Source organism: Blattabacterium cuenoti (assembly GCF_014251555.1).
GTDB lineage: Bacteria > Bacteroidota > Bacteroidia > Flavobacteriales > Blattabacteriaceae > Blattabacterium > Blattabacterium cuenoti_P.
The window spans coordinates 521193-571182 of sequence record NZ_CP059190.1 but is presented as its reverse complement, the minus strand read 5'-3'; the positions used below and the strand labels follow the sequence as shown (position 1 = coordinate 571182).

The window sequence follows — 49990 nt, the reverse complement described above, 5'->3', positions numbered from 1 at the left end:
AAAAAAAAACACAAAAATTAATTGTAGATTATATTTTTCATAGAAAAAATCTTATTTGTTTATTTCTATTAATAGATTGTAGATTTGTTATACAAAAAATAGATTTGGATTTCATGCAAAAATTAAACAATACAAAAACGAATTTTTGCATTATTTTTACAAAAATAGATAAATTGAATCATCAATTTATTGAAAAAAATATTTCTTTTTGTATAGAAAAAATTGAAAAAAACGGTTTAACTATGCCTATCTGGTTTAAAGTTTCCGCAAAGAAAAAAGATGGAAGAAATAACATCATTCAATATATCAAAAAAAAACTAAATGATTTTTATCAATCCTGTAAACAAAAACTGATTATTCCTAATTCATAAGATTTTAAACCGAATCCAAAAATTGTTCCTTTACATACGGGAGAAAGGAATGATTTTTTTCGAAAAGATTCTCTTAAATGAACATTGGAAATATGAATTTCTATAACCGGAGCTGAGATAGATTTGATTGCATCAGCAATTCCTATAGAAGTGTGAGTGTAGGCTCCTGCATTCAATACAATCCCATCCGATTGAAATCCTAAAGTATGTAAAAGATCTATAATTTTACCTTCACTATTGTTTTGATAATAAAGAATTTCTATATTAGAAAAAAGTTTTTTTTTCCTTATTTTATTGAGATAATCTAAAAAATTTTCAGTTCCGTATAATTCTGGTTCTCGTTTTCCTAAAAGATTTAAATTAGGACCATTGATGATGGTTATCTTTTTCATTTTATTATATTTTTTACTTCTTTTTGATTTAAAAAACACCAATTTCCTATCTTAATATTTTTCTTGGATAATCCCCCAAAACTGACTCTATCCAATTGAATTACTTGATAATCTAATTTTTTAAAAATTCGTTTGATAATTCTATTCCATCCTATATATAATCCTATTTTGACTTGATGTTTTGAATGACTTTTATTTACAAAAATCACTTTTACTTTTCCTTCTTTTAAATATATTTTTCCTTTTCTAATTTTATCTAAATCTTCATTCTTAATTTCCTTGTTTAAGGATACATGATATATCTTTTTGACATGATATTTTGGATGGGTTAGTTTTTCAGCTAAAATTCCATCATTTGTGAGTAGCAATACTCCTGTAGTCGAATAATCTAATCTCCCTACGGGAAAAATTCTGTATTCAGAAAAATTTGGAATTAAATTCATTACTGTTTTTCTGTTAAATGGATCCTTTGTTGTAGTGATAAATCCTCTGGGTTTGTTAAGTAATATATAAATTTTATTTTGAATTTTAATTTTTGATCCATGAAATGTGACAAGATCATTCGTATGAATGATAGTTCCTAATTTGCAAATAGGTTTTCCATTAACTTCTATAGCCCCAGATTGAATAAGTTCATCGGCATTTCTTCTGGAAGAAATTCCTGCATTAGATAAGTAATGATTTAGTCTAATTTTATTATTATTATGCATAAAAAAATTAAAAACGAAAGAGGACTTCCATAGTATATTTTTCCAATTTTTTTCTCGAAAGGTCATAATTTGGAGTAAAACCCAAAATAAATCCTCCTCCTCCAGAACCACACAATTTTAAATAATGAATATTATTAAATATTCCTTCTTCCCATATTTTACAGAAATTTTTTGGAATCATGGGACGAAAATGATGAAGAACCCAGGTAGAAAGTTTCTTAACATGTTTTAATAAAATTTTAAAATCTTCTTTTAAAAAAGCTTCAATACATTTTTCATTGTATTTTATAAATTCTTCTTTTAGAATTTTCTTGAATTTATCGTGTTTTAATTTTTCTAAAAAAAATTTGATCATAGAAGAAGTTTTGCTGGGAATCCCAGAATTTAATAAGAAAATAGCTCCTTCTCCTTTGTTTTTTTTGGGAAGTCCGATAGTGGATATATCTGTTTTTGAACGAATGAGTAGAGGGTGGTTTAGATAGCAAATCAAAGGATCTATTCCGGAGCTTTTTCCATGAAAAAAAGATTCCATTTGACTAAATATTTTTTTCAAAACTATTATATTTTCATTTTTTAAACACTTTTTGAATTTATTTTTTGCATATTTGTCATAAATGGCTGCAACTAATGCTCCGGAACTTCCTATTCCATACCCCTGAGGTATATTTGAATGAAAAGATAATCCCCTTTGTATATCTTTACGCAATTTTTTTAGATCTAATTTTGTTAAAATTTGTTTTTTTTTTCAGATAAGAAATTATAATATTTTTTAATTTCATGATTAGAACATAAAATATCTTTATTAAGTTCAGAATGGAATTTTAAAGTTCCTTTATAAAAATCATGAGGGATAGAAAGTCCACTAGAATTTTCTAGAATTCCATATTCCCCAAATAACAACACTTTTGCAGGAAATAAAGATTCTTTCATATTCTTTTTTCCTTTTTTAGGAGACAAATTTAATAAAAACTGAATTAATTTTTTTTAAATATTTAATTTCGTAATTTCCCTTTAGTTTTTTAAGAAAAAAATTAAAATGAAAATAGCCGTATATGGACAGAAATTTGGAGAAAAAAATATACCATGTTTAAATCAGTTCATAGGCTATGCATGTAGTCATTCAATAGAAATTCATATTGAAAAATCATTTTTTGATGTTTTGTCCTCTTTTGAAGAATTTAAAAATTTAGATTTTCCTGTATTTTCTCATTATAAAGAATTAACTAAGGATTTTAGTTTAATGTTTGCTTTTGGAGGAGATGGAACTATTTTATCTGCTATCACATTGATCAGAGATTCTGGGATCCCTATAGTTGGAGTCAATACAGGAAATCTAGGATTTTTGGCCACTTTCAATAAAGATGTATTTATTCAAAAAATAGATCAAATTTTCAATAAAAAACTTCATCTAATGCCTAGAAGTTTATTGTGGTTGGAAACTTCAATAACTGATCGTCATCCGTTTTTTAATTTTGCACTAAATGAAATTGTTATTCTTCGCAAGGAAACAGTTTCTATGATTACCATAGATGCTTATATTGATAATGAATTTTTGACTTCTTATTGGGCGGATGGATTGATTATTTCTACTCCAACTGGATCAACTGGATATTCTTTGAGTTGTGGAGGCCCTATTATTAGTCCTGATAATAAGAATTTTGTTCTTACACCTATATCTCCACATAATCTATTTTCACGTCCACTAATTATATCAGATCATCAAAAAGTTCATTTAAAAATACATAGTCGTGTTAAATCTTATTCTTTATCTATGGATACTAGGCTAACTTCTCTGAATAAGGAAAATGAATTGTATATCCAAAAAGCCCCTTTTTATATTTATCTTCTTCAAGAAGGAAAGAATACTTATTATAAAACATTGCGAGAAAAACTTTTATGGGGAATGGATCAAAGAAATTAAATATAAAAAATCTTTGTTTTTTATTTATATATATTTGTCAAAGATGTATTTATGATTTATTATGAAAAATTTATTAGAAAAAATAGATTATAATAATATTCCTCATCATGTAGCTATTATTATGGATGGAAATGGTCGTTGGGCCGAAAAAAAAGGAAAATTAAGAACATTTGGTCATGAAAAAGCAATCCAATCTGTAAGAGACACTATAAATGGATGTAAAGAATTGGGAATTCCTTATGTGACTTTATATGTTTTTTCTTCTGAAAATTGGAATAGGCCAAAGAAAGAAATAGATGATTTAATGCGTTTATTTCATACTAATTTAAAAATTCATCTAGAAGAAATTCATGAAAAAAATGTGAAAATTATTACAATAGGAGAAATTGAAAGATTTTCCGAAATTATTCAGAAAGAACTATTTTTTTTCATGAAAAAAACCAAATATAATACATCTGGAACTTTGATCCTAGCACTAAGTTATAGTGCTAGAAAAGAGATTTTAAGAGCAACAAAAAACATTGCTCAAAAAGTTTGCGATGGTTTATTTTCATTAAGAGATATAGACGATTCTTTTTTTCAAGATCATTTATACACTAAAGATTTACCAGATGTCGATTTAATCATCAGAACAAGCGGAGAACAACGTATTAGCAATTTTTTACTTTGGCAGTCTGCTTATGCGGAACTATATTTTACAAATATTTTGTGGCCTGATTTTCGAAAAAAAGATTTTTTTGAAGCCATCATCAATTATCAAAAAAGAAAACGTCGTTTTGGAAACGTTGAATAACTTTTTTCATTCATGAAAAAAAATATTTTTCTAAAAAGCATTTTTTATTTATTAATGATAATGCAAATACAACAAGGTTATTCTTTTATTCAAAAAGAGAATTTTAATTTTACAAAAAATGAAAATTCAAATTTAGTTGTGAAATCAGTCCATGTAATGGGAAAAACGAAATATGATAGTCATTTTATTTCCGATTTATCTGGTGTTTATTCTGGAGATTTAATTGATTCTTATGGAATGAAGATAGATAATGCCATCCAAAAATTGTGGAAAAGCAATCTCTTTAGAAACATATCTATTTACAAAAAAAATATATCTCAAAATGAAATAGATCTATTTTTTGAATTGGAAGATTTAATAGAAATTCATGAAGTTAAAGTTATAGGAATTAGAAAAGAACAATTTCCCAATATCAAGAGAATTAAATCTGGGGATAAAATTTCTGATGATTTGATTCAAACTATAAAAAACGATATTCAAGAGTATTACATAAAAAAAGGATATAATGAAATTAATATAAAAAATGAAATAATCAAAGAAAACAATAAAAATAAATTATATCTGTTTGTTGACAAAGGAAAAAAAATTGAAATAGAAAAAATATTCTTTGAGGGGAATCATGTCGTTAACAATAAAGAATTGATCAATCTAATGATCAAAACGAAAAAAAGTTTTTATATTCCAATCATAGAAAAATCTATTTATCTCTTCGTTCAAGAGAATATAAGAGAAGATTTAAAAAATATCGCAGAGAAGTATCAATCTATGGGATTTATTGACGTTCAAGTATTCTTAGATTCTGTTTGGAAAGAAGAATCTGGAAATTATAGAATAAAAATAAAAGTGATTGAGGGGGATAGATATTATTTAGGAAATGTAGATTTCTTAGGAAATAAGAAACTAAAAACAAACTATTTAAAAAAAATTTTCTTTTATAAAAAAGGAGATATTTATAACAAAATTGAAATCAAAAAAAATATTTTAAATGCTTCTTTCCCTTCCAGCATTCTATATACTTATTTAGATTTAGGCTATTTATTTGTTAATATAATTACGATAGAGAAGAGAGTAATAGACCATAAAATAGATTTGGAGATACAAATCAAAGAAAATCAACCTATATATATAAATAAAGTTGAAATATTAGGAAATTCAATAACTAAAGATCATGTAATTAGAAGAGAATTAAAAACTTTTCCAGGAGATTTGATTTCTCCTAAAAAAATGAAATACAGTTTATTAAATCTGGAAAATTTAAACCTTTTCGAAAAAGTATATTCTGAAATCAGGCCAAATCAAGAAAATAATTCTGTAGATATAGAATGGCATATTGTAGAAAAAAATACTAATGAATTTCAATTTCATGGAGGATTCGGAGGATTCGGAGGAAAAGATATGAAAAAGATTATTGGAAATTTTAAGTTAAACTTTGGAAACTTTTCTTTTAATAACTTTTTTAAATGGAAACTATGGAATCCTATTCCTCAAGGAGAGGGACAAAAATTAGTTATTTTTAGCCAATTGGGAAAAGATTTTACGTCTTATGGTTTTTCTTTCACAGAACCTTGGATAGAAAAAACAAATCCGACATCCTTGACTTTGAAAGGAAATTATTCAATAAAAAAAATAAATAATGAGGAAGATTTTTATTTTTTATCTCAAATATATAAGAATGCTAAAATAGAAGAAAAACAATTTTTAGAAAAAATAGGAACTTCTGTTAACTTAAATAAATTTTTAACTTTTTTAGATCCTTACTCAAAAATTTTAACATCTATTGATTACGATCAATTTATTTACAATATTAAAAAAATTGATTTGTATCACAAACGTAGGTTTCATAATCTTAGCTGTTTGATTTCATTACAAAGATTATCTACTGAACCTGATATCATATTTCCATTTAGAGGATCAAAAATACAATTGAATAGCATATTCACTCTTCCATATTCCATGATTTTAAAGGATAATGAGGAAAATAAAATGAAATGGATGGAGTATTATAAATTGAAAATAATTTTTTTTTGGTATAAAAAAATTATAAAAAACATAGCATTGAAAATAGGAGGGGAATTTGGATATCTAGGACAATATGATGATTCAAAAGAATTATTCCCATTTCAAAAATTTTATATAGGGGGAGTACAAAATAATTTATTTGGATCAAAATTAGAAGACAGAGACCATATTCCGTTAAGGGGGTATTCTTTTCCAAGAAATAATTTTAGATATCCAATTCCAAGTTATGGAGGAGTGATTTACAATAAACTTATTTTGGAAATGCGTTATTTAATTAAGGATTTTTCAAATTTGAAAATTTGGACTACTTTTTTTATGGAAGGAGGAAATGTCAGCGATTCTTATAAAAACTTTCATCCATTAACAATGAATAAATCTTTGGGATTTGGATTTCGTTTATTTTGGAATCCAATAGGATTTATAGGAGTAGATTTTGGATATCCTCTAGATAATATAGCACATGAAACTCAATCAAAATGGAGAACACATTTCATTATAGGAAAAGATTTGTAATTAACAAAATATAAAAATCATATGGGAAAAAATACAATTTTTTATTTTTTATTATTTTTCTTTTTATTTGGATATTCGTACTCTTATTCTAACTCTTATTCTAAAGAATGTAAACAAAAAATAGTTTGTCTTAATAGCATGGTTATTATAGAAAAAATGCCAGAATTTTCTACTGCTCAGAGAGAATTAGATAGAATTAGTAAAATACACGAAAATATATTAGATAAATTAGCAAAAGAATTTCACAAAAAAGCAGAAAAATTTCAAAAAAATAAAAACCCAATTCTTAAAAAAGAATTAGAAATTTTGCAAGCAAGAGCTCATGCATATCAAAAAACAGCAGCTGATGATTTAACCAAAAATCAAAATAAATTATTAAATCCTATATATAAGAGAATAGAAAAAGCGATTCATAAAGTAATAGAAAAAGATAAAAATATTATAAGAGTTGATGATTGTAGTCCTGGAAAAGGAGTTTTGGTTAATAAAGGAAAAGATATAACAGAGGAAGTTAAAAAAGAATTAGGAATATAAAAAAAAAGTGGTATCTCCCGGAATCGAACCGGGGACACAAGGATTTTCAGTCCTTTGCTCTACCTACTGAGCTAAGATACCAATCAAACAAAAGTACAATAATAAGTAATAAATCAAAAAGTTACATCATCATATTTTTTTTATTAGTTTTATTTATTTTTTCTTGTAAAAAAGAAGAATTTTTAATAAAAAAAAATAAAATAAAAATTCCTCAAAGAATTTTCATTAAAACAAGCATTTTATACAAAGAAAATGGTTTATTGAGAATTTTCATGTACTCACCTATAATCAAAGAATATACTTCTTACACCTTATTTCCAAATGGTTTTTTCTTATTTATTTATGAAAATAATGCCAATAAATATACTTATCTTAAAGCAGATTGGGTTAAATCAATTGGAAAAATAATTTATCATATTAAAGGAAATATTAGAATTATGAATTCTAATGGATACTTTATAAAAACTGAAGAAATTTTCTGGAATAGAAAACAGAAAAAAATATTTAATGAAAAGTATACAATGATATATAATTCAGATGGAACTATATTACATGCAATAAATGGAATAGAAGCTTCTGAAAATTTCAAAAAAATTAAATTAAAAAATATTAGTGGGACTTTACCTTTGATATAATATGATTTTTCATATTAGTATAATTTTTATTACTATACTTATATCTGCTTTTTTTTCTGGTATGGAAATGGCTTTAATTTCTTCTAGTCTATTTAAAATAGAATTAGAGAAGAAAAAAGGGTCGTTTCGTTCTAAAATTCTTTCTAAAAGTATTAGTAATCCTAAAAAATTTATAACTACAATGCTAATTGGGAATACCATATCTTTAGTCATATATGGGATTTATATGGGGAAATTATTTTTTTCTATTTTACCAAAAGAATTTTTGGATAATTCTTTATGGATAATTTTCTTAGAAACGGTTTTTTCCGCTACTGTTATTTTAATTATTGGAGAATTTATTCCTAAAATAATATTTAGTGTATATTCAAATGAATTATTGAGTTTATTTATTGTTCCCGTATATATTATATGTAAAATTTTTTCTCCTATTACTAACTCTGTTATTTGGATTTCTAATGTTTTTTTAAAAATTTTAGGAGAAAAAGAAAATGATAAAAAGAAAATTTTTGATAAAGAAGATTTAATTTATTTTTTATCAGAAAATATGGGAAATAATATTAAGGGAAAAGGGTTTGTTGAATCTGAAATTGAAATTTTTCATAAAGCTTTGGATTTTTCAGAAAAAAAAGCACGAGAGTGTATGGTACCTAGAAAAGAAATAGTTTCTTCTAATCTTACATTTTCATCTATGGATAATATTCGTAATCTTTTCACAGAAAGTGGATTATCTAAAATAGTGATTTATAAAAATAATATAGATAATATTATAGGATACATTCATTATTTAGAACTTTTGAAAAAACCAAAAAATATTGAGTCTGTAATTCGATCTGTAGAATTAGTTTATATTACCACACCTGTGAGAGAGATCATGGATCTTTTAATTAAAAAAAAGAGAAGTATAGCTATAGTTTTAGATGAGTATGGAGGAACGGCAGGGATGATAACTATAGAAGATATCTTAGAAGAATTTATTGGTGATATAAAAGATGAACATGATGAAAATATTTTATTAGATAAAAGATTAAATGATTATGAATTTTTATTTTCTGCACGTCTAGAAATCGATTTTATTAATGCAAAGTACGATTTAGATCTTCCAAAATCCGAAAAATATGAAACTTTAGGTGGCTTGATAGTAACTTATACAGGAAATATTCCTAAATATGGAGAAAAAATTGTCATCAATAAAAATTTTTTTATTGAAATTAAAAAAGTATCTAAGAATAAAATAGAAGAAGTTCTTCTTCAAAAAAAATCTTGATTTAAAATGAGTTTTTTAGAAAAAATCAGAAAAAATACATGGTTAATTTTCTTATTTATAGGAATTTCTTTAGTATTTTTTGTATTAGATCCTAATCTTTTGTTAAAATTTTTTTCTGAAAATTCTAATGTAATAGGAAAAGTAAATGGAGATAATATTTTTCTCAAAGAATATATTGATAATATTCAATTCTTGAAACGATTTCGTGAAGTAGAATCTGATTCCTCTTTGAAAAATGATGTTTGGAAATTGTTAATTAATGAAAAAGTGTTAACCCAACAAGCAGCTAAATTAGGAATACAAAGTACAAAAAAAGATTTTTGGAAAGCTATAGAAAAACAATCTATATATAGTAAAATTTCTGATTTTCAAGATGAAAAAGGAAATATGGATCTAGAAAAATTTAGATTATATTTAAAAAATTTAGATAAATTATCTAATAAAACTCCTCAGGTAGAAGAAGAAAAAAATATTTGGTCTTATGAAAAGAAGAATATTATAAAAAGAATTGTTGCAAAAAAATATGTAGAAATGTTGATGTATGGATTGAATACTTCTTTTGTAGAAGCTGAATTAAATTACAGAGATAAAAATTATTTTTCTATTATTGATTATGTTTTTATTCCTTATTCAGAGATAGAAAAAAAATATAGACCAATAAAAAATTATGAGATTTTGGATTACATTAAAAAAAACAAGTTTCTTTATAAAAAAGAAAATTTAAGAAATCTTAGTTTCGTTATTTTACGTTCTCATCCATCTTTGGATGATGAGAAAAATATGTATACTGAAATCAATAAGTTATTTAATAAATTGAAATCTTCTAATCATCATTCTATGATTGTTTCCAGTCAATCTGAAAGACCTTTTGATTCTAATTTTTATTTAAAAAAAAATCTTCCTCCTATTTTACAAGATTTTGTGGAAAAAAATAACAGGATTGGGAGCATGTTTGGACCTGTGAAAGAGAACAATATTTGTATTATGGCTAAATTAACTGGAAAAAAAATGGTATACAATTCTGTTTTATCCAGTCATATATTGATTTCGCATAAAGAAGCTATACGTTCTTCTAATCAAAGAACAAAAAAAGAAGCTGAAAATCTAGCTAAAAAAATATATCATCTTGTTAAAAAAAGTCCTTCTCAATTCGATTCTTTAGTAATGGAAAAATCTGATGATTTCATTAATGCAAAAAAAAGCAAAGGAAGCTTAGGATGGATGAAATACGAAGAACAAAATAAATTTGATATTTTTTCGTCAGAAAACAAAAAAGGAATAATAGTTTTTACTGAAACTAAATTTGGATACCATATTCTCAGAATAGACAATCAAAAAGATCTTCGTCCTGTGTATCAATTTGCTATAATCATAAAAACTCTTGTTCCATCAAAAAAAACGGAAGATCTGCTTCATAAAAATGTTGTTCAATTTGTGAAAGAAAATAAGAATTACAATTTGAATACATTTATTAATAATGCGAGAAAAAAAAGATACGAAACTGTATTTCTAGAAACAGTAAAAAATCATCAATGGAATATCCATGGATTAAATACTGAATTAGATAAAGAAATCATAAATTGGTCTTATGAAAAAAATAGAAAAGAAGGAGATCTTAAAATTTTTTGCACTTCAAACAGAGATTACATTATAGTGTTTTTATCTAAAATTCAAAAGGAAGAATATCCTATTGAAGAAATAAAAAATAATTTGATTCCTCTATTGAGGAATAGAAAAATCAGTCACGATTTATCTAAAAATAATTATAATGATTTGGAAAATATAGCTATTCATTTTTCTAAGAAAATCAATAAATCTTGTAAAATCAATTTTTATAATTCTATGATTGGTGAATACAAAGAGCCTAAAGTAGTAGGATATGCTTTTTCTTCAAAATTATACAAGACTTCTAAACCCATATTAGGGGAAAGAGGAGTCTTTTTTGTAAGACCATTAAAACGTTTTAATACATCTAGAAATCCTTCTTATTTTTCTTCTGAAGTAGAATTCTTAAATGCTTCTTTAAGGAGAAACATTTTAGAAAAATTAGGAGATGTATTGATTGAAAAATCTAGAGTTAAAGATTATAGAAAAAATATTTAACGTTTAACAGAATAAGGGGGTATATTTTTCTTTGTTTTTCTTTCTTTTTTAGAAGAAATAGAAGTTTGCTTTTTTTGATGATCCTGCATAAGAATTTCATTTTTTATTTTTTCTTTAGCATTTTTTAAATATCGTATACCTTCTCCTAAACCACGAGCTATGTCCGGTATTTTTTTTGGTCCAAATATGAGAATAGCTACCAAAATGATAAAAAAACTTTCTTCAATACTAATAAATAAAAAATTTGTCATTTTTCTATATTTTTTTTACAAAAATCGTATACTATGGATGAAGCTATGAATATAGAAGAATAAGTTCCAATGCTGACTCCAATAAATAAAGCCAACATAAAACCACGAAGGGATGTCCCTCCAAATAAAAAAATGATGGAAATTACTAATAAAGTGATTAATGAAGTATTTATAGTTCTTGTTAAAGAACTAGCAATACCTGTGTTAATAGTTTGTTTCATTGTTGAAAACATTGTCATTCTTGAAATTTTTCTAATTTGATCATAAACAATTACAGTATCATTAATGGAATAACCAATTATGGTTAATAACGATGCTATAAAAGATTGATCTATTTCTAGAATAGAAAAATTTCTATGAAAAAAAGAGAATATGCCAAGGACAATTACTGAATCATGAATTAAAGATACTACAGCACCTAATCCAAATTGCCATTTTTTGAATCTTATAAAGATGTATAAAAATATTCCTATTAAAGAAATAATAATTGATACAAAAGATTTATCTCTCATATCTTTAGCTATTAGAGGTTCCACTTTTTCGGAAGATAAAATTCCTAAAGGTTTATCTTTTTCTATATTTTTAAAATCCCTAAAACCAAAATGAACAGGAAAATAATTTTTTAAAGATATGAACATTTTTTGCAAAATTTCTTCGTCTACTTTATTATTCTCTTCCCATATTTTGTATTTAGTCACTATTTTCAATTGATTTTCATTTCCAAATGTCTTGACATTTGGAAATGAAGGCTTTCCTTTTTCTATGAATGTTTTTGATAAAATTTCAGAAATTTTTTCAGGGTTTATTTTTCGATCAAAAAGAATTACATAAGAACGGCCTCCAACGAAATCTAATCCAAGATTTAAGCCTTGAAAAATTATAGAATATACACTAACTATCAAAAGAACAGAAGAAATCATATAAGACCACTTTCTTTTAGACAAAAAATCCCATTGTCTGTTTTGAATTCTATGAAAAGCATTCATAAACAACATTATTTTATTACTAAAAGTAATCTTTTGATATTTTTTTAAATGCCATTCTAATAATAATCTTCCTAAACAAGTAGAAGTAAACACAGATGTTATGATTCCAATAATTAAAGTTGTGGAAAATCCTTGAATTGGTCCTGTTCCAAAATAGAATAAAATAACTCCACATAACAAAGTGGTAATTTGTCCATCTATAATTGAAGATAAAGCCCCTTGCAACGTATAACTATTATGAATAGATGTGAAAATAGAAATTTTATTTTTTATATTCTCCTTAATTTTTTCATAAATCAGAATGTTTGCATCCATAGACATGGCTAATGTTAGTATAATTCCTGCAATTCCAGGAAAAGTTAATACTGCGTTCATGGAAATAAGAATGCCAAAAATAAATATTATGTTGAAAATTAAAACTATATCAGAATACAATCCTGGAATCGAATAATAAAAAATCATCCAAAAGAATACAAAAAACAAGGCAATTAAAAAAGATTTTACTCCTTTTTGAATTGATTCTCTTCCCAAAGAAGGTCCTACCACATCAGTTTGAACAATGTCCACTGAAGTAGGAAGTTCTCCTGCATTCAATACATTAACTAAATCATTCGATTCTTGTATCGAAAAATGTCCAGATATTTGAGACATTCCATTTGGAATAACTGATTGAACTAAAGGAATTGCATAGACCAAATCATCAAGCACTATTGCTATATTTTTACCTATATTCTTTTCAGTAAATATTTTCCATTTTTTGGTTCCTTCTTGATTCATTTTTATGTTAACGGATATTTCATTAAAAGAACCAAAAGATTTATAGGCACGAGTCACAATATCTCCATTCAAGAATGTTGACTTTTCTTCATTATTTATTTTTACAGCAAATAATTGCAAAAAATTTTTATTTAAAATACTTTTAGCTCCCCACAAGAACTTTACATAACGCAAATTATATGGTAAAGCTTCCGTAGCTTCTATTGAATTTAAAAATTCAGAAATTACTTTCTGATGTTTTTTATGAACTAATCCAACTATGTTGGTTGACTTTAGGTTATAAATATTCAAAAGATCTATAAAAGATTTTTTTTTATTTAGTTTTCTATGAAAAAATTTATTTATTTCGTTAAAATATGGGAAAACTTCTTGAAAGTTATAAGTCTCAAAAAAATGCAGTTCTGCTTTTTTTTCTAAAATGTTTTTTATTCTATCTACATCTTTGATTCCAGATAATTCTATTAAAATTCGACTCGAATTTTTTATACGTTGTATATTTGGTTGTAGAACTCCAAATTGATCTATTCTAGATCTCAATATGTTTTGAATGGAAATAATAGATGATTCTATTCTTTTTCTAAGAAAAGTTTCTACTTCTACATTTGAACTGTTTGAATCGATTTTTTCTATATTGAGTCGATTTCCAAATAAATCGGGAGAAGATAAACTAATGTTTAGTTGATTAAAAAAATTGATAAAAAATGATAAATAATCTCCATTTTGATTTTCTTTTTTTTTCTTATCCGCATATTCTAATGCTTTTATAAAAAAAGGATTTTTAGAATTTTCAGAAAGTTTTTTCAATAAGTCTTTTTCAGATACATCTAAAATTATGCTAATTCCTCCTTTCAAATCTAAACCTAGATTTAGAGTTTTTTTATTATTTTTGAATACACTGGAATGTATATAATATAAACAAATTGCAGTCAATATTATGGTTGTAAAAATCGTAAAAAAGTTTCCTATACGCATTTTATTTTTCTAACGATTTGCAGATTCGCATAGTAAAAATATAAAAATTAGATGTGAAATTATTATTTCACTAACAGATTAAAAAATTTTATAATGACCTTTGGCTGTCAAGATTAAGAAAATTGAATGAATGTACTTAAAAAAAATTTTAGCTTATTCAAAATCAACATATTATGTAATTTTCTGCATTCTTTATTTTCAATTATATCCATCATCTCGATTTCATCTGTACTAAGTATTTTACTTGAATCTTCCAAAGACAAAAATAAAACAACATTTTTTAATTCTTTTAATAGTTATTTTGATTTTATCATCAAATATTTTCATGATTATATAAAAATATTATCAGATAAATACGGAAAAATAAATACTTTGGCTATATTTTGTGTTTTTATCATTCTTTTTTTTTTAATCAAAAATGTTTTTCGATATTTAGCAGAATATTTTTTAATCGGAATAAGAACTTCTATCGTTCGAAATATTCGAAATGATTTTCACAAAAAAATATTGTCTTTCCCCGTAATTTTTTTTTCCGATAAAAGAAACGGAGGTTTAATGTCTAAAATGATGTGAATGAAATCGAAATCTCTATTGTGAATTCTTTAGCTAATTTAATTAGTTATCCAATTATGGTTCTTTTTCATTTGCTTACTTTGTTTTTTTATGAATTATTAGCTAACTTTTTTCGCTTTTTTATTACATCCTTTAATGGGGCCTTTTATATGCATTATAGGGAATCGTTTGAAAAAAGACGCTATAGGGGCTCAAAATCAGTTAGTAAAATTATTTTCTTTTATAGAAAAAACTTTAAATTCAACGAAAATTATAAATATTTTCAATGCTGAAAATCAAATGCAAAAACGTTTCGAACAAGTATCTGAATGTCAAAAAATACTTTCTGCTCGCGTTAACAGAAAAACAGAAAAAAAGAATTAGCTTCTCCAACGATTGTAGAAATATTAAAAACAAAATGCGTATCAAATGAAAAAATCAGATCAAAATCTATTTTTCATTTTGAAAACGAAATCTTGTTTCATAATGTTACATTTACTTACAACAAAGCTGTTTTAATTCAAAATTTGAGTTTTTCTTTAAAAAAAGGAAAAACGATAGCTTTAGTAGGAAGATCTGGGAGTGGTAAATCAACTGTTGCTAATTTATTAGCAAACATTTATAATGTTATATCTGTAGAAATAATGATTCTGTTTTTAATAATATAGCATTGGGTGTAGAAAAAAAAATATCTATAAGTACTGTCGTAAAAGCAGCTAAAATTGCAAATGCTCATTGTTTTATAGAAAAACTTCCAAAAGGATATGAAACTATTATTGGATACAATGGATTATCTTTAGGACAAAAACAAAGAATTAGTATAGCTAGGGCTGTATTGAAAAATCCTCCAATCATGATTTTGGATGAAGCTACTTCTTCTATAGATGCAAAATCAGAGATTGAAGTTCAAAAAGCATTAAATAAAATGATTAAAAATAGAACGTCTCTCGTCATAGATCACCGATTGTCTTCTCCCATTATCCAAAATGCGGACTATATTATTGTGTTGGAAAAAGGAAAAATCATAGAACAAGGGAAACATAAAACTCTAATTTCAAAAAAAGGAACTTACAGGAATCTAATGAATAGACAAAGTTTTTGAATGAAAATGAATATTGTAAAATCTATTACAGAAATTTTTGATCATCCTGTTTTATCTATTACCATTATAGGAAACCTATTTTTAATAGAAAGTATTTTATCCATAGATAATGCAGCAATGTTAGCTTCTATGATTATGAATTTAAAAAAAGAAGATAGAAAAAAAGCTATAAAATATGGAATCATTGGTGCTTATTTTTTTAGAGGTTTATGCTTACTGTTTGCTTCTGTTTTAATAAAAATATGGTGGTTAAAACCATTAGGTGGTTTATATTTAATTTTTGTAGGATTAAATCATTTCTTAACAAGAAGAAATTTATTATCAAAAAATTCAAAAAATGTAAAAAAAAAAGATTCTTTTTGGAAAATTATTTTTTTCATAGAAATCATGGATTTATCTTTTTCTATTGATAATATTTTCGCTTCTGTTGCTCTGTCAGAAAACTTTCTATTAATTTTTTTAGGTGTATTTATAGGAATTTTGTCAATGAGATTGATTGCTCAATTTTTTATTCAATTAATGGAAAAGATTCCAGAATTAAAAAATTCTGCTTTTTTCATAATTATTGTTCTCGGAATCAAACTTATTCTTTCTTCTTTTAAAAATTATAGTTTTTTTCCACCCGAAGGAATATTTTCGTTATTCACTTTTTCAATATTCGTATTTCCCATTCTTTTTTCATGGGTAAAAAAAATCATAAATAAAAAAAAATTAAAATAAGATGGTAATAGGATCTTCTAAAAAGTTTCTAAGAGAATGAATATAGCTACTTCCTACAGCTCCATCTATAATTCTATGATCACAAGACAAAGTAATTTTCATTACACTTCCTATTTTTATTTTAGAATTTTTAATAATTGGCCGTTTCATAATAGATCCTACAGATAAAATGGAAGAGTTAGGAATATTAATAATGGAAGTAAAAGACTCTATTCCATACATCCCCAAATTAGAAACTGTAAAAGTGCTGTTTTCTATTTCTTCTGGTTGTATTTTTTTTGATTTTGAACGTAATACTTTATCTTTGATTTCTTTGGATATTTGTAATAGTGATTTTTGATCTGCATTTTTAATAACTGGTACTATTAATCCATCTTTGACTGCTACAGCTACTCCAATATGAATCTGTGAATGAAGTATAACTTCTTCTTCGTCCCAAGATATATTCATATCAGGATGTTTCTTCAAAGACAGAGCTACTGCTTTTATAATAATATCATTAAATGATATCTTTTCTTCCAAAGAAAGTTTATCATTTAAATTTTTCCTTAATTCAATTAATTTATCCACATTGATTTCATTAAATAAATAATAATGTGGAGCAGATAATTTAGAAAAAGTTAAATGCTTTGCTATTTTTCTTCTCATAGAAGAATGAGCTATTTTTTGATTCACTTCCTTTAATTTTGTTTTTTCATAGTATTCAATATCTCTTTTGACGATTCTTCCATCTTCTCCACTTCCCTTGATATCACTTATAGATACTCCCATCCTTTGAGCCATCTTTTTTGCCAAAGGAGAAATAAATATTCTATCCTGTTTATTTTTTTGATATTTCTTATCTTTTTTTTTGATTTCTTTTTCTTCTTTCTTTGATTTTGAAATGAGATGACTGATATCTTCTCCTTCATCTCCTATAATCGCTAAGATATCATTCACACGTGTTTTTTCCCCTTCTTTAACCCCAATAAAAAGTAAAAATCCACTGACATCTATTTCAAAATCTTGAGTAGCTTTATCTGTTTCTATTTCAGCTAGAATATCACCTTCCGAAACTTTATCTCCTATTTTTTTATTCCATTTGATTACAGTCCCCTCTTCCATTGTGTCACTTAATTGGGGCATAGATATTATTTCTGCCATTATTTTAAGGTATTTTTTTGATCATTACGAAGGTCTAACTTTATCTAAGAAAGGATAATTTGTTTCATTGTAAACAACATTATACATTTCTTCTAAAGAAGGAGGATCCGATTTTTCTGCAAACTCTACACAGGATTCTACTTCTTTTTTAACTTCATTTTCTATAGTGTTTAGATTTTCTATGGTTTCCCATTTATTTTGTATAATAATATTTTTTAACTTTAGAATGGGGTCTTTTTTTTTATATGAATAAACTTCTTCTTTACTGCGATATGACTCTGCATCTGACATAGAATGGCCTCTATATCTATATGTTTTAATCTCTAAAAAAGTAGCTCCTTCTCCTTTCCTTGCTCTTTCTATTGCAATAGAAGCTGCCTGTGCTATTTTTTCAGGATCCATTCCGTCTACAGGATGAGAAGGCATTCCGTATGATAAACCTATTTTATAAATCTCTTCCATGTTTGTACTTCTTTCTACAGATGTTCCCATAGCATATTTATTATTTTCACATATAAATACAACAGGTAGTTTCCATATCATAGCCATATTAAATGTTTCATGTAAAGATCCTTGTCTTACAGCTCCATCCCCCATAATAGTTAGAGTCACCGCGTCTCTATTAAAATACTTATCAGCAAAGGCAATTCCAGCACCTAATGGAATTTGTCCACCTACAATTCCATGTCCTCCATAAAAACGATGTTTTTTACTAAAAATATGCATAGACCCCCCCATTCCATGAGAAGTTCCTGTTTTTCTTCCTAAAAGTTCTGCCATAACTTCTTTTGGATCGACTCCCATAGATATGGGTAAAATATGACATCTATAGGCAGTTATAATTTTATCTTTAGACAGATCCATTGCATGAGTTAATCCTGCAGGAACTGCTTCTTGTCCATTATATAAATGTAAAAATCCTCTAATTTTTTGTTTCAAGTATAGTGAACGACATTTGTCCTCAAATTTTCTCCAAAAAGACATATTCTTAAACCACTTGATATAGGTTTCTGTGGTAATTTCTTTCATAAGAAAAAATTTTATGAGATTATCTATCGTATGCAAATTTAATCTTTAAGATCTAATCTACAAAGAATAATCAAATTAAATCAATAAGGCTTTCCAAGGATCCTTTTCTTGAGCCCTTAATGAGAATATAATCAATTTTTTGAAAGGAATGTTTTTTGAACCATTCAATGAATTTTTTTTTATTTATGAATTTTTTTATTTTTTGAGAAGTTTTTAGATTGGTATTAAAGAATATATCTCCAATCAAAAACGTTATATTTATATTGCTTTTTTCTATAAAAAAAATTATTTTTTCATGTTCATGATTAGAATAGAATCCTAATTCTAACATATCTCCCAATATAGCAATTTTATTTCCTTTCACATGATCATTAAAAAAGGTGAGAGCTTTTATCATACTAGTAGGATTGGCATTATAACAATCTATAATGATTTTGATATTTTTCTTATTCAAAATCTGAGAACGATGATTTTTTGGAATGTATTCTTCTACTGCTTTCTTTATTTTTTCTAAAGAAACTTTAAAGTATTTTCCAATGGATATAGCAGAAGCTATATTATATAAATTATAATTTCCTATTAGAGAAGAACTGATTCTCATATTTTCAATATCTAAAGTTGATTTTAGATTGTATCCCTCCCATAAGTATTTAATTTTTACATCTGATTTGTCCTTCTTTTTTCCAGAAAAAACGTATCTCTTCATTCCTATGCTTTTATTTAATTGGATAGGGTCATCTCCATTTACAAATACTACTTTTTTGTTTTTTTTTAAAAAATTATATAATTCAAGTTTTCCACGTATAATTCCTTCTATATTTTTGAATCCTTCTAAATGAGCTTTTCCAAAATTAGTTATATATCCATAATCTGGTTGAATGATAGAACACATTTTATCGATTTCTTTCTCATGGTTAGCTCCAATTTCCATAACGGAGATTTGTGTATTGATAGGCATAGAAAGTATAGTTAATGGAATTCCTATATGATTATTGAAATTATTTTTAGTAGAATGAACTCTTTCATATTTTCTGGAAAGAATAGCTTTAGTAAGCTCTTTTGTAGTGGTTTTTCCATTACTTCCTGTAATAGCTATAATAGGAATATGACGTAATTGATATCTATGATACATAGCTAATTTTTGTAAAAAATATAAAGTGTTATCTACGTGAACAATTTTTTTGCAAAAAAAAACTCTTTTATCATCTTTATCATCTACTATCGCTAGGATTGCTCCATTTAAAATAGCTTCATTAGCAAATTGATTTCCATCAAAATTTCTTCCTTTTAAAGCTATAAAAATAGATCCTTTTTTGACTTTCTTACTATTTGTTTCTATTCCCGAAGAAATCATATATAATTGATATATATTTTGAATGTTCATTTTTTAAATCAAATTAAAGTAAATCTTCTTCAAGTTTCATTTTCAGATTATTAATATTGTTGATAACAGTTCTTTTTTGATCTTTAATATAAGATATGTAACCTGTTTCTTCAGAAATAACAAGACATATAGCATCTGTTTTTTCAGATAACCCAATAGCAGATCTATGACGCAATCCTAAACGGGATGGAATTTCTTTGTTGTAAGAAACAGGAAGAATTGCTCTTGTTCTTACTATTCTATTTCCTATCACAACTACTGCTCCATCATGTAATGGACTATTTTTATAGAAAATACTTTCTAAAATAGGAATATTAACTTTAGCATCCATTTCATCCCCATTTTGAATAAATTCTTCAAGATCTTGATGTAATTGAATGACTATTAAAACTCCTGTTTTATCTCCTGAAAAAATTGCGCAAGATTTTACAATACTATCTATAGTTTCAGTTTTGATTGAAACATTCGATTTTTTGAAAAAAAGAGAAAATATAAATTTTTTGAAAAAAATTCTGCTTCCTACTATGAGTAAAAATTTTCTAATTTCTGGTTGAAACACAATAATTAGTGCTAAAAAACCTCCTTTGAAAAAAGCACTTATAACTATGCTAAGGAGTTTCATTTCATAAATCTCTACTATTTTCCAGAAAATAAAAGTTGCGATAATTCCATAAAAAATGTTTAAAGCAGCAGTGCTATAAACTAATCTATAGATCTGGAATAAAATAATAGCCACTAAAAATATATCTAAAATATCAATGAAAGAAATCTTCAAAGAATATAATAATGAAAAAAAGGATTCATACAAAAGTAATATAAATTATTAGTGAATCAGAAAATATTCTTGTAATATTGTACTAATTTAATACATTCTACAGCTTCTTTTACGTCATGGACTCGCAATAGTTTAGATCCATTTAATAGTGCTATAGTATGAATGACTGAAGTAGCATTTAATGATTTTTCATAAGAAATTTGTAGAAGATGTTTGATCATAGATTTTCTAGAAATTCCAATTAATATTAAATGATCTTGAAATCCTAATAAAGACAAGTGTTTTAATAATTGAAAATTTTGTTCTAATGTTTTTCCGAAACCAAATCCTGGATCCAAAATAATATCCTGAATTCCATTTTTTTTTAAATAAAAAATTTTTTTGGAAAAAAAATTATTTATTTCTGTGATTATATTATTTTCATAGTATGGATTTTTTTGCATATTTTCAGGAATTCCTTTCATATGATTTAATATATATGGAATTTTAAGTTTTCCAAGCAAAGAGAACATGTTATTATCCAATTTTCCACCTGATATGTCATTTATCATTACGACTCCTTCTTCAACAGCTATTCTTGCTACTTCACTGCGAAAAGTATCTATGGATATTCTAATATTTGGAAAATTTCTTATGATAGTCCGAATAGGTTTTATCACTCTTTTTATTTCTTCTTCTTCTGTTATAAATTTTGATCTTGGACGAGTAGAACAACCTCCAATATCTATAAAATCAGAACCTTCGTTTAATAAATTTTCTACGTGTTTCAATATACTAGATTCAGAATTTAATTTTCCACCATCGTAAAAAGAATCAGGAGTTAAATTCACTATTCCCATAATTTTTGGTTCTTTCAAATGTAATAAGGACCCTGCACAATTAATTGTCATTTAAAAACTATTTGTAATTTATCATCATATAATAAAATTAAATAACATGAATCATCCTTCTATTGATTTTATTATTCAAAAATGTAGAAAGTTATTTTTAGATAAATTAATAGATTATGATCTTTCATGGAGATTTTTGAAAAATTCTTCTATAATAGATCAAATTCTCATTAAAGTAGTTCGTATAAAAAACATTCAATCAAAAGGATATCAAGAAATTAAAGAAGAAAAAATAACAGATACATATATGGATATTATAAACTATATAATAATTATATTAATTAAATCGGATATTTTTTTTATCTTAAATTTTAATAAAATATCACATCGTGATGTTATTTTTCTTTATAATCAAAAATTTGAAAGAATAAAAAATTGTCTTTATAAAAATTTTAAACACAAGATATTTTCTATTAACAATATTCTAGAAAATATTTTCTACTTAAAGAAAAATGAAGGAAAAGTAGCATTTAAAAAATTAGAAAAATTTTATTTCAAAATGTTAATTGAAACTATTTTTTTATTCAAAAAAAATTTTTGATCTAAAAATGTTTATCTTATATAATTCTATTCTATTAGCAAATGAGGAAAAAGATTATCATCGCAAATTGGAAAATGAATCATGATTTTCATGAAACGACTTATTTTCTTAGGAATTTTTTGAAAATTATTTTCGAAAAAAAAATAAATCATAACAAAGAAATCATTATTGCTCCTTCTTTTCCCTTTTTACATATTTCAAATCAGATTTTACAAGGAACTACTTTGAAGATTGCTGCTCAAAGTATTCATCAAATGGATAAAGGTTCATATACAGGTGAAGTATCAGCTTCTATGTTAAAATCTATAGGAATTTCTAAAGTGATATTAGGACATAGTGAACGTAGAGAGTTATTTTTTGAAAATAATGATATTTTATTTGAAAAAATAAAAATAGCATTGAAATATGGATTAGATATTATTTTTTGTGTAGGAGAAACAGCTATTGAAAGAAAACAAGATCAACAATTTAACATTGTCAAAAATCAATTAAAAGAAACTGTTTTTCGTTGTTCTCTAGATAAAATTAGATTTTTTTATATAGCATATGAACCAGTATGGGCAATTGGAACAGGAAAAACAGCCACGTATGAACAAGCTCAAACAATGCATGAGTTCATTCGTTCTTTATTTTTGGAAAGATATGGAGAAAGTGTTTCAGATAAAATTTCCATTTTGTATGGAGGAAGTATAAATAATCTTAATGCAAGAGATCTTTTTTTACAAAAAGATATAGATGGAGGTCTTGTAGGAAATTCTTCTCTTAAACTCGAAAAATTCTTAGAAATTATTCAATCTTGATATATATTTGTATAGGCCTCGTAGCTTAATTGGATAGAGCATCTGACTACGGATCAGAAGGTTATGGGTTCGAGTCCCTTCGAGGTCGTGTTAACCTAAATAAGGTTTAAGAATTTTGCTTCTAGAAGAATGTTTGAGTCTTTTTAGGGCTATGCTTTCTATTTGTCTTACTCTTTCTCTTGTTAAATCGCAAGACTGTCCGACTTCTTCTAAAGTCATTGGAGGAGATCCATTTAATCCAAAATGTAAAATAATAACACGACGTTCTCTTTCGCTTAAGGTTTCTAAAATTCTTTTGATGTCTTTACGGAGAGATTCTTTTTCCAAATGTTCGTCTGGACGAGGAGATTCATCGGATCTTACTAAATCATATAGATTAGAATCTTCTCCTTCTATTAAAGGAGCGTCCATAGAAACATGTCTTCCTGAATTTTTGATAGATTCTTCGACGTCTTTTTCATTCATATTCAGATATTCTGCTATTTCTCTGGCAGAAGGAGTTCTTTGCAATTCTTGCTCTAATTGGGCAAGAGTTTTTAAAATTTTATTTAGTAAAGCTAATTTGTTTGTAGGTTGTCTAATAGAACGTGATTGTTCAGCTATGGCTTGTAAAATCGCTTGTCTTATCCACCAAACAACATAAGATATACATTTAAATCCTCTTGTTTCATCAAAGCGTAATATTCCTTTTATTAAACCTAAATTTCCTTCATTAATTAAATCACATAAACTTAATCCTTGATTTTGGTATTGTTTAGCGACAGAAACTACAAAACGTAAATTTGCATTTACAAGTTTATCTATAGCAGAAGCATCTCCTTCTCTTGCTCTACGAGCATATTCTACTTCTTCTTCTGGCGTTAATAATGGAATTTTTCCTATTTCATGAAGGTATTTATCCAATGATTCAGATTCACGATTTGTTACTTGTTTAGTAATTTTAAGTTGTCTCATAGTTTAGTTCTATCATATTTTTTTTTAATCATTTCTTTTTCCTGGACGAGGTAAAAGAACTTTTCTAGAAAGTTTCATTTTTTTATTTTTTTCATCCATTCCCATGAATTTTACATCAATAACGTCACCAATATGTAACTCTTCTTCTATATGATTCAATCTTTTCCATCCTATTTCTGAAATATGTAGTAATCCTTCTACCCCTTTAGCTATTTCAACAAAAGCTCCAAAATCTTTTATAGATTTCACTTTTGCCTTATAAACTTTTCCTAATTCAGGAACAAAAGTAATTTGTTTAATTCTATCAATCGCTTTTTCTATTTTTTCATAATCTTTACCGACAATTTCAATGTAACCGAAATCTCCTTTTTCTTCAATTAGTATGTTAGTATTTGTATATGATTGTATTTCTTGAATAACTTTTCCTCCCGGGCCTATAACTGATCCAATAAAATCTTTGGGAATATTAAAAGTGTATATTTTTGGAGCATTAGGTTTCATTTTTTTTCTATATTTTGGTAAAACTTTTAGCATTTTTTTTAAAATAAAAATGCGTCCTTCCAAAGCTTGCATTAGAATTTGATTTAAAAGATCATATGTTAAACCCTGTGTTTTTTTTACATCCATTTGACAAGCTGTCATTCCATATTGGGTCCCCGTTATTTTAAAATCTAAATCTCCAAAGTGATCTTCCTCACCTATTATATCCGATATAATAATTTTTTTTTCATTTTCCATCAATAATCCCATTGCAATGCCAGAAACGGGTTTTTCAACAGAAATACCAGCATCCATCAAGGCTAAACTTGCAGCGCAGACGGTAGCCATAGAAGAAGAACCATTGGATTCTAAGATATCTGATACAACGCGTATTGTATATGGATTATCAGGTATTATATTTTTTAATGCACGTTGAGCTAAATTGCCATGACCAACTTCACGTCTAGAAACACCTCTGATTGGACGTATTTCTCCTGTTGAAAAAGGTGGAAAATTGTAATGTAAATAAAATTTTTCCTGATTTTCCACAACAACATTATCTATTTTATTAGCATCTAAAGATGATCCTAAGGTAACTGTTGTGAGTGATTGAGTTTCTCCTCTAGAAAATAGAGCAGAACCATGGGCTCCTGGTAAGTAATCTACTACACTCCATATTGGACGAATTTGTTTATTAGTTCTACCATCCAATCGAATTCCTTTTTTTAAAATTAAATTTCTAGTTACTTTTTTTTTAATTTCTTCATAAAATTGATCAATGATAACTTCTTTTTTTTCTATTTTTTCTTCTGTTAAAAATTTTTTCTTGAAATCGTTTAAGATAATTTTTTCTTGAATAGATCTAGTTTTTTTTTCTAAAAAATTACTGTAAATTTTTTCAATTTTTTCGTGAGAAAAGGAAAAAAGTTCTTTTTTTAAAGATTCATTTTCTGATTTATCTTTTTTTGATTCTTGATCTTCAAAAAAAAATAAATTCTTTTTTGATAATTTTTCAGATAAACGTATTTGAGCTTCTATTTGAGGTTTAATAGCTTCATGAGCTTTAATTATAGTATTCAAGAATTCGTTTTCTTTTATTTCTTTCATTTCTCCTTCTATCATGATAATAGAATTAATAGAAGCTCCTACTATCAAATCTATATCTGCTTCTTTCAATTGATCTAAACTTGGATTAATAATAAATTTTCTTTTTAAACGTATAATACGTATTTCTGATACAGGACCGTTGAAAGGTATTCCTGCTACAGAAAGAGCTGTTGATGCAGCTAATCCAGCCAATCCATCCGGTAAAACGCTTTTATCATATGACAATAAAGAAATCATAATTTGTATTTCCTTTTTGAACCATTCTGGAAATGTAGGTCTTAAAACACGATCCACTAATCTCATTGTTAATATTTCTTCATCGGAAGGTCTTCCTTCCCTTTTTATAAAACCGCCAGGAATTTTTCCACCTGCCGAATATTTTTCTCTATAATCTACTGTTAAAGGCAAAAAGTTTGTTTCATTTTTTATTTCTTTGGAAACAACTACAGTAGACAATAGCATTGTATCTCCTGCACGTACTATAGCTGCTCCATCTGCTTGTCTAGCTAACTCTCCTGTTTCAATAATGATAGTACGACCATCTTTAAGAGATATGGTTTCTTTAACTATATCTGGCATATTTTATTTTTTTCTATCTAAAGAAAAGAAATATCATTTTCTCAATCCTAGATGTTTAATTATTTTTTTATAACTATTAATATCACGTTTTTCTATATATTTTAATAGTTTTTTTCTTTTTCCCACTAACTTGACCAAAGCTCTTTCTGTATTAAAATCTTTTTTGTTGTTTTTCAGATGACTGCTTAAATGATTAATCCGATAAGTGAATAAGGCTACTTGTACTTTTGAAGAACCTGTATCGTAAACAGATGTTCCATAGGTTTTGAATATTTCTTTTTTTTTATTTGTGATCATGATAAGCAATAAAGTTAAAAATATTTCTACTAAAATTTTTTTTTCATTTCCAGAATGGAATCTATATATTTTCTATCATTAGATAAACGAGGAATTTTATTTTGTCCACCTAATTTTTTATTTTTTTTTAGCCAATCATAAAATAACCCATTTCTAGCCACATGTATAATAGGAGGACCCAAAACTATGTTTTTATATCGTTTAATTTCATAATCTGAATTCAAAGATTTTAATTCTTTATCCAAAAGATCTCTAAAATCGCACAAATTTTTCGGATGTTTCTTGAACTCTATAATCCATTCGTGAGCACCAGAATTTTTTTGATTCATATAAACAGGTCCTGCTGTATATTCATAAATAATAGAATCTGTTTTTAGGCAAGCTTTATTCAAAGCTTGTTCCGCATTTTCAATAATTAATTCTTCTCCAAAGGAATTAATGTAATGAGTAGTTCTTCCTGAAATAGAAATTCTATATGGTGATAAATTAGTAAATTTGATAGTATCTCCAACTATATATCTCCATAATCCAGCATTTGTAGAAACAACTAATGCATAATTTTTATTCAATTCTACTTTTTCAATGGAGAGAATTTTAGGATTTTTTTTATCTATGTCTTCTGCAGGAATAAATTCATAAAAGATTCCATGATTTAATAAAAGCAAAAGATCTCCAACATTTCTTTGATCTTGAATAGCGAAAAAACCTTCTGAAGCACTATATATGTCGTAATAATTAATAGATTTTTCGAATAAATTCTGATATTGACGAATATAAGGTTTTAAACTCATTCCTCCATGAAATATAACTTCTATATTAGGCCATATTTCGTTAATTCTTTTTTTGTCAAACTCTTTTAGTAATTTGTTTAAAAATATTAATAACCAAGAACAAACACCCAATAAAAAGCGAACATCCTTGCATCCTGTTTCTTTGACAATGTTTTCCAATTTTGTTTCCCATTCACTCATTAAAGCTGTTTTTTTTCCAGGAATACAAATATTTTCCGCCCAAAAAGGCATATTTTTGATTAAAATAGAAGATAAATCACCATAAAATGTGTTGTAATTTTTATACAATTCATGACTCCCCCCTAAACGAACAGCTTTACCGAAAAATATTTTCGTTTTTGGATGATTATGAATATAAATAGATAACATATCTTTTCCTGCTTTATAATGACATTCATTCATGGAGAGTTTGGTTACAGGAATATATTTACTTTTTGTATTTGTAGTTCCAGAAGATCTAGCAAACCATTTTACTGTTCCTGGCCATAATATATTTTTTTCTCCTCTGCGAATTCTTTTGATTACAGATTTTAAATCTGCATATTTACATATGGGGATTCTTTCGGAAAATTGCTGATATTTTTTGATGTCACGAAATCCATATTTTTTTCCAAATTCAGTATCTTTTGCGTACAAAATCAATTGATTAATCAATTGATTTTGTATTTCTATTGGATAACGCATGAAAAATTCTATGTTTTTAATTCTTTTTTTTAGAAAAGCAGATGTTAAATATCCAGATAAATACTTTATCATTACGATAAAAAATTTAGTTATAAATGCAAAAAAAATGAATTTTATTTATTTGATAAATAAATAGAGGCAATTTCGAAAGTTAATTTTTGCATATAGATTGTGTTAAATTTATGATACTTTAAAAGTTTATTCATTTTTTTTCCACAATAAGAAAATGATCTAATAGACTCTTTTAAATAATTGTACGCAAAATGATTATTTGATAGAAAATTTCCTATTTTATTCATGATAAAATGAGAATAGAAACAATAAATTTTTTTTATCCAATAATTAGAAGGTTTAGAAAATTCTAAAATTCCTAATATTCCTAAAGGTCTCAGTATTCTATATATTTCTTTGATGGAAAGATGAATATATTGAAAGTTTCTTATTCCAAAAGCGATAGTCACTGCATCGAAAGTTCCATTTTCGAATGGAAGATGTTGGGAATATCCTTGAATTAATTTGATTCTTTTTTCCAAGAAATTATTTTTTATTTTTTTTTGAGCTACTTTTAGCATTTTTTCAGATGGATCTAATCCTATAATGGAAGCATTATCAAATTTATTCGCTAATAAAATAGCCAAATCTCCGGTTCCAGTCGCTAAATCTAATATATTTTGAATCTTTTTTCTTTTATTAAATTTATCTAATAAATGAATTATTTTTCTTCTCCAAAAAAAATCTATTCCAAAAGACAATATATGATTGATTAAATCATATTTATGAGAAATATGATCAAACATGTTTTTTATTTTTTCTTCTTTTAGAGAATGTTTGTTCATAATGTATAATTTACTTTTTAAATTATGAAGAAAAAACGGTTCTTTTCATAATGTATAATTTACTTTTTAAATTATGAAGAAAAAACGGTTCTTTAACTCTTTTAAATAATTTTATTTTTTTTTACTTTATCATTAATTTTTATTATTGAAAGAAATGATTCGATCAATCATTACAGGAACTGGCCATTATTTGCCGAAAAAAATTATAAAAAGTGATCATTTTTTAAGACATAAATTTTACGATAAAAAAGGATTGAAAATTGATAAATCTAATAAAGAAATTATTCATAAGTTCCAAAAAATTACGGAAATAGAAGAAAGAAGATATATTAATAAAGGATTGTTAAATTCAGATATTGCTACGATTGCAGCAAAAAAAGCTTTGATTAATTCTAAAATTTATAAAGAAAAAATAGATTATATTATATCGGCTCATAATTATGGAGATATTCATCCTATTTCTTATCAATCTGATTTCATGCCCTCTATAGCTGCTAGAGTAAAGAATAAACTTCAGATAAAGAATAAAAAATGTAGACCATATGATATGATTTTTGGTTGTCCAGGATGGATAGAAGGCATGATTCTTGCTGATCAACTTTTACAAGCTAGATATGCTAAGAATATATTAGTTACCAGTTCAGAAACTTTATCTAAAGTTATAGATCCACATGATAGGAATGCTATGATTTTTTCGGATGGAGCTGGAGCTGCTGTTTTATCAGCTATAGAAGATTTGGAGAATGAAAAAAATGGAATTATTCATTATGATACTCAATGCAATAATAACGATGAATTATATTACTTAACAAATGGCCCTTCTTTAAATCCAAATTATAAAAAATCTTTGGTGAATATTAGAATGAATGGAAGAAGAATTTATGAATACGCATTGACAGAAGTTCCAAATATGTTAAAAAATATACTTGATCATGCTGATCTACATTTGAAAGATATTAAAAAAATTCTTATTCATCAAGCTAATGCAAAAATGGATTATGCAATTTTAAAAAGATTATTGAAATTATATAATTATACATCTCTAAACAGAGGTTTTATAGCAAAAATAATGCCAATGACAATAAGAAAATTTGGAAATTCTTCTGTAGCTACTGTCCCTACTTTATTGGATTTAATTCTTCAGGGGAAAATGCCACCTCATGAAATAAAACCTGGAGATACTATACTAATGGTGTCTCTAGGAGCAGGAATGAATATTAATGGAATGATTTATCGTTTTCCAAAAAAAAAACAAAAAATATGAGAAAAGAAATACATCCGGAAAATTATAGACCTGTTGCTTTTAAAGATATTAATAATGAAAAAATTTTTATCTGCAGATCAACAGTTAAAACAAAAGATTCTATTCAAATAAATGGATGTAATTATCCGTTATACAAAATGGAAATATCCAGTTATTCCCATCCATTTTTTACTGGAGAAAAGAGGTTTTTAGGAAAAACAGGACCTGCAGAGAGATTTAAAAGAAAGTATGAAAAATATAAAAAATTTTAATGTGAATAATTATCAACTAATATGAATTTCATATTGTATGATGGAATAGAATGGAGAAATTTATTTCCTATAACGTTTACCAGACCTGTATCAGAAATTCGTTTGGGTTTATTCACTATAAAAGAAAGATGGGAGAAATATATTGGAAAAAAAATTTATGGCATCATTACACAACCATTTCTTTCAAAGAAATATTCATTGATAAATGATGAGTGTTTTATAAAAAATATATTATTAATCAATTCTTCATATTTACCAAACGAAGAGTTAATTCAGATAATTTTTTCCTTAAAGGAAAACGAAGCTGTTTTTTTTAAAGAAAAAATAGTAGCTGTAAAAAAGAATTTTTTTTCCTGTGAAAGAAAAGAGAAAGAAAATGTTCTCTCTTTTAAAAAAAAGTATAATATCAAAAAAATTATCCATATACAATATCCATGGGATATATTTATGAATAATGAAACTGTGTTGAAAAAAGATTTCATGTTTTTTACAAAAGGAAAAAAATCTTTTTCTTTACTGGGAAAAAATTATGTTCTTTGCAAAGAACAAATTTTTTTGGAAGAAGACATAGAAGCAAATAATGTTGTATTAAATGCTCAATTTGGGCCAATATATATTGAAAAAGGAGTTGAAATCATGGAAGGATCTGTAATCAGAGGGCCAGCAGCTATTGGAAAAAAATCTACCTTGAATGTAGGATCAAAAATATATGGAGGAACAACTATTGGTCATTTTTGTAAAGTAGGTGGAGAAATTATAAATTCCGTAGTTTTTTCCTATTCAAATAAAGCTCACGATGGATTTTTAGGAAACACTATTTTAGGAGAGTGGTGTAATTTAGGTGCTGGAACTAATGTTTCTAATTTGAGAAATGATTATCGTAAAGTAACAGTTTGGAATTATGAAAAAAAAGATTTTATTCCTGTTGATATACAATTTTTTGGAATAATCATGGGAGATCATTCTAAATCAGGGATAAATACTCAATTTAATACAGCTACGGTCGTAGGAGTTAGTACTAGTATTTTTGGATATGGATTTCCGCCTAGATATATTCCTTCTTTTTCTTTGGGTGGAATACAAAACAGAAAAAAGATACCTTTTCATCAGGTTTGTGAAACTGCTGAAATTATGATGAGCAGAAGAAGGGTTCATTTTTCTGTTTTAGACAAAAAAATTTTAGAATATTTGTATCAATTATTGGATATTTAGTTTAAAAAATTTACATGGAGTTTTTATAAAAGTGATTAAAATAGATTTAATAAAATAAAATATGCTGAAACATAATTTGGGTTATCCTCGTATAGGAATACAAAGAGAGTTAAAGAAAGCTTGTGAAGCTTATTGGTCTAAAAAAATTGATTCGGTAACTTTATTTGAAGTCGGAAAAAAAATAAGGGAAGAAAATTGGAAAATGCAGAAAATGGCAAATTTAGATTTGATTCCATGTAATGATTTTAGTTTTTATGATCACGTTCTAGACATGTCCTTGTTATTAGGAGTTATTCCAGAGTCTTATCTTTCCGTGCCAATTATTCATAATAATATTGATCTATATTTTTCTATGGCTAGGGGATTTCAAAAAAATGGATGGGATATAAAAGCTATGGAAATGACTAAGTGGTTTAACACCAATTATCATTATATAGTTCCAGAATTTGATAAAAATCAAAAATTTTCTATTTTTTCAAAGAAAATTTTTGATGAATTAGAAGAATCAAAAAAATTTTTAAAATCAATCAAAAAAATAAAACCTGTATTAATTGGACCAGTCTCTTACCTTTTTTTAGGAAAAGAAAAGGATAAATCCTTTGATAGAATGGATTTAATTGAAAATCTTGTTCCTGTTTATACACAAATTATCAATGAATTAAAAAATAAAGGAACTGATTGGATTCAATTAGATGAGCCTATTTTAGTTTTAGATATGTCTGAAAAAGAAAAAGAAGCGTTTCAATATGCTTATAAAGAAATATCTAAATTTTGTTCAAAAACCAATATTTTATTAACCTCTTACTTTGATGGAATTTCAGAAAATGTTTTTCTTCTTAGAGACATTTTTGTAAAAGCTTTACATATAGATCTGGTGGAAGACTCAGAACAATTGGAAGGAATCCTAAATTTTGTCAAAGAATCAAAAATGATTTTGTCCTTAGGAATTATTGATGGAAGAAATGTATGGAAAAATAATTATACTGATTCAATCAATAAAATTGAAAAAACAATAGAATCCATAGGAGAAAATCGCGTTATGATTGCTCCTAATTGTTCTCTTTTACATGTTCCTATAAATATAGAATACGAACACTTCATTCATGATGATATAAAAAATAGAATGTCTTTTGCGAGACAAAAGATCAACGAATTAAATGATTTAGAATGCATTATAAAAGGAAACAAAGATATTTTATTGAAAAATTTTTCTTTACTAGAAAAATCTAAGAAATCTTCTATTTTTCATGATAAAAAAATAAAAGAAAGAGCAACAAGAATAAAAAATAAAGACACACAAAGAGAAAATCCTTTTCATATTCGACAAAAAAAACAAAAAAATAAATTTAATCTTCCTTTGTTTCCAACTACTACTATAGGTTCTTTTCCTCAAACAAAAGAGATACGTAATTTGAGAAATAAATTTCGTAAAAAAGAATTAAGCAAAAAGGAATATGATCAGAAAATACAATCTTTTATTGTAGATGTTATCAAAAAACAAGAAGAAATCGATTTAGACGTTTTGGTTCATGGTGAGTTTGAGAGAACTGATATGGTAGAATATTTTTCAAATAAACTCAAAGGAACACTTTCTACTGAAAATGGATGGGTCCAAAGTTATGGAAGTCGGTGTGTAAAACCTCCTGTTATTTATGGAGATGTGAGCCGTACTGGTGACATGACTGTGGATTGGACATGTTTTGCTCAATCTAAAACCAGAAAATTAATGAAAGGAATGTTAACTGGACCCGTTACTATCTTGCAATGGTCTTTTGTTAGGGATGATCAGCCTCTTTATCATACCGCTTATCAAATAGCTTGGGCTATTAGAGAAGAAGTTCTTTCTTTAGAAAAATCTGGAATTCAGATCATTCAAATTGATGAACCTGCTATTAGAGAAGGATTGCCTTTGAAAAAAAAGAATTGGAAATCTTATTTTGATTGGGCTATTCAGGCATTTCGTATTTCTTCAAGTGGAGTTAAAGATGAGACTCAGATCCATACACATATGTGTTACAGTGAATTTAACGATATCTTAGAACAGATTGCAGATTTGGATGCAGATGTAATTACTATGGAGACTTCTAGATCCAGAATGGAATTGTTGAAAGCCTTTTCTATTTTTTCTTATCCTAATGAAATAGGTCCAGGAGTATATGACATTCATTCACCCAGAATTCCTACTGTAGAAGAAATTTTTGATTTAATAGAAAAAGCTTCAAAAAAATTACCAGTCAGAAATATTTGGGTGAATCCAGATTGTGGATTAAAAACTAGAAAATGGGAAGAAGTCTTGAAATCCTTGAAAAATATGACAGAAGCTGCAAAAATAGCTAGAATAAAACTATCCAATCAGTCTTCTTAAAAAGTATATTTCTATATTTGTGTAAAAATTTAGAAATGACTTTGCATAAGAAAGAAGAAATAATAAAAAAAAAGTTTCATCTTCTAAAAAATTGGGAAGAAAAATATGAATATTTAATAGATTTGGGGAAAAAATTGCCCAAAAAATCAGATGAATTTAGATCGGATGAAAAATTAATTCATGGCTGTCAATCAAAAGTATGGTTAAATGCTGAATTGAAAGGTTCACGGATTTTCTTTGATGCAGATGGAGATGCTTTATTACCTAGAGGAATGGCAGCTCTTATGATTCGTGTTTATTCAGGACTTTACCCATTTGAAATCATTTATTCGAATGCTAATTTTATTTATGAAATAGGATTTCAAACTTTCTTATCCCCTATTAGAGCTAATGGCATGCTTTTATTTTTAAAAAAAATAAAATTTTATGCCATAGCTTTTAATGCCAAAATTTCTATTGGTTTGAATGGTCGAATTTAAAAAAAAATGAAATGTTTCAAACTGTTAATCCTGTAGATAATAACATTTTAAAAACTTATTATTTCTTATCTGAAAAGGATATTAGGACTAAATTATCTATAGCACATCATGCATACAAAAAGTGGAAAGATTATCCCTTTAATTTTAAAATTAAATGTTTAACAAAATTATATTCTTGCATGCAAGAAACTATAGATATAACATCCTATCTAATTACCCAAGAAATGGGAAAACCTATTACTCAGTCTCGTTTAGAAATAAATAAGAGCATAAGTTTGTGTAAATATTATTGTCAACTGAAAGAGTCCATTTTTTTTCAAAAAATATCTACTGAATATGAAAAATCTTATGTAAGATTTGAATCTATAGGAGCTATATTAGGGATCATGCCTTGGAATTATCCTATTTGGCAAACCATAAGATCTTCTATTCCTAATTTGTTATTAGGAAATGTAATTCTTATTAAACCAGCTCTGAATACAGCAGAATGCTCTATGATTTTGGAAAAGATATTTATAGAGTCTGGTTTTCCTGAAGGAGTTTTTCAAGTTTTATTAATAGATATTCCCAAAATAGAATCAGTTATAGCTAATACAGTTATACAAGGAGTCTCATTTACAGGAAGTTATTTATCTGGAAGCATAATAGGATCATTATCTGGAAAATATATAAAAAAATCTGTTTTGGAGTTAGGAGGAAATGATGCTTTTGTAGTCATGAAAGATGTTGAAAATCTCAAAAATACGGCTAAATTAGCTACAGAATCCAGATTGAATAATACAGGACAAACATGTGTTTCTGCAAAAAGATTTATTGTAGATCAATCTATAGTAAATGATTTTATAGATATTGTTATCCAAGAAATGAAAGAGTATCAGAGAGGAGATTTATATAATGAATCTACGAAAATTGGTTATATATCCCGTTCTGATTTATCTGAAAAATTATATCAGCAATATAAGAATATCATATTAAATGGAGGAAAAATCTGTTTAGAAATTAATAAAGATGGTAATTTTTTTTCTCCTTCTTTATTGAGAATAGAAAAAGATAATTCTTTTGTGAAAAAAGAAGAAATTTTTGGACCAATAGGAATTGTTTCTGTTTTTTATAGAGAGGAAGAAATCCCTGACATTGTCAATAATACATGTTACGGATTAGGAGCATCTATTTGGACAAAAGATTTAGAAAAAGCTGAAAAATTATCCAAAAAAATAGATACTGGGATGGTATTTATTAATGATATTGTGAAATCAGATGCTCGTCTTCCTTTTGGAGGAGTCAAAAAATCTGGATATGGTAGAGAACTATCGACTTTATCTATAAAAGAATTTTCTAATTGGAAAACGATGGTTATAAAAAAATCATAAATTTTTTCGCATTCTTGCAACAGGAATATGCATTTGATCTCTATATTTAGCAACTGTCCTTCTAGCTACTAAATAGCCTTTTTTTTTGAGAATTTTAGATAATTTTTCATCGGTAAGAGGTTTTTTTTTATTTTCCTGAGCTATGGATTCTACTAAAAGTTTTTTGATTTCAATAGAGGAAATATCTTCTCCTTCTTTATTTTTCATTTTCTCAGAAAAAAAACTTTTAATCAAAAAAGTACCGTATGGTGTATTCACGTATTTGCTATTAGCTACACGTGAAACTGTAGAAATTCCTACACCAATTTTTTGTGAAATGTTTTTTAAGATCATAGGTTTTATTTTAATTGGATCTCCAGTTAAAAAATATTCTTTTTGGTAATCCATAATAGCATTCATTGTTAACATCAACGTATTTTGACGTTTTTTGATTGCATCTACAAACCATTTTGCTGAATCTATTTTTTGTTTCAAAAAAACAATGGTATCCTCATTTTTATTCATATTTTTTTCTTTTGAAGATTTATAAGATTTCAACATATCTAAATATACAGATGAGATCTTTAGTTCTGGTATATTTCTTTGATTTAAAGAAAGCTCTAGCTTATTATCTGAAATACAAATAGTAAAATCTGGGATGAGATGATTTAAATTTTTGGTATTTTCAGAATAAATTTTTCCTGGTTTGGGATTTAATTTTTCTATTTGATAAATAGATTTTCTTAAATTTTTCTTTGTGATTCCTAACTTTTTTTGCAGTTTTTGATAATGTTTTTTGACAAAAGATTCAAAATTATATTGTATAATTTTTTTGGCTAGAATAACCTCTTTAGTCATTTTTTTTTTTTCCAATTGAATAAGTAGACATTCTTGTAAGTTTCTGGATCCTACACCTACAGGATCTAATTTTTGTATATAGTTTAAAATTAGTTGTTCTACTTTATCTGCAGTGACTGATATTCCAAGTATTAAAAGAATATCATCTACTATAGCAGTGATCTTTCTTCTTATATAACCGTTATCATCTATATTTCCTAATATAAAATCTGCTATCAATAAATCTTCTTCATTCAAACGAAAAGTATGCAATTGATTTTTCAAATATTCTTGAAAAGAAATTCCAGAAATAATAGGAATATGTTTTTCTACACCGTAATTTTGATGATTGATATTATTTTTGAAATCTTCAATTTCATCATCACTCAAATATTCATCGATTTCAGAAATATCTATAGATTGATTTTGATCTTCAATCTCATTTTCAGATTCAGAAATTTCTGAATCTGAAAATGCTTCTTCTAAATCAGAAGAATTCTCTTCTTCTAATGCCGGATTTTCTTCCAGTTCTTGTTTGACTCTTTGTTCAAAATCTAAAGTAGATAGCTGAACTAATTTCATGAGTTTAATTTGTAGTGGAGAAAGTTTGTGTTGTCCTTTTTGTGATAATTGCTGTTTTAACATAAGAAAATATGTTTTAAAACTCTGCATTATTTGGGGTTCTTGGAAATGGAATAACATCACGAATATTATTCATTCCTGTTATGAATTGAACTAAACGATCAAACCCTAACCCAAATCCACTGTGAGGAACAGAACCGAAACGACGTGTATCTAAATACCACCAAAGTTTATTTTTATCCGTATTTGTATCTTTTATCCGTTTTAATAAGATTTCATAACGTTCTTCTCTTTGAGAACCACCAATAATCTCTCCTATATTCGGAAATAAAATATCCATAGCTCTAACTGTTTTTCCATCATTATTTACACGCATATAAAAGGCTTTAATACAAGAAGGATAATCAAACACAATAACAGGAATTTTAAAATATTTATCGACTAAATATTGTTCATGTTCCGATTGCAAATCCATTCCCCAAACAACTGGATGAAAAAATTTTATATTTTGTTTTTTTTCTTCTTGGATAAGAACTTTTATAGCTTCTGTATAACTGATTCTTTGAAATGGAAATTTTAATACAAGTTCTAATTTTTCTAAAAGGTGTTCTTTATCCTTTTTTTTCCATTTTTTTAAGTGTTCATTTAAAAAGGATAAATCTTCCATATTCTTATCAAGAATGTATCTGATAATAAATTTTAAAAAATCTTCAGCAAGATTCATATTTTCTTCTAAATGATAAAAAGCAATTTCTGGTTCTATCATCCAAAATTCGGATAAATGTCGTGAAGTATTGGAATTTTCTGCACGAAATACAGGTCCAAATGTATACACTTTTCCTAATCCCAAAGCAGCCGTTTCCGCTTCTAATTGTCCAGATACACTTAAATAAGTTTTACATTTAAAAAAATCTTTTGTATAATCTATTGGATTCTTTTTTAAATCCATAGTATCCATATCCATAGTAGTAATTTGAAACATTTTTCCACTTCCTTCACAATTTGAAGTAGTAATTATTGGAGTATGAAGGTAAAAAAATCCATTTTCATGTAAATATTGATGTATACAAAAAGCCATATGATGACGTATTCGCATGATACAACTGAAAATATTTGTTCGAAAACGTAAATGAGCCTGTTGACGAAGTTTTTCAAAACTATGTTTTTTAGGTTGCAAAATAGATTTTTGAAGAGTAGACGAAAGGACAGATCCATATATGTTAATCTCTAAAGACCGCAGTTCTATACATTGTTTCTCTCCTATACTTTCTGTTACAATTCCTATAACTTGAATTGAAGTTCCAATTGTTATTTTTTTTATAATTTCCTTTCTCAATTTTTTGGATAAAATAATTTGCAGATTCCTAATTGTAGATCCATCATTTAAAGTGATAAAAATAGAATAACGAAAAGAACGAATCCATCCTTCAACCAATACTTTTTTATTTAGAAAAAAATTTACTTTATCTAATAATTCTTTAATTGAATATTTTTTTATCATTATATTCTTATATTCTCAGTATTTCTTTTTCTTTATAAAGGAATAAATCTTCTATTTCTTGTATATATTTACTTGTTATTTTTTGTATGCGGTTTTCTCCTGCTTTAGAAAAATCTTCAGATGTTTTTAATTTTCTTATATGTTGATTATTTTTTTTTCTTACATTCCTTATGAGTATTTTAGCGTGTTCTGTTTGTAATTTGATTTTTTTCATCAAATTTTTTCTTCCTTCTTCTGTAATAATGGGTAAATGTATATGAATGGATTCTCCTTTATTAGTTGGCATAAAACCTAGATTAGCATCTATGATAGCTTTATCAATATATGTAAGAGTAGAACGATCCCAAGGATGAATAGTAATATTCATGTTGTCTACAATAGTAATATTTGCTACTTCTATAAGTAGAAAAGTGCTTCCATAACACTTGATTTTTATTTTTTCCAAAATAGACGCTACTGACTTGCTACCTAATCGAATACGATGAATTTCTTCTTTTAGTTGTTTCAAAATTTTTTCCATGTCTTTTTTACAAGAAAAAAAAATATCGTTTAATTCATCCATAATTTTTATTTTTTTTTGGAAACTAGAGTCCCTATTTTTTCTCCAGAAATTACTTTTTGAAAATTTCCTTTTCTGTTGATATCAAAAATAATAATTGGTAAATTGTTTTCATTTCCCAAAATAAAAGCAGTTTGATCCATCACTTTGATCCCCATTTGATAGACCATATCAAAGGATATATTTTTAAGTTTTTTAGCATATTTATCTTTTTCCGGATCTGTGGTATAAATCCCATCCACTCTAGTTCCTTTTAATAATACATCAGCTTTGATTTCTATGGCACGTAGAACAGCAGCTGTATCTGTAGTAAAATAAGGATTTCCTAATCCTGCTACAAATATTACTACTCTTCCTTTTTCAAGATGATGAATAGCTCTATCTTTCCCAAAAGGTTCTGCTATTTGATCCATTCTAATAGCTGTTTGAATGTAAGCACATATTCCTACATTTTCTAAATACGATTGGAAAGCTATCCCGTTGATAACGGTGGCCAACATTCCCATGTAATCTCCTTCTATACGATTTATAGTCTTTTCCTTTATTCTAGAAAATCCTCTAAATATATTCCCTCCTCCAATTACTATAGCTATTTGAGCTCCCATCTCTACTACTTTTTTGACTTCTTCAGCATATTGTTGAAGACGAGTAGAATGAAGTCCAAATTCGTTGTTTCCCATTAAAGCTTCTCCGCTTAATTTCAATAATGATCTTTTGTACTTCATGAAAAAGATATTTATTCAAAAATATATTTTTTAGCATTTTTTTTCAGAAATCCGAAAAAGGATATTATGGAAAAATTCCTAACTTTTCATAAGAATCTACAATTTTATTTATAGCAAGTACAAATGCTGCAGTCCGCATGTTTCCTATTTTTGATGATTTTTTGAGATCACGAATCTTATGGAAACCACTAATCATTGTATCTTCTAAACCACTGCGTACTAAGTCTATTTCTCTTGGTCCTCTCAATATAATTTTTTTTTCTTTTGTTGAAATTTTTTTTTGGCAAACAGTTTCAATTACTTGTAGTAATTCAGCATTCATATTTTCGCTAAATCTTTTTTCCATACGTCCATAACGTACGTGGCTTAAATTTTTTAGCCATTCAAAATAGGAAACAGTTACTCCTCCTGCATTTAAATATATGTCAGGAACTATAATGATTCCTTTTTTTTCCAATATTTCATCCGCTTCTGGAGTAATAGGTCCATTTGCTGCTTCTCCAATAATTTTAGCTTTAATACGATTTGCATTATTTTTATGGATTACATTTTCTAATGCTGCAGGGATTAAAATATCACATTCTAATTCTAAAGCATTTTCTGTATTTTCAATATTTTTTGCTTCTGAAAAATTTAATATAGATCCAGTATTTTTCAAATGTAGAATAACTTTGGAAACATTCAATCCATTTTGATTGTAAATGGCCCCTTCTCTTTCTGCTAAAGCTACAATAATTGCTCCCGCTTCATGAAAAAAAGTAGCAGCATGATAACCAACGTTTCCTAGACCTTGTATTATAATTTTTTTTCCAACCAATCCAACATCAAGACCTACAGATAACATATCTTCTTTCATACTACATAATTCTCTAATCCCATAAAAAACACCTAATCCGGTTGCTTCTTTTCTACCTCTAACTCCTCCTTGAGATACAGGTTTTCCTGTTACACAGGCTAATGCATCTACATCTCCAGGACGAATAGATAAAAATGTATCAAAAATCCAACTCATTTCTCTTTCTCCAGTTCCATAATCAGGAGCAGGAACATCTATTCCTGGACCAATAAAATTTTTTTTAATTAATTCAGATGTATAACGACGAGTTATTTTTTCTATATTTTCTGCTGATATAGTTTGTGGATCAATTTTAATACCGCCTTTAGCACCGCCAAAAGGAACATCAACTATAGCGCATTTGTAGGTCATCAAAGCAGCTAAAGTCATAACTTCATCTTGATTAACTTTTATGCTATATCTAATTCCTCCTTTACAGGGAAGTTTATGATGAGAGTGTTGAACTCTATAAGCTTCAATAACTTTGATTTCTTTTCCTATTTTCACAGGAAAATGCATGCGATATACAGCATTACAAGCTTTAATTTGTTCTAAAAGACCTTTTTCAATAGAAAGAAATCGTGCAGCTTTATCAAAATTTTTTTCTATACAATTAAAAAAACTATATGTACCAGTTTTATTTTGGTTTTTTTTTGACATAAAAAAGTTTTTACACATTTCTATAGAATGAAAAAATACAAAAACAAATGCTATATTATCGAATACAAATCTACGTTTTATGTACAAATTTTAATACAAAACTTGTTTGAGTTTAAAAAAAACTCAACAGTACAAAATATTTATTATTTTTTTTGGAACTATAATTAATTTTTTTAAAATTTTTTCTTTTAAAAAAGATTTTGTTTTTGGGTGATTTAAAATCTTACTTTTTATTTCTTTTATTGAAATATTAGCATCAAATTTTTCTATAAATTTTAATTTTCCATTAAACATAATTGGATATGTGATTTGATCTATCATTAGATACTTTGAATTGAAAACAGGAATTGGATAATGAATAATAGATTTTTTTTTCCCTAATTTATACCACAATTCTTCAGCTATATGAGGAGCAAATGGTGCTATTAATTGAACTAAAGGTTCTAATATTTTTCTTTTATAGCATTTTAACATAGTTAATTGATTCACAATAATCATAAATGAACTAATAGATGTATTCAAAGAAAAAGATTGCATTTTATCCTGTATTTTTTTGATGGTATGATGTAAAATTTGTAATTCTTTAAATGTTGGATTGACTTCACTAACTTGAAACTTTTCATTCTTATGAAAGAGATGCCAAAATTTTTTTATAAAATTTTTTATTCCATTTATTTTTTCGTCGTCCCAAGGTTTGGATTGAGTAATAGGACCTAAAAACATTTCATAAATTCGAAATATATCTGATCCATATTTTTCATAGATATCATCAGGATTTATGACATTATATTTGGATTTAGACATTTTTTCCAATTTTCTTTTACAAAGAAAAAATCCTCCTTCCAATAGAAAAATAGCAGAACGAAATTCTGGTCGGTTTTTTTTAAATTTTTCTATATCCAATTCGTTCTTCTTTTTTATTAAAGAAAGATCTACATACAACTCTTGAAATGAATAATTTTTTTGATTTCTTAATCCATAAGATACAAAGGTATTTTCTCCTATAACCTTTAGGATAGAAGCAGAATAACTGAGTATCATTCCTTGATTTAATATTTTTTTAAAGGGTTCTTCTGTTGTAATCCATCCTCTATCTTTCAAAAATTTGTGCCAAAATCTTGCATAAATTAAATGTCCCGTAGTATGTTCAGATCCGCCAATATATAAATCAACATTTTTCCAATAATTTTCTTTTTTTTTATCAAGAAAAAATTGATGATTATTAACATCCATATATCTAAGAAAATACCAACTGGATCCTGCCCAACTTGGCATTGTGCTGGTTTCTATAGGAAACACATATCTATAATCAATAAGAGTATTTGAAACAATTTTCATATTTTTTTCATCCCAAGCCCAATTTTTTGCTCTAATTAATGAAGATTTTCCATCCTTAGGATGATAATTATCTATTTTCGGAAGAAGAATAGGTAATTGATCTATAGGAATTGTTTTTGGAATTTTGTTTTTAAAATAAATAGGAATTGGCTCTCCCCAATATCTTTGTCTAGAAAAAATAGCATCACGTATTTTGTAACTTGTATTTATTTTTCCTATTTTTTTTTCCATTAATATTTTTATTATTTTTTCTCTTGCCTCTTTGCTATTTAATTCATTTAAAAAATCAGAATTAATACAGAGATTTTCATTCTTATTTAGGTTCTTTTTTTCAAAAATTTGAATGATTTCTAATCCAAATTTTTTAGCAAATTTTTTACTTATTTCTTCATGTCCAGGAATTCCTATCATGGATTTTGTATGATTCTCTACAGGAAAAAAGTTACTAATGTAAATAGGAATTTTTTTTTCCTTAAAGAAAGGATGAAAAACATAATTTCCTGTAAAAACACCAGAAATGTTTTTTTGATTTTCATCAACAGAAAATTCTTGCATAAGATATGTTAAAACACTTTTTTTATGGAAATGAACACCTATTTGATCTGCAAGTGGATGATCTGTAGACAAGATAATAAAAGTCATTCCAAATATCATTTCTGGACGAGAAATAAATAATTTAATTTTGTTGATATTATTGATGGGATGCGTAATTTTTAATGAAATAGAAATTCCCATTGATTTTCCTATCCAGTTAAACTGCAATTTTTTTAGAGATTGAGAACAATCAATCAAATTTAATCCTGTTATGAGTCTTTCTGCATATGCGCTAATTCTTATGTGCCATTGTAACATTTTTTTTTTATAGACTGGATACCCTCCTCTTTGACTTTTCCCATTTTTGATTTCATCATTAGCTAAAACAGTGCCTAAATCTGGACACCAATTCACTATATTATTGCATAAAAAAGCTAAACGATAATCTAAAAGAATAGATTCTTTTTCATTAATACTTAGTTTATTCCATGTTTTTGAATTAAATCTATAATTAGAAGAAGTACTTGCATTGATAAAAGAATTTCCGTTTTTATTAAATTCTTTAATTAAAAGATCTATAGGTTTGGCTTTTTCACAGTTTTTGTCGTACCAAGAATTAAAAATTTGAATAAACATCCATTGAGTCCAACGATAATAATTTGGATTGCTAGTGCACAATTCACGATTCCAGTCAAAAGAAAGACCTATTTTATTCATTTGATTTCTATACTTTTGTGAATTTTGACGAGTGCTATCATAAGGATGTTTTCCTGTCTGAATAGCATATTGTTCTGCTGGTAATCCAAAAGAATCAAATCCTATGGGATTTAAAACGTTATATCCTTCTGCACGTTTATATCTAGCATAAATATCTGATGCGATATAGCCTAAACAATGTCCTACATGAAGACCTGCACCAGAAGGATAAGGAAACATGTTTAGAATATAGTATTTCTGTTTTCCGTTTTCCTTAGTATGAAAAACATCATGTTTTTTCCAGTATATTTGCCAACGTTTTTCTATTTCTCTAAAATTATATTCCATTTTTATTTTATTTATACAAAAATTACAATGATTACGTAATTTTAACTTTTATACTGCTGAAATGAATCCATTATATAAATATTCAAAAAAAGTTTCTACAAAAAAAGAAAAAAATGTTTAATGAGCATCAAGATGATTTAATAATCAATGATAAATTTATAAATGATCAAACTATTAGTAGTTTAATAAGAATTATTCATCATCATCCAAATGATGTAATCAAAATATTTAATTTGTTAAAATTATGCAAAGCCATTTCTGTTTTTAACAGATTGGACTTTTCTATAAAAAAAAAAATTATAGAAGAGTCCACTTCAATTAAAAAGAAGGAATTTATAAATAATTTGTCAGTAGAAGATCGTCTTTCTTTTTTAGAAAAGATTCCTAAAAATCTGTTAAAAGATTTAATTAAATATTTAAACTCAGAAGATAAAAGAAAAACATTGGTATCATTGGGATATCCTGAAAATAGCATAGGTCGTTTGATGATTCCATATTATCTTGCGATTAAAGAAACTTGGAGTGTGAAAGAAGTTTTGGATTATATCCGTAAAGAAGTGAAAAATAGTGATGTTATAGAAATTGTATATATAGTTGATCAAAAAGGAAAATTAGTAAATGATATAAAAATCAGAGAGTTTTTACTAGTAGATCCAAATACAAAAGTATCCGATTTAATGGATAGTCAGTATACTGCTGCATTAAATCTGACAGATACAGAAGAAGAAGCTACTAAAATATTTTCTATGAATAACAGAGTCTCACTTCCAGTTATTGATGATCAGAATTTTTTATTAGGAATAGTAACTGTGGACGATATTTTATGGGTTTTAAATGAAAATTATAGAGAAGATATTCAAAAGATAGGGGGGATGGAAACATTAAATCAATCTTATCTTAATGAACCTTTATATCGATTAATTAAAAAAAGAGCAGGATGGCTCATTTTATTGTTTATAGGAGAAATGTTAACAACAACAGTTATGCAAGAATTTTCAAGTGTTATCGAAAAAGCAGTGGTTCTTGCTTTGTTTATCCCTTTGGTTGTTTCAAGTGGAGGAAATAGTGGTTCTCAAGCTGCAAGTTTAATTATTCAAGCAATGGCTTTGGGAGAGGTGGAAATAAAAGATTGGTGGAGAGTCATGCGAAGAGAAATTATTTGTGGTTTTTTTTTAGGTAGTATTTTAGGATTAACTGGTTTTATACGTGTGATAGCTTGGCATAAGATCAATTTTTTTAATTATGGACCTCATTGGATATTAGTTGGATTAACTGTTTTTTTATCTTTGATTGGAGTCGTGTTATGGGGGACATTAAGCGGTTCTATGTTACCTTTTATAATTAAAAAATTTAGAGGAGATCCCGCTAGTTCTTCTGCTCCTTTTGTTGCTACATTAGTCGATGTTATTGGATTAATTATATATTTTTCTATGTCTTATATTCTTTTACGTGGAACTTTATTGTAAGAACATATTTCTACAATTTTTCAAAACCGTTTTAAAGTCTTCAGGAATTGGACAATAAAAACAACATTTTCCATTTTTAGGATGGATAAAGGAAAGAGAAATCGCATGCAATGCTTGTCTTCGCAAAATCTTTAAACAAGTTTTTAGAAATTTTATATTTTGATTTGAACATTTTTTTTTCATAAAAATTCTATTTCCGCCATAGATTGAGTCATGAAATAATGGATGTCCTAAATGTTTGAAATGAGCTCTTATTTGATGTGTTTTTCCTGTTTTTATATAGCAAGAGACATATGTTAAATGTTTAAATCTTTCTAATACTTTGTAATGTGTAATAGAATACTTTCCTCTATTGATTTCTTGATTTTGTTTATTAAAAATTGTCATTTTTTTTCTATTTCTAGGATCTCTTCCAATAAAACCAGTTATGGTTCCTTTTTTTTCAATTAAATCACCCCATATTAAAGCTATGTATTTTCTTTGAATCGTTCTAGAATAAAATTGTTGAAATAAATGTTTTTGAGAATATTCATTTTTAGCTAAAACCAATAAACCTGATGTATCTTTATCCAATCTATGAACTAATCCACATCTATAGAGGTTGAAATTATTAAAATTTGAATTTATTAAATGATATTTAATTCCATGAATTAATGTTCCTGTTTCATTTCCAAAACCAGGATGGACCACCATTCCTGCAGGTTTATTGACGACAATCACATCTTCATCTTCATGAAGAATATCTAGATTTATCTTTTCGGCAGTAATATTTTCATATTCTAAATAATCTAGAACAGGAGGTCGATAAATTTCTATTTCAACAAAATCTAAAGGTTTTATTTTGTAATTTTTTTTTATAATATTTTTGTTGACTAAAACTTTTCCTGAAATTGTCCATTTTTGGATTTGATTTCTACTGATATTTTGTATATAATTTTTTAAAAATTTGTCAATGCGAATTTCTTTTTGGTTTTTATCTGTAAAAATTTGAATTTTATATGTAGAACTGTTCATTTAATTCGTCGGTATCATATCTTCTTTTTCTTCTGTTTTCTTGTCAATATTTTTATCTTTTTCTTCTGTTTTCTTGTCAATATTTTTATCTTTTTCTTCTGTTTTCTTGTCAATGTCTTTATCTTTTTCTTCTATTTTTATTAAGTTGTCCAATAAATCTTTTGAACTTAACCAAAGTTCAACAGATTTATTTTTATCCTGAATTTCTCCAGGAGAAGGTTTTTGACGATATACTTTTGCATTTTTGTCAGGATCTATTATTGGATGATCATAATAAAAATTAATAACATGAAATAGTTTGTTTTTTAAAGTAGAAGTTGCTGTATGCAATGACATACCAATAACATTTGGAACCACTAAATTATTTTTTTCATATTCTTTTCCAATTATCAAAGTAATTCCATCTTGAATAGAAGTGAATATGTATCCAGATTGAATTGATTTTTTCTTATAAAAAACCTTTAAAACTGTGTCTTTAGTCAAATCATTAATATACCTGATTTCTTTAACGGGAATATGATTAGCATGAAGTAATTTCATAGCTATATATTTATTTTTATTTATAATGTTGGGCAGAACAGTAGGATATTGCGATTGAGAATTGACTTGTAGGTATATATGTCTTCCTTCTTTTACATAATCTCCAGCTTCTGGTGAAAAAGAAATAATTTGATTATTTTTCAAATTCGGATCATAACGTGATGTATCTATATCATATTTTAATCCTAATTTTTTTAGAATAGATATAGATTGAGATAAAGTTAAATAACGCAAATTGGGGACTACAACATAAGTTCCATGTTTTGTGTAAACATCAGCCCATTTTAATGAAAGTTGAGTGATCTTGTATAAGAAAAATATGGCGATTGATAAATTTATGATGAATATTACAAAATATTTTGAATAATTCATGAAAAAAATATTTATTTAAATATAAAAAATCATTTCTTAAAAAATAAAAATAAATCATGAAAAAAATTGCTGTGGTTATGGGTGGATATACAAAAGAGTCTGCAATTTCACTAGAAAGCGGAAAAGTAGTTTATGAAAATTTATGCAGAAAAGAATTTGAACCTTATCAAGTGTATATTTTCAAAGAAAAATGGTTTATGAAAGATGAAAAAAACAAAGTATATCCTATTGATAAATGTGATTTTTCCGTTAATATGGGAAGAAGTCTGATCCATTTTGATTGTGTCTTTAATGCTATTCATGGAACTCCAGGAGAAGACGGTATATTGCAAGCCTATTTTGAATTATTAAAAATTCCCTATACAGGATGTAATTTCCATCATGCTAATATGACTTTTAATAAGAAGTATTGTTTAACTTTATTGAAACATTTTGGAATTAATACTGCCGTATCTATTTTCTTAAATAAAAATCAAATTTTTTGCGAAAAAAAAATTTTAAAAAAAGTAGGACTTCCTTGTTTTGTTAAACCTAATCGATCTGGATCTAGTTTAGGAATCAGTAAAGTTTATGAACAAAAAGATTTATTCAATGCAGTCGAAAAAGCCTTTAAAGAGGATGAAGAAATTATTATTGAATCTTTTCTTGAAGGAAGGGAGGTTTCAGTAGGAGTTTTTTCATTCAAAAATGAAATTTTTGTTTTACCTATAACAGAAATAATTAGTCAAAATGATTTCTTTGATTTTGAATCTAAATATTCTGGAAAATCTCAAGAAATCACACCGGCAAAATTGCTTCCAAATGTTCAAAATAAAATACAAGAAGTAGCAAAAAAAGTATATAATTATTTAAATTTATCAGGCATATCTAGGGCTGAGTATATCATTGTAAATGGAGAACCTTTTTTCTTGGAAATCAATACAGTACCAGGTCTTTCTGAAAAGAGTATTTTTCCCGAACAATTGAAAATAGCTGGCATATCTTTGTCTGATTTATTTAAAAATTCTATCAATTCTTCTATTGAAAAATTGAAAAAAAAATAATAAAAATTTTTACAAATTACAATTGCATTTTTTTTTGCAAAATTTTTTTTCATACGAAAAAAAATTCAGGAATTTTTTGATTAAAAAAACAATTGAACACAAAAAAAATATCCCTATTATTAGATATTGACACATTTTATTTTAAAATTTGATATGTTAAAAATGAAACAATATAAGCGAGAGAAGTCATAAAAAAAAATTGTATTATTGGCCATCTCCAAGATTTTGTTTCTTTTTTTATTATAGATAAAGTACTCATACACTGCATAGAAAACGCATAAAAGAATAGCAAAGAAACTCCTGTTGCTAAATTGTAAATAGGTTTTTTAGAGCTGGGGAACACTTCTTTTTTCATTTTTTCTTTCAAAAAATTTCCTTTTTCTTCTATTTTATACACAGAAGCCATAGTACTAACAAAAACTTCTCTCGCTACAAGAGATGATAGTAATCCTATTCCAATTTTCCAATCGTATCCTAATGGATGAATTACAGGTTCTATTTTTTTCCCAATCAAACCTAAATATGAATAAGATAATTCTTTTTTTTGCAGATATTTTAAAACGATTGATTTTTGAGATTTTTGATATGAAAAATTTTCTGAAGGGCCAAAAGTTCCTAAAACCCAAATCAATATATTAATCAATAAAATCATTTTTCCGGCATTGATAATAAATGATTTTAGATTAATCCATAAGGTAATCAATATGTTTCTAAATATAGGAAATTTGTAAGTAGGAATTTCCATAATTAGATGGCTCTGATAATTTTTTTTCAAAAATTGATGTAAAATCATTGAGACTCCTAAAGAAGATAGGATTCCTAATAAATACATAGCCATAAGGACTATTCCTCTTAATTGAATGAAATACCATCTGTAATTTGGTATGATTAGAGATATAATTAAAGTATAAACAGGTAATCTTGCAGAACAGGTCATAAAAGGAGTGGCTAAAATAGTAATTAAACGATCTCTTGGATTTTCAATATGTCTAGCTGACATGATAGCTGGAATAGCGCAAGCTATGCTAGAAATAAGAGGAACAACACTTTTCCCATTTAATCCAAAAGGTCGCATGATTCTATCCATTAAAAAGATCACTCTGCTTATGTAA

At 26.4% G+C, this 49990-nt stretch carries 43 protein-coding genes, 2 tRNA genes and 3 pseudogenes (1 of these 48 running past the window's edge); 23 read left to right on the top strand and 25 right to left on the bottom strand.

Annotation, left to right across the window (positions count from 1 at the left end; all coding sequences use genetic code 11):
• Positions 1-371 (top strand): annotated as a pseudogene (locus H0H68_RS02815) (ribosome biogenesis GTP-binding protein YihA/YsxC); the annotation flags it as partial.
• Here H0H68_RS02815 and aroQ read toward each other — a convergent pair.
• From aroQ to H0H68_RS02800, 3 genes and pseudogenes are all read right to left on the bottom strand, one after another.
• Entirely contained in the window at positions 332-763 is a 432-nt protein-coding gene (gene aroQ / locus H0H68_RS02810) for a type II 3-dehydroquinate dehydratase (RefSeq protein ID WP_185853281.1), read from the bottom strand. The pseudogene H0H68_RS02815 and the gene aroQ sit on opposite strands and share 40 nt — an antisense overlap.
• Entirely contained in the window at positions 760-1473 is a 714-nt protein-coding gene (locus tag H0H68_RS02805) for a pseudouridine synthase (RefSeq protein ID WP_185853280.1), read from the bottom strand. Before H0H68_RS02805 ends, aroQ begins: the two co-directional genes overlap by 4 nt.
• 7 nt (positions 1474-1480) lie before the next feature.
• Positions 1481-2403 (bottom strand): annotated as a pseudogene (locus H0H68_RS02800) (mevalonate kinase family protein).
• A gap of 106 nt (positions 2404-2509) precedes the next feature.
• On the opposite strand from H0H68_RS02800, the gene H0H68_RS02795 reads away from it, so the two are divergent.
• The 4 genes from H0H68_RS02795 to H0H68_RS02780 all read left to right on the top strand — a co-directional run bounded on the left by H0H68_RS02795 (position 2510) and on the right by H0H68_RS02780 (position 7253).
• Entirely contained in the window at positions 2510-3394 is an 885-nt protein-coding gene (locus H0H68_RS02795; protein ID WP_185853279.1) for an NAD kinase, read from the top strand.
• Between the two features lie 61 nt (positions 3395-3455).
• Positions 3456-4187, top strand: a complete 732-nt coding sequence (locus H0H68_RS02790; protein ID WP_185853278.1) for an isoprenyl transferase — start codon at positions 3456-3458, stop codon at positions 4185-4187.
• Positions 4188-4199: 12 nt separating this feature from the next.
• Positions 4200-6719: a BamA/OMP85 family outer membrane protein gene (locus H0H68_RS02785; RefSeq protein WP_185853277.1), complete on the top strand. Its 2520-nt coding sequence runs from the start codon at positions 4200-4202 to the stop codon at positions 6717-6719.
• 21 nt (positions 6720-6740) lie between these two features.
• Complete coding sequence (locus H0H68_RS02780; protein WP_185853276.1) at positions 6741-7253, top strand: OmpH family outer membrane protein; 513 nt, start codon at positions 6741-6743, stop codon at positions 7251-7253.
• A gap of 8 nt (positions 7254-7261) precedes the next feature.
• Here the strand turns inward: H0H68_RS02780 and H0H68_RS02775 are convergent.
• Positions 7262-7334: transfer RNA gene (locus tag H0H68_RS02775), tRNA-Phe, on the bottom strand.
• A gap of 191 nt (positions 7335-7525) precedes the next feature.
• Between H0H68_RS02775 and H0H68_RS02770 the strand changes: the two genes are divergently transcribed.
• From H0H68_RS02770 to H0H68_RS02760, 3 genes are read left to right on the top strand one after another with little or no spacing between them, the layout of a single operon-like run.
• On the top strand, positions 7526-7888 hold the full coding sequence (locus tag H0H68_RS02770) for a hypothetical protein (RefSeq protein ID WP_238783943.1): 363 nt from the start codon (positions 7526-7528) through the stop codon (positions 7886-7888).
• A 1-nt stretch (position 7889) separates the two neighbouring features.
• Positions 7890-9155 (top strand): hemolysin family protein, encoded by a 1266-nt coding sequence (locus H0H68_RS02765; RefSeq protein ID WP_185853275.1) that lies wholly within the window; start codon positions 7890-7892, stop codon positions 9153-9155.
• 6 nt (positions 9156-9161) lie between these two features.
• Positions 9162-11258, top strand: a complete 2097-nt coding sequence (locus H0H68_RS02760) for a SurA N-terminal domain-containing protein (protein ID WP_185853274.1) — start codon at positions 9162-9164, stop codon at positions 11256-11258.
• On the opposite strand, the gene H0H68_RS02755 is transcribed toward H0H68_RS02760, so the two are convergent.
• Positions 11255-11509: a Sec-independent protein translocase subunit TatA/TatB gene (locus H0H68_RS02755; RefSeq protein ID WP_185853273.1), complete on the bottom strand. Its 255-nt coding sequence runs from the start codon at positions 11507-11509 to the stop codon at positions 11255-11257. The genes H0H68_RS02760 and H0H68_RS02755 overlap by 4 nt on opposite strands.
• Positions 11506-14244 (bottom strand): protein translocase subunit SecD, encoded by a 2739-nt coding sequence (secD, locus tag H0H68_RS02750; RefSeq protein WP_185853272.1) that lies wholly within the window; start codon positions 14242-14244, stop codon positions 11506-11508. Before secD ends, H0H68_RS02755 begins: the two co-directional genes overlap by 4 nt.
• Before the next feature lie 126 nt (positions 14245-14370).
• On the opposite strand from secD, the gene H0H68_RS03195 reads away from it, so the two are divergent.
• The 4 genes and pseudogenes from H0H68_RS03195 to H0H68_RS02740 all read left to right on the top strand — a co-directional run bounded on the left by H0H68_RS03195 (position 14371) and on the right by H0H68_RS02740 (position 16618).
• Positions 14371-14817, top strand: a complete 447-nt coding sequence (locus H0H68_RS03195) for an ABC transporter transmembrane domain-containing protein (RefSeq protein WP_238783942.1) — start codon at positions 14371-14373, stop codon at positions 14815-14817.
• Between the two features lie 135 nt (positions 14818-14952).
• Positions 14953-15180, top strand: coding sequence for a hypothetical protein (locus tag H0H68_RS03190; RefSeq protein ID WP_238783940.1), 228 nt, complete (start codon positions 14953-14955; stop codon positions 15178-15180).
• Positions 15181-15341: 161 nt separating this feature from the next.
• A pseudogene (locus H0H68_RS03185) lies at positions 15342-15898 on the top strand (ATP-binding cassette domain-containing protein); the annotation flags it as partial.
• A 6-nt stretch (positions 15899-15904) separates the two neighbouring features.
• Positions 15905-16618, top strand: coding sequence for a DUF475 domain-containing protein (locus H0H68_RS02740; RefSeq protein ID WP_185853646.1), 714 nt, complete (start codon positions 15905-15907; stop codon positions 16616-16618).
• Here the strand turns inward: H0H68_RS02740 and H0H68_RS02735 are convergent.
• The 5 genes from H0H68_RS02735 to folP all read right to left on the bottom strand — a co-directional run bounded on the left by H0H68_RS02735 (position 16610) and on the right by folP (position 21839).
• Positions 16610-17761 carry a dihydrolipoamide acetyltransferase family protein gene (locus tag H0H68_RS02735; protein ID WP_185853271.1) on the bottom strand — a complete coding sequence of 384 codons (1152 nt, stop codon included), beginning with the start codon at positions 17759-17761 and terminating at the stop codon, positions 16610-16612. The genes H0H68_RS02740 and H0H68_RS02735 overlap by 9 nt on opposite strands.
• 24 nt (positions 17762-17785) lie before the next feature.
• Positions 17786-18790, bottom strand: coding sequence for a pyruvate dehydrogenase (acetyl-transferring) E1 component subunit alpha (gene pdhA / locus H0H68_RS02730; protein WP_185853270.1), 1005 nt, complete (start codon positions 18788-18790; stop codon positions 17786-17788).
• A 70-nt stretch (positions 18791-18860) separates the two neighbouring features.
• A complete protein-coding gene (locus H0H68_RS02725; protein ID WP_185853269.1) occupies positions 18861-20174 on the bottom strand; it encodes a UDP-N-acetylmuramoyl-tripeptide--D-alanyl-D-alanine ligase in 1314 nt (437 codons plus the stop codon).
• 13 nt (positions 20175-20187) lie between these two features.
• Positions 20188-20982, bottom strand: coding sequence for a diadenylate cyclase (locus H0H68_RS02720; protein WP_185853268.1), 795 nt, complete (start codon positions 20980-20982; stop codon positions 20188-20190).
• Between the two features lie 23 nt (positions 20983-21005).
• On the bottom strand, positions 21006-21839 hold the full coding sequence (gene folP / locus H0H68_RS02715; protein WP_185853267.1) for a dihydropteroate synthase: 834 nt from the start codon (positions 21837-21839) through the stop codon (positions 21006-21008).
• 46 nt (positions 21840-21885) lie between these two features.
• Here folP and H0H68_RS02710 point away from each other — a divergent pair, with 46 nt between their 5' ends.
• The 3 genes from H0H68_RS02710 to H0H68_RS02700 all read left to right on the top strand — a co-directional run bounded on the left by H0H68_RS02710 (position 21886) and on the right by H0H68_RS02700 (position 23268).
• Positions 21886-22380, top strand: coding sequence for a DUF1599 domain-containing protein (locus H0H68_RS02710; protein ID WP_185853266.1), 495 nt, complete (start codon positions 21886-21888; stop codon positions 22378-22380).
• 41 nt (positions 22381-22421) lie between these two features.
• Positions 22422-23180, top strand: coding sequence for a triose-phosphate isomerase (tpiA, locus tag H0H68_RS02705; protein WP_185853265.1), 759 nt, complete (start codon positions 22422-22424; stop codon positions 23178-23180).
• A 14-nt stretch (positions 23181-23194) separates the two neighbouring features.
• Positions 23195-23268, top strand: a tRNA-Arg gene (locus tag H0H68_RS02700).
• Positions 23269-23270: 2 nt separating this feature from the next.
• Here the strand turns inward: H0H68_RS02700 and H0H68_RS02695 are convergent.
• The 5 genes from H0H68_RS02695 to ubiE are packed head-to-tail and all read right to left on the bottom strand — an operon-like array spanning position 23271 to position 28908.
• A complete protein-coding gene (locus H0H68_RS02695) occupies positions 23271-24134 on the bottom strand; it encodes a sigma-70 family RNA polymerase sigma factor (RefSeq protein WP_185853264.1) in 864 nt (287 codons plus the stop codon).
• 24 nt (positions 24135-24158) lie between these two features.
• Positions 24159-26300 (bottom strand): polyribonucleotide nucleotidyltransferase, encoded by a 2142-nt coding sequence (gene pnp, locus H0H68_RS02690; protein ID WP_185853263.1) that lies wholly within the window; start codon positions 26298-26300, stop codon positions 24159-24161.
• Positions 26301-26333: 33 nt separating this feature from the next.
• Entirely contained in the window at positions 26334-26597 is a 264-nt protein-coding gene (gene rpsO / locus H0H68_RS02685) for a 30S ribosomal protein S15 (protein ID WP_185853262.1), read from the bottom strand.
• A 29-nt stretch (positions 26598-26626) separates the two neighbouring features.
• On the bottom strand, positions 26627-28144 hold the full coding sequence (locus H0H68_RS02680; protein WP_185853261.1) for a GH3 auxin-responsive promoter family protein: 1518 nt from the start codon (positions 28142-28144) through the stop codon (positions 26627-26629).
• A gap of 41 nt (positions 28145-28185) precedes the next feature.
• The gene (gene ubiE, locus H0H68_RS02675; protein ID WP_185853260.1) at positions 28186-28908 is read right to left on the bottom strand and encodes a bifunctional demethylmenaquinone methyltransferase/2-methoxy-6-polyprenyl-1,4-benzoquinol methylase UbiE; all 723 of its coding nucleotides are present in this window, start codon (positions 28906-28908) and stop codon (positions 28186-28188) included.
• Between the two features lie 154 nt (positions 28909-29062).
• On the opposite strand from ubiE, the gene H0H68_RS02670 reads away from it, so the two are divergent.
• From H0H68_RS02670 to H0H68_RS02645, 6 genes are all read left to right on the top strand, one after another.
• Entirely contained in the window at positions 29063-30172 is a 1110-nt protein-coding gene (locus tag H0H68_RS02670) for a 3-oxoacyl-ACP synthase III family protein (RefSeq protein WP_185853259.1), read from the top strand.
• On the top strand, positions 30169-30423 hold the full coding sequence (locus H0H68_RS02665; protein WP_185853258.1) for a type B 50S ribosomal protein L31: 255 nt from the start codon (positions 30169-30171) through the stop codon (positions 30421-30423). The genes H0H68_RS02670 and H0H68_RS02665 overlap by 4 nt, the downstream gene beginning before the upstream one ends.
• A gap of 21 nt (positions 30424-30444) precedes the next feature.
• Positions 30445-31635, top strand: coding sequence for a putative sugar nucleotidyl transferase (locus H0H68_RS02660; protein ID WP_185853257.1), 1191 nt, complete (start codon positions 30445-30447; stop codon positions 31633-31635).
• Positions 31636-31696: 61 nt separating this feature from the next.
• Positions 31697-34000: a 5-methyltetrahydropteroyltriglutamate--homocysteine S-methyltransferase gene (gene metE, locus H0H68_RS02655; protein WP_185853256.1), complete on the top strand. Its 2304-nt coding sequence runs from the start codon at positions 31697-31699 to the stop codon at positions 33998-34000.
• Between the two features lie 35 nt (positions 34001-34035).
• Positions 34036-34479, top strand: coding sequence for a SufE family protein (locus H0H68_RS02650; protein ID WP_185853255.1), 444 nt, complete (start codon positions 34036-34038; stop codon positions 34477-34479).
• An 11-nt stretch (positions 34480-34490) separates the two neighbouring features.
• On the top strand, positions 34491-35849 hold the full coding sequence (locus H0H68_RS02645) for an aldehyde dehydrogenase family protein (RefSeq protein ID WP_185853254.1): 1359 nt from the start codon (positions 34491-34493) through the stop codon (positions 35847-35849).
• Here H0H68_RS02645 and rpoN read toward each other — a convergent pair.
• The 6 genes from rpoN to leuS all read right to left on the bottom strand — a co-directional run bounded on the left by rpoN (position 35844) and on the right by leuS (position 44443).
• Positions 35844-37310 carry an RNA polymerase factor sigma-54 gene (gene rpoN / locus H0H68_RS02640; protein WP_185853253.1) on the bottom strand — a complete coding sequence of 489 codons (1467 nt, stop codon included), beginning with the start codon at positions 37308-37310 and terminating at the stop codon, positions 35844-35846. The two genes, H0H68_RS02645 and rpoN, sit on opposite strands and share 6 nt — an antisense overlap.
• Before the next feature lie 13 nt (positions 37311-37323).
• Positions 37324-38748, bottom strand: coding sequence for an asparagine--tRNA ligase (asnS, locus tag H0H68_RS02635; RefSeq protein ID WP_185853252.1), 1425 nt, complete (start codon positions 38746-38748; stop codon positions 37324-37326).
• 7 nt (positions 38749-38755) lie between these two features.
• Positions 38756-39310, bottom strand: a complete 555-nt coding sequence (locus H0H68_RS02630) for a ribosome-recycling factor (RefSeq protein WP_185853251.1) — start codon at positions 39308-39310, stop codon at positions 38756-38758.
• Between the two features lie 5 nt (positions 39311-39315).
• Entirely contained in the window at positions 39316-40032 is a 717-nt protein-coding gene (pyrH, locus tag H0H68_RS02625) for a UMP kinase (RefSeq protein ID WP_185853250.1), read from the bottom strand.
• A gap of 64 nt (positions 40033-40096) precedes the next feature.
• Positions 40097-41527: a Glu/Leu/Phe/Val family dehydrogenase gene (locus H0H68_RS02620; protein ID WP_185853249.1), complete on the bottom strand. Its 1431-nt coding sequence runs from the start codon at positions 41525-41527 to the stop codon at positions 40097-40099.
• A gap of 123 nt (positions 41528-41650) precedes the next feature.
• Positions 41651-44443 carry a leucine--tRNA ligase gene (leuS, locus tag H0H68_RS02615; RefSeq protein WP_185853248.1) on the bottom strand — a complete coding sequence of 931 codons (2793 nt, stop codon included), beginning with the start codon at positions 44441-44443 and terminating at the stop codon, positions 41651-41653.
• 113 nt (positions 44444-44556) lie between these two features.
• Between leuS and mgtE the strand changes: the two genes are divergently transcribed.
• Positions 44557-45909, top strand: coding sequence for a magnesium transporter (gene mgtE, locus H0H68_RS02610; RefSeq protein ID WP_185853247.1), 1353 nt, complete (start codon positions 44557-44559; stop codon positions 45907-45909).
• On the opposite strand, the gene H0H68_RS02605 is transcribed toward mgtE, so the two are convergent.
• Together H0H68_RS02605 and H0H68_RS02600 are read right to left on the bottom strand one after the other, a co-directional pair.
• A complete protein-coding gene (locus H0H68_RS02605; protein ID WP_185853246.1) occupies positions 45901-46923 on the bottom strand; it encodes an RluA family pseudouridine synthase in 1023 nt (340 codons plus the stop codon). The two genes, mgtE and H0H68_RS02605, sit on opposite strands and share 9 nt — an antisense overlap.
• Positions 46924-47835 (bottom strand): PASTA domain-containing protein, encoded by a 912-nt coding sequence (locus H0H68_RS02600; RefSeq protein WP_185853245.1) that lies wholly within the window; start codon positions 47833-47835, stop codon positions 46924-46926.
• A 56-nt stretch (positions 47836-47891) separates the two neighbouring features.
• On the opposite strand from H0H68_RS02600, the gene H0H68_RS02595 reads away from it, so the two are divergent.
• Positions 47892-48878: a D-alanine--D-alanine ligase gene (locus tag H0H68_RS02595; protein WP_185853244.1), complete on the top strand. Its 987-nt coding sequence runs from the start codon at positions 47892-47894 to the stop codon at positions 48876-48878.
• 136 nt (positions 48879-49014) lie between these two features.
• Here the strand turns inward: H0H68_RS02595 and feoB are convergent, their stop codons facing one another.
• Positions 49015-49990, bottom strand: the 3' end of a protein-coding gene (gene feoB / locus H0H68_RS02590) for a ferrous iron transport protein B (RefSeq protein ID WP_185853243.1). Its footprint extends 1094 nt past the window's final position; 976 of the gene's 2070 nt are visible here — the last part of the coding sequence; its start codon lies beyond the right edge, outside the window — the gene reads right to left on this strand; the stop codon is at positions 49015-49017.

What these genes read in the sequence shown, in the direction of transcription:
- aroQ (WP_185853281.1), bottom strand. Translation starts at nt 763, where the DNA reads ATGAAAAAGATAACCATCATCAATGGTCCTAATTTAAATCTTTTAGGA.
- H0H68_RS02805 (WP_185853280.1), bottom strand. Translation starts at nt 1,473, where the DNA reads ATGCATAATAATAATAAAATTAGACTAAATCATTACTTATCTAATGCA.
- H0H68_RS02795 (WP_185853279.1), top strand. Translation starts at nt 2,510, where the DNA reads ATGAAAATAGCCGTATATGGACAGAAATTTGGAGAAAAAAATATACCA.
- H0H68_RS02790 (WP_185853278.1), top strand. Translation starts at nt 3,456, where the DNA reads ATGAAAAATTTATTAGAAAAAATAGATTATAATAATATTCCTCATCAT.
- H0H68_RS02785 (WP_185853277.1), top strand. Translation starts at nt 4,200, where the DNA reads ATGAAAAAAAATATTTTTCTAAAAAGCATTTTTTATTTATTAATGATA.
- H0H68_RS02780 (WP_185853276.1), top strand. Translation starts at nt 6,741, where the DNA reads ATGGGAAAAAATACAATTTTTTATTTTTTATTATTTTTCTTTTTATTT.
- H0H68_RS02770 (WP_238783943.1), top strand. Translation starts at nt 7,526, where the DNA reads ATGTACTCACCTATAATCAAAGAATATACTTCTTACACCTTATTTCCA.
- H0H68_RS02765 (WP_185853275.1), top strand. Translation starts at nt 7,890, where the DNA reads ATGATTTTTCATATTAGTATAATTTTTATTACTATACTTATATCTGCT.
- H0H68_RS02760 (WP_185853274.1), top strand. Translation starts at nt 9,162, where the DNA reads ATGAGTTTTTTAGAAAAAATCAGAAAAAATACATGGTTAATTTTCTTA.
- H0H68_RS02755 (WP_185853273.1), bottom strand. Translation starts at nt 11,509, where the DNA reads ATGACAAATTTTTTATTTATTAGTATTGAAGAAAGTTTTTTTATCATT.
- secD (WP_185853272.1), bottom strand. Translation starts at nt 14,244, where the DNA reads ATGCGTATAGGAAACTTTTTTACGATTTTTACAACCATAATATTGACT.
- H0H68_RS03195 (WP_238783942.1), top strand. Translation starts at nt 14,371, where the DNA reads ATGAATGTACTTAAAAAAAATTTTAGCTTATTCAAAATCAACATATTA.
- H0H68_RS03190 (WP_238783940.1), top strand. Translation starts at nt 14,953, where the DNA reads ATGGGGCCTTTTATATGCATTATAGGGAATCGTTTGAAAAAAGACGCT.
- H0H68_RS02740 (WP_185853646.1), top strand. Translation starts at nt 15,905, where the DNA reads ATGAATATTGTAAAATCTATTACAGAAATTTTTGATCATCCTGTTTTA.
- H0H68_RS02735 (WP_185853271.1), bottom strand. Translation starts at nt 17,761, where the DNA reads ATGGCAGAAATAATATCTATGCCCCAATTAAGTGACACAATGGAAGAG.
- pdhA (WP_185853270.1), bottom strand. Translation starts at nt 18,790, where the DNA reads ATGAAAGAAATTACCACAGAAACCTATATCAAGTGGTTTAAGAATATG.
- H0H68_RS02725 (WP_185853269.1), bottom strand. Translation starts at nt 20,174, where the DNA reads ATGAACATTCAAAATATATATCAATTATATATGATTTCTTCGGGAATA.
- folP (WP_185853267.1), bottom strand. Translation starts at nt 21,839, where the DNA reads ATGACAATTAATTGTGCAGGGTCCTTATTACATTTGAAAGAACCAAAA.
- H0H68_RS02710 (WP_185853266.1), top strand. Translation starts at nt 21,886, where the DNA reads ATGAATCATCCTTCTATTGATTTTATTATTCAAAAATGTAGAAAGTTA.
- tpiA (WP_185853265.1), top strand. Translation starts at nt 22,422, where the DNA reads ATGAGGAAAAAGATTATCATCGCAAATTGGAAAATGAATCATGATTTT.
- H0H68_RS02695 (WP_185853264.1), bottom strand. Translation starts at nt 24,134, where the DNA reads ATGAGACAACTTAAAATTACTAAACAAGTAACAAATCGTGAATCTGAA.
- pnp (WP_185853263.1), bottom strand. Translation starts at nt 26,300, where the DNA reads ATGCCAGATATAGTTAAAGAAACCATATCTCTTAAAGATGGTCGTACT.
- rpsO (WP_185853262.1), bottom strand. Translation starts at nt 26,597, where the DNA reads ATGATCACAAATAAAAAAAAAGAAATATTCAAAACCTATGGAACATCT.
- H0H68_RS02680 (WP_185853261.1), bottom strand. Translation starts at nt 28,144, where the DNA reads ATGATAAAGTATTTATCTGGATATTTAACATCTGCTTTTCTAAAAAAA.
- ubiE (WP_185853260.1), bottom strand. Translation starts at nt 28,908, where the DNA reads ATGAACAAACATTCTCTAAAAGAAGAAAAAATAAAAAACATGTTTGAT.
- H0H68_RS02670 (WP_185853259.1), top strand. Translation starts at nt 29,063, where the DNA reads ATGATTCGATCAATCATTACAGGAACTGGCCATTATTTGCCGAAAAAA.
- H0H68_RS02665 (WP_185853258.1), top strand. Translation starts at nt 30,169, where the DNA reads ATGAGAAAAGAAATACATCCGGAAAATTATAGACCTGTTGCTTTTAAA.
- H0H68_RS02660 (WP_185853257.1), top strand. Translation starts at nt 30,445, where the DNA reads ATGAATTTCATATTGTATGATGGAATAGAATGGAGAAATTTATTTCCT.
- metE (WP_185853256.1), top strand. Translation starts at nt 31,697, where the DNA reads ATGCTGAAACATAATTTGGGTTATCCTCGTATAGGAATACAAAGAGAG.
- H0H68_RS02650 (WP_185853255.1), top strand. Translation starts at nt 34,036, where the DNA reads ATGACTTTGCATAAGAAAGAAGAAATAATAAAAAAAAAGTTTCATCTT.
- H0H68_RS02645 (WP_185853254.1), top strand. Translation starts at nt 34,491, where the DNA reads ATGTTTCAAACTGTTAATCCTGTAGATAATAACATTTTAAAAACTTAT.
- rpoN (WP_185853253.1), bottom strand. Translation starts at nt 37,310, where the DNA reads ATGTTAAAACAGCAATTATCACAAAAAGGACAACACAAACTTTCTCCA.
- asnS (WP_185853252.1), bottom strand. Translation starts at nt 38,748, where the DNA reads ATGATAAAAAAATATTCAATTAAAGAATTATTAGATAAAGTAAATTTT.
- H0H68_RS02630 (WP_185853251.1), bottom strand. Translation starts at nt 39,310, where the DNA reads ATGGATGAATTAAACGATATTTTTTTTTCTTGTAAAAAAGACATGGAA.
- pyrH (WP_185853250.1), bottom strand. Translation starts at nt 40,032, where the DNA reads ATGAAGTACAAAAGATCATTATTGAAATTAAGCGGAGAAGCTTTAATG.
- H0H68_RS02620 (WP_185853249.1), bottom strand. Translation starts at nt 41,527, where the DNA reads ATGTCAAAAAAAAACCAAAATAAAACTGGTACATATAGTTTTTTTAAT.
- leuS (WP_185853248.1), bottom strand. Translation starts at nt 44,443, where the DNA reads ATGGAATATAATTTTAGAGAAATAGAAAAACGTTGGCAAATATACTGG.
- mgtE (WP_185853247.1), top strand. Translation starts at nt 44,557, where the DNA reads ATGTTTAATGAGCATCAAGATGATTTAATAATCAATGATAAATTTATA.
- H0H68_RS02605 (WP_185853246.1), bottom strand. Translation starts at nt 46,923, where the DNA reads ATGAACAGTTCTACATATAAAATTCAAATTTTTACAGATAAAAACCAA.
- H0H68_RS02600 (WP_185853245.1), bottom strand. Translation starts at nt 47,835, where the DNA reads ATGAATTATTCAAAATATTTTGTAATATTCATCATAAATTTATCAATC.
- H0H68_RS02595 (WP_185853244.1), top strand. Translation starts at nt 47,892, where the DNA reads ATGAAAAAAATTGCTGTGGTTATGGGTGGATATACAAAAGAGTCTGCA.